This window comes from Lysinibacillus sp. NPDC093190, assembly GCF_050280425.1.
In the GTDB taxonomy this organism is placed as follows: Bacteria; Bacillota; Bacilli; order Bacillales_A; family Planococcaceae; genus Lysinibacillus.
Genome location: NZ_JBNNVG010000031.1, coordinates 1 through 57,671, shown reverse-complemented (window position 1 = coordinate 57,671; position 57,671 = coordinate 1). Strand labels below are relative to the sequence as shown.

At 34.8% G+C, this 57,671-nt stretch carries 56 protein-coding genes and 1 riboswitch (1 of these 57 running past the window's edge); of the genes, 40 read left to right on the top strand and 16 right to left on the bottom strand.

All coding sequences use genetic code 11. From position 1 onward, the window contains the following. Positions 1-189, top strand: partial view of an alpha/beta hydrolase gene (locus ACQKOF_RS20505; protein ID WP_427561080.1) — the final stretch only. It extends 684 nt beyond the left edge of the window; the window shows 189 of its 873 coding nt (coding positions 685-873); its start codon lies off the left edge, out of view; the stop codon is at positions 187-189. Continuing rightward, complete coding sequence (gene lpdA, locus ACQKOF_RS20500; RefSeq protein WP_427561077.1) at positions 176-1,570, top strand: dihydrolipoyl dehydrogenase; 1,395 nt, start codon at positions 176-178, stop codon at positions 1,568-1,570. The genes ACQKOF_RS20505 and lpdA overlap by 14 nt, the downstream gene beginning before the upstream one ends. Before the next feature lie 328 nt (positions 1,571-1,898). Here lpdA and ACQKOF_RS20495 read toward each other — a convergent pair whose 3' ends face one another. Continuing rightward, positions 1,899-2,309 (bottom strand): GNAT family N-acetyltransferase, encoded by a 411-nt coding sequence (locus tag ACQKOF_RS20495; RefSeq protein ID WP_427561074.1) that lies wholly within the window; start codon positions 2,307-2,309, stop codon positions 1,899-1,901. 494 nt (positions 2,310-2,803) lie between these two features. Between ACQKOF_RS20495 and ACQKOF_RS20490 the strand changes: the two genes are divergently transcribed. Beyond that, positions 2,804-3,457, top strand: a complete 654-nt coding sequence (locus ACQKOF_RS20490) for a DUF2306 domain-containing protein (RefSeq protein WP_427561071.1) — start codon at positions 2,804-2,806, stop codon at positions 3,455-3,457. 1,136 nt (positions 3,458-4,593) lie between these two features. Here ACQKOF_RS20490 and ACQKOF_RS20485 read toward each other — a convergent pair. Then, positions 4,594-4,743, bottom strand: coding sequence for a YjcZ family sporulation protein (locus ACQKOF_RS20485; RefSeq protein ID WP_427561068.1), 150 nt, complete (start codon positions 4,741-4,743; stop codon positions 4,594-4,596). Positions 4,744-5,486: 743 nt separating this feature from the next. Between ACQKOF_RS20485 and ACQKOF_RS20480 the strand changes: the two genes are divergently transcribed. Together ACQKOF_RS20480 and gdh are read left to right on the top strand one after the other, a co-directional pair. Next, complete coding sequence (locus ACQKOF_RS20480) at positions 5,487-6,344, top strand: GRP family sugar transporter (protein WP_370043271.1); 858 nt, start codon at positions 5,487-5,489, stop codon at positions 6,342-6,344. Between the two features lie 15 nt (positions 6,345-6,359). Continuing rightward, complete coding sequence (gdh, locus tag ACQKOF_RS20475; protein ID WP_427561064.1) at positions 6,360-7,145, top strand: glucose 1-dehydrogenase; 786 nt, start codon at positions 6,360-6,362, stop codon at positions 7,143-7,145. 171 nt (positions 7,146-7,316) lie between these two features. On the opposite strand, the gene ACQKOF_RS20470 is transcribed toward gdh, so the two are convergent. The 3 genes from ACQKOF_RS20470 to ACQKOF_RS20460 are packed head-to-tail and all read right to left on the bottom strand — an operon-like array spanning position 7,317 to position 8,377. Further along, entirely contained in the window at positions 7,317-7,598 is a 282-nt protein-coding gene (locus ACQKOF_RS20470) for a hypothetical protein (RefSeq protein ID WP_427561061.1), read from the bottom strand. Between the two features lie 10 nt (positions 7,599-7,608). Next, positions 7,609-7,998, bottom strand: coding sequence for an SHOCT-like domain-containing protein (locus ACQKOF_RS20465; protein WP_370043274.1), 390 nt, complete (start codon positions 7,996-7,998; stop codon positions 7,609-7,611). 13 nt (positions 7,999-8,011) lie between these two features. Then, entirely contained in the window at positions 8,012-8,377 is a 366-nt protein-coding gene (locus ACQKOF_RS20460) for a DUF2089 domain-containing protein (protein WP_018393054.1), read from the bottom strand. Positions 8,378-8,917: 540 nt separating this feature from the next. Here ACQKOF_RS20460 and ACQKOF_RS20455 point away from each other — a divergent pair. Then, complete coding sequence (locus ACQKOF_RS20455) at positions 8,918-9,430, top strand: N-acetyltransferase family protein (RefSeq protein WP_427561059.1); 513 nt, start codon at positions 8,918-8,920, stop codon at positions 9,428-9,430. Between the two features lie 163 nt (positions 9,431-9,593). On the opposite strand, the gene yjcZ is transcribed toward ACQKOF_RS20455, so the two are convergent. Then, positions 9,594-9,719 (bottom strand): sporulation protein YjcZ, encoded by a 126-nt coding sequence (yjcZ, locus tag ACQKOF_RS20450; protein WP_370043276.1) that lies wholly within the window; start codon positions 9,717-9,719, stop codon positions 9,594-9,596. 600 nt (positions 9,720-10,319) lie between these two features. Here yjcZ and ACQKOF_RS20445 point away from each other — a divergent pair. From ACQKOF_RS20445 to ACQKOF_RS20425, 5 genes are all read left to right on the top strand, one after another. Then, positions 10,320-10,856 carry a GNAT family N-acetyltransferase gene (locus ACQKOF_RS20445; protein WP_427561057.1) on the top strand — a complete coding sequence of 179 codons (537 nt, stop codon included), beginning with the start codon at positions 10,320-10,322 and terminating at the stop codon, positions 10,854-10,856. A gap of 146 nt (positions 10,857-11,002) precedes the next feature. Then, positions 11,003-11,584, top strand: coding sequence for a DJ-1/PfpI family protein (locus ACQKOF_RS20440; protein WP_427561054.1), 582 nt, complete (start codon positions 11,003-11,005; stop codon positions 11,582-11,584). Positions 11,585-11,911: 327 nt separating this feature from the next. Continuing rightward, entirely contained in the window at positions 11,912-12,205 is a 294-nt protein-coding gene (locus ACQKOF_RS20435) for a hypothetical protein (RefSeq protein ID WP_427561052.1), read from the top strand. A gap of 197 nt (positions 12,206-12,402) precedes the next feature. Further along, positions 12,403-12,813, top strand: a complete 411-nt coding sequence (locus ACQKOF_RS20430; RefSeq protein WP_427561049.1) for an NUDIX domain-containing protein — start codon at positions 12,403-12,405, stop codon at positions 12,811-12,813. Between the two features lie 14 nt (positions 12,814-12,827). Next, positions 12,828-13,466 carry an HAD family hydrolase gene (locus ACQKOF_RS20425; RefSeq protein WP_427561047.1) on the top strand — a complete coding sequence of 213 codons (639 nt, stop codon included), beginning with the start codon at positions 12,828-12,830 and terminating at the stop codon, positions 13,464-13,466. 53 nt (positions 13,467-13,519) lie between these two features. On the opposite strand, the gene ACQKOF_RS20420 is transcribed toward ACQKOF_RS20425, so the two are convergent. Together ACQKOF_RS20420 and ACQKOF_RS20415 are read right to left on the bottom strand one after the other, a co-directional pair. After that, complete coding sequence (locus ACQKOF_RS20420) at positions 13,520-13,861, bottom strand: EamA family transporter (RefSeq protein WP_427561044.1); 342 nt, start codon at positions 13,859-13,861, stop codon at positions 13,520-13,522. A gap of 92 nt (positions 13,862-13,953) precedes the next feature. Further along, positions 13,954-14,292: an EamA family transporter gene (locus ACQKOF_RS20415; RefSeq protein ID WP_427561041.1), complete on the bottom strand. Its 339-nt coding sequence runs from the start codon at positions 14,290-14,292 to the stop codon at positions 13,954-13,956. Positions 14,293-14,439: 147 nt separating this feature from the next. Here ACQKOF_RS20415 and ACQKOF_RS20410 point away from each other — a divergent pair, with 147 nt between their 5' ends. Beyond that, the gene (locus ACQKOF_RS20410; protein WP_427561039.1) at positions 14,440-15,204 is read left to right on the top strand and encodes an SDR family oxidoreductase; all 765 of its coding nucleotides are present in this window, start codon (positions 14,440-14,442) and stop codon (positions 15,202-15,204) included. A gap of 172 nt (positions 15,205-15,376) precedes the next feature. Here ACQKOF_RS20410 and ACQKOF_RS20405 read toward each other — a convergent pair whose 3' ends face one another. Further along, positions 15,377-15,958 (bottom strand): AraC family ligand binding domain-containing protein, encoded by a 582-nt coding sequence (locus ACQKOF_RS20405; protein ID WP_427561090.1) that lies wholly within the window; start codon positions 15,956-15,958, stop codon positions 15,377-15,379. 390 nt (positions 15,959-16,348) lie between these two features. Here ACQKOF_RS20405 and ACQKOF_RS20400 point away from each other — a divergent pair, with 390 nt between their 5' ends. Continuing rightward, on the top strand, positions 16,349-19,471 hold the full coding sequence (locus ACQKOF_RS20400) for a hybrid sensor histidine kinase/response regulator (RefSeq protein WP_427561036.1): 3,123 nt from the start codon (positions 16,349-16,351) through the stop codon (positions 19,469-19,471). Between the two features lie 514 nt (positions 19,472-19,985). Here ACQKOF_RS20400 and ACQKOF_RS20395 read toward each other — a convergent pair. Further along, a complete protein-coding gene (locus ACQKOF_RS20395) occupies positions 19,986-20,165 on the bottom strand; it encodes a hypothetical protein (protein WP_415733190.1) in 180 nt (59 codons plus the stop codon). A 141-nt stretch (positions 20,166-20,306) separates the two neighbouring features. Here ACQKOF_RS20395 and ACQKOF_RS20390 point away from each other — a divergent pair, with 141 nt between their 5' ends. Next, positions 20,307-20,798 (top strand): hypothetical protein, encoded by a 492-nt coding sequence (locus tag ACQKOF_RS20390; RefSeq protein WP_427561033.1) that lies wholly within the window; start codon positions 20,307-20,309, stop codon positions 20,796-20,798. A 50-nt stretch (positions 20,799-20,848) separates the two neighbouring features. Here ACQKOF_RS20390 and ACQKOF_RS20385 read toward each other — a convergent pair whose 3' ends face one another. Next, complete coding sequence (locus ACQKOF_RS20385) at positions 20,849-21,259, bottom strand: Lrp/AsnC family transcriptional regulator (protein ID WP_427561030.1); 411 nt, start codon at positions 21,257-21,259, stop codon at positions 20,849-20,851. Between the two features lie 116 nt (positions 21,260-21,375). Between ACQKOF_RS20385 and ACQKOF_RS20380 the strand changes: the two genes are divergently transcribed. Together ACQKOF_RS20380 and ACQKOF_RS20375 are read left to right on the top strand one after the other, a co-directional pair. Further along, on the top strand, positions 21,376-22,134 hold the full coding sequence (locus ACQKOF_RS20380) for an MBL fold metallo-hydrolase (RefSeq protein ID WP_427561027.1): 759 nt from the start codon (positions 21,376-21,378) through the stop codon (positions 22,132-22,134). 263 nt (positions 22,135-22,397) lie between these two features. Then, positions 22,398-22,760, top strand: coding sequence for a YkgJ family cysteine cluster protein (locus ACQKOF_RS20375; RefSeq protein ID WP_427561024.1), 363 nt, complete (start codon positions 22,398-22,400; stop codon positions 22,758-22,760). 87 nt (positions 22,761-22,847) lie between these two features. On the opposite strand, the gene ACQKOF_RS20370 is transcribed toward ACQKOF_RS20375, so the two are convergent. Beyond that, a complete protein-coding gene (locus tag ACQKOF_RS20370) occupies positions 22,848-23,309 on the bottom strand; it encodes an N-acetyltransferase family protein (protein ID WP_427561021.1) in 462 nt (153 codons plus the stop codon). Between the two features lie 173 nt (positions 23,310-23,482). Here ACQKOF_RS20370 and ACQKOF_RS20365 point away from each other — a divergent pair, with 173 nt between their 5' ends. Beyond that, positions 23,483-23,656, top strand: coding sequence for a hypothetical protein (locus ACQKOF_RS20365; RefSeq protein ID WP_400727943.1), 174 nt, complete (start codon positions 23,483-23,485; stop codon positions 23,654-23,656). Between the two features lie 399 nt (positions 23,657-24,055). Here the strand turns inward: ACQKOF_RS20365 and ACQKOF_RS20360 are convergent, their stop codons facing one another. Next, positions 24,056-25,396 (bottom strand): NAD(P)/FAD-dependent oxidoreductase, encoded by a 1,341-nt coding sequence (locus ACQKOF_RS20360; RefSeq protein ID WP_427561018.1) that lies wholly within the window; start codon positions 25,394-25,396, stop codon positions 24,056-24,058. 258 nt (positions 25,397-25,654) lie between these two features. On the opposite strand from ACQKOF_RS20360, the gene ACQKOF_RS20355 reads away from it, so the two are divergent. Next, positions 25,655-26,197, top strand: a complete 543-nt coding sequence (locus tag ACQKOF_RS20355) for an N-acetyltransferase family protein (RefSeq protein ID WP_427561015.1) — start codon at positions 25,655-25,657, stop codon at positions 26,195-26,197. A gap of 45 nt (positions 26,198-26,242) precedes the next feature. Here the strand turns inward: ACQKOF_RS20355 and ACQKOF_RS20350 are convergent, their stop codons facing one another. Then, on the bottom strand, positions 26,243-26,863 hold the full coding sequence (locus ACQKOF_RS20350; protein ID WP_427561012.1) for a LysE family translocator: 621 nt from the start codon (positions 26,861-26,863) through the stop codon (positions 26,243-26,245). Between the two features lie 341 nt (positions 26,864-27,204). Between ACQKOF_RS20350 and fabZ the strand changes: the two genes are divergently transcribed. From fabZ to ACQKOF_RS20285, 13 genes are all read left to right on the top strand, one after another. Further along, positions 27,205-27,630, top strand: a complete 426-nt coding sequence (gene fabZ, locus ACQKOF_RS20345; protein WP_427498300.1) for a 3-hydroxyacyl-ACP dehydratase FabZ — start codon at positions 27,205-27,207, stop codon at positions 27,628-27,630. A 522-nt stretch (positions 27,631-28,152) separates the two neighbouring features. Continuing rightward, positions 28,153-28,914: a glycosyltransferase gene (locus ACQKOF_RS20340; RefSeq protein ID WP_427561009.1), complete on the top strand. Its 762-nt coding sequence runs from the start codon at positions 28,153-28,155 to the stop codon at positions 28,912-28,914. Between the two features lie 234 nt (positions 28,915-29,148). Continuing rightward, a complete protein-coding gene (gene vanR, locus ACQKOF_RS20335; protein ID WP_427561006.1) occupies positions 29,149-29,844 on the top strand; it encodes a VanR-ABDEGLN family response regulator transcription factor in 696 nt (231 codons plus the stop codon). A gap of 25 nt (positions 29,845-29,869) precedes the next feature. Next, a complete protein-coding gene (vanS, locus tag ACQKOF_RS20330; protein WP_427561087.1) occupies positions 29,870-30,961 on the top strand; it encodes a vancomycin resistance histidine kinase VanS in 1,092 nt (363 codons plus the stop codon). A gap of 88 nt (positions 30,962-31,049) precedes the next feature. Next, a complete protein-coding gene (locus ACQKOF_RS20325) occupies positions 31,050-31,973 on the top strand; it encodes a D-alanyl-D-alanine carboxypeptidase family protein (RefSeq protein WP_427561003.1) in 924 nt (307 codons plus the stop codon). 188 nt (positions 31,974-32,161) lie between these two features. After that, entirely contained in the window at positions 32,162-32,635 is a 474-nt protein-coding gene (locus ACQKOF_RS20320) for a hydroxymyristoyl-ACP dehydratase (protein WP_427561000.1), read from the top strand. A gap of 37 nt (positions 32,636-32,672) precedes the next feature. Continuing rightward, complete coding sequence (locus tag ACQKOF_RS20315) at positions 32,673-33,134, top strand: DinB family protein (protein ID WP_427560997.1); 462 nt, start codon at positions 32,673-32,675, stop codon at positions 33,132-33,134. 182 nt (positions 33,135-33,316) lie between these two features. Next, entirely contained in the window at positions 33,317-34,060 is a 744-nt protein-coding gene (locus tag ACQKOF_RS20310) for a polysaccharide deacetylase family protein (RefSeq protein ID WP_427560994.1), read from the top strand. Positions 34,061-34,637: 577 nt separating this feature from the next. Beyond that, complete coding sequence (locus tag ACQKOF_RS20305) at positions 34,638-35,336, top strand: GNAT family N-acetyltransferase (RefSeq protein WP_427560991.1); 699 nt, start codon at positions 34,638-34,640, stop codon at positions 35,334-35,336. A gap of 276 nt (positions 35,337-35,612) precedes the next feature. Continuing rightward, the gene (locus ACQKOF_RS20300) at positions 35,613-36,347 is read left to right on the top strand and encodes a peptidoglycan recognition protein family protein (protein ID WP_427560988.1); all 735 of its coding nucleotides are present in this window, start codon (positions 35,613-35,615) and stop codon (positions 36,345-36,347) included. A gap of 348 nt (positions 36,348-36,695) precedes the next feature. Further along, positions 36,696-38,201: a S41 family peptidase gene (locus tag ACQKOF_RS20295; protein WP_427560985.1), complete on the top strand. Its 1,506-nt coding sequence runs from the start codon at positions 36,696-36,698 to the stop codon at positions 38,199-38,201. An 81-nt stretch (positions 38,202-38,282) separates the two neighbouring features. Beyond that, entirely contained in the window at positions 38,283-39,185 is a 903-nt protein-coding gene (locus ACQKOF_RS20290; protein WP_427560982.1) for a CobW family GTP-binding protein, read from the top strand. Between the two features lie 392 nt (positions 39,186-39,577). Further along, positions 39,578-40,363 carry a CAP domain-containing protein gene (locus ACQKOF_RS20285; RefSeq protein ID WP_427560979.1) on the top strand — a complete coding sequence of 262 codons (786 nt, stop codon included), beginning with the start codon at positions 39,578-39,580 and terminating at the stop codon, positions 40,361-40,363. 1,018 nt (positions 40,364-41,381) lie between these two features. Here ACQKOF_RS20285 and ACQKOF_RS20280 read toward each other — a convergent pair. Next, a complete protein-coding gene (locus tag ACQKOF_RS20280) occupies positions 41,382-42,749 on the bottom strand; it encodes an MATE family efflux transporter (RefSeq protein ID WP_427560976.1) in 1,368 nt (455 codons plus the stop codon). A gap of 251 nt (positions 42,750-43,000) precedes the next feature. Between ACQKOF_RS20280 and ACQKOF_RS20275 the strand changes: the two genes are divergently transcribed. Then, on the top strand, positions 43,001-44,077 hold the full coding sequence (locus ACQKOF_RS20275) for an undecaprenyldiphospho-muramoylpentapeptide beta-N-acetylglucosaminyltransferase (protein ID WP_427560973.1): 1,077 nt from the start codon (positions 43,001-43,003) through the stop codon (positions 44,075-44,077). A gap of 125 nt (positions 44,078-44,202) precedes the next feature. Here ACQKOF_RS20275 and ACQKOF_RS20270 read toward each other — a convergent pair whose 3' ends face one another. After that, on the bottom strand, positions 44,203-44,751 hold the full coding sequence (locus ACQKOF_RS20270; RefSeq protein ID WP_427560970.1) for a GNAT family N-acetyltransferase: 549 nt from the start codon (positions 44,749-44,751) through the stop codon (positions 44,203-44,205). Between the two features lie 558 nt (positions 44,752-45,309). On the opposite strand from ACQKOF_RS20270, the gene ACQKOF_RS20265 reads away from it, so the two are divergent. From ACQKOF_RS20265 to ACQKOF_RS20230, 8 genes are all read left to right on the top strand, one after another. Next, entirely contained in the window at positions 45,310-47,334 is a 2,025-nt protein-coding gene (locus ACQKOF_RS20265; protein WP_427560967.1) for a diguanylate cyclase domain-containing protein, read from the top strand. Positions 47,335-47,778: 444 nt separating this feature from the next. After that, positions 47,779-48,453, top strand: coding sequence for a response regulator transcription factor (locus ACQKOF_RS20260; RefSeq protein ID WP_427560964.1), 675 nt, complete (start codon positions 47,779-47,781; stop codon positions 48,451-48,453). Next, a complete protein-coding gene (locus ACQKOF_RS20255; RefSeq protein ID WP_427560961.1) occupies positions 48,450-49,835 on the top strand; it encodes an ATP-binding protein in 1,386 nt (461 codons plus the stop codon). Before ACQKOF_RS20260 ends, ACQKOF_RS20255 begins: the two co-directional genes overlap by 4 nt. A gap of 232 nt (positions 49,836-50,067) precedes the next feature. Further along, positions 50,068-52,890 carry a 2-oxoglutarate dehydrogenase E1 component gene (locus ACQKOF_RS20250; RefSeq protein ID WP_427560959.1) on the top strand — a complete coding sequence of 941 codons (2,823 nt, stop codon included), beginning with the start codon at positions 50,068-50,070 and terminating at the stop codon, positions 52,888-52,890. Between the two features lie 90 nt (positions 52,891-52,980). Continuing rightward, on the top strand, positions 52,981-54,216 hold the full coding sequence (gene odhB / locus ACQKOF_RS20245; protein ID WP_427560956.1) for a 2-oxoglutarate dehydrogenase complex dihydrolipoyllysine-residue succinyltransferase: 1,236 nt from the start codon (positions 52,981-52,983) through the stop codon (positions 54,214-54,216). Positions 54,217-54,708: 492 nt separating this feature from the next. After that, positions 54,709-54,895, top strand: a riboswitch (Lysine riboswitch). A 117-nt stretch (positions 54,896-55,012) separates the two neighbouring features. After that, positions 55,013-55,879, top strand: a complete 867-nt coding sequence (locus ACQKOF_RS20240; RefSeq protein WP_427560953.1) for a transporter substrate-binding domain-containing protein — start codon at positions 55,013-55,015, stop codon at positions 55,877-55,879. A 177-nt stretch (positions 55,880-56,056) separates the two neighbouring features. Continuing rightward, entirely contained in the window at positions 56,057-56,782 is a 726-nt protein-coding gene (locus ACQKOF_RS20235) for an amino acid ABC transporter permease (RefSeq protein WP_370043407.1), read from the top strand. A 12-nt stretch (positions 56,783-56,794) separates the two neighbouring features. Beyond that, positions 56,795-57,526 (top strand): amino acid ABC transporter ATP-binding protein, encoded by a 732-nt coding sequence (locus ACQKOF_RS20230; RefSeq protein ID WP_427560949.1) that lies wholly within the window; start codon positions 56,795-56,797, stop codon positions 57,524-57,526. Positions 57,527-57,671: the final 145 nt, after the last annotated feature.

Here is a 57,671-nt window from a genome sequence, read left to right as displayed (position 1 = left end):
CATTCAATTGAGGATAAAAAAGTGCCGATTTCAAATGTGGATGTTCTAATAAATAATAGCAACTTTAAACAGGTAATTAAAGTTGTAACAAAAGGTCACCATAATTGTGTGAAAGATAATTTTTTTTGGGATAACGTTTTTCACTTTATAGCAAGCAATGAGGGGGAAGTAGTAGATGAAGTATATTGATACACTTGTGATTGGTGCAGGTCCAGGAGGATATGTGGCGGCTATTCGCGCTACTCAAATGAAGCAAAACGTAACAATTGTAGAGAGAGAGTATTTAGGAGGAGTTTGCTCAAATGTCGGTTGTATCCCATCTAAAGTGCTGATTTCAGTAGGTCACCGTTTTGAACAAGCAAAGCATTCAGATGATATGGGTGTTGTTGCACAAGAAGTAAAACTTGACTGGACAAAAGTGCAAGAATTCAAAAAAAGCGTAGTTTCTAAATTAGTAGGCGGTGTTGAAGGTCTATTAAAAGGCAACAAAATCGACATTGTGAAAGGTGAGGCATACTTCATAGACGCAAACACTGTACGTGTAATCAATGGCGACAACGCACAAACTTACACATTCAAAAATGCTATCCTTGCAACAGGTTCTCGACCGGTTGAAATTCCAACATTCAAATTCACTAAACGCGTAATCAACTCAACTGATGCACTTTCTTTATCAGAAGTACCGGAAAAATTAGTTGTCATTGGTGGGGGTTACATCGGTATTGAGCTAGGTTCTGCTTACGCTAACTTAGGCTCTCAAGTAACAATCATTGAAAGCAGCAAAGACATTTTAGCTGGATTTGAAAAGCAAATGACACAAGTTGTGAAAAAAGGCTTAAAGAAAAAAGGCGTAGAAGTTGTTGTTGACGCATCAGCTAAAGGTGTGGAAGAAAATGAAAACGGCGTAGTTGTAACGTATGAAGCTGGCGGAGAAGAAAAAACAATTGAAGCTAACTATGTATTAGTAACTGTAGGCCGTCTTCCAAATACAGATGAAATGGGACTTGAAGCAGTAGGCATCGAATTCGCAGAACGAGGTTTACTAAAAGTAGACAAACAATGCCGTACTTCAGTACCAAACATTTATGCAATTGGTGATATCGTACCTGGTCCACAGCTTGCTCATAAAGCATCTTATGAGGGTAAAGTAGCTGCAGAAGTAATCGCTGGTGAAAAATCAATCGTAGATTACTTAGCAATCCCAGCTGTATGCTTCACAGATCCAGAACTTGCAACTGTTGGTTACAATGAAGAGCAAGCAAAAGCAGAAGGGATCGAGGTGAAAGTAGCGAAATTCCCATTCGCAACAAACGGTCGTGCGCTTGCATTAAACCAAGCAGAAGGTTTCGTGAAGCTTGTTGCGCGTAAAGAAGATGGCATATTAATCGGTGCTCAAATTGTTGGTGCTGGTGCATCTGATATGATTGCTGAATTAAGTCTTGCGATCGAAGCGGGTATGACTGCAGAAGATATAGCATTAACAATCCATGCTCACCCAACTTTAGGTGAGATTACAATGGATGCTGCTGAGGTACTTATGGGGAGGCCAATTCATATTGTGAAAGCATAGTGGATATACTTCGAATACCGATATGATGAAACTATCTTATAGGTTTTTTATTTACTATAATTCATCGAATAAAGCACCTGCCTGAGCCTTTTGTTCGTGGGTAGGTGTTTACTTGATTACAGGTAAACGGTGTTGAAACACGATATCATTCTAGTGTTTGTACTTTTGATACAAAGCCATGTAAAAAGTGTATATGAGCGTCCCTATGAATATGTGATAGCATAACAAAAGGACTTGTGTGTATGAATACACACAAGTCCTAGAATATTGGATATATCAAACTTCATTTATTGTTTCGTCGGATTAAATGTGTAACATTCGCACACCATTAATTCATTTTTGCAAAAGCTACAAGTGTTCCTTTGTCACAAGATTGGAAACCGTTCTTTTCATAAAAATGACGGACATCAGGGGCTTCTTCTGTTAATAGAACCTTTTGGCGAACATCTTTAAATTTTTCTAAAATATGATTCATCATATCAGTCGCGATGCCTCGATTTTGATGGCTATTCAATACTAAAATATCCTGTATATAAAGGATTGTAAGACCATCACCCACAACTCTTGTTAAACCAATTAATTGATCATTTTCCCATGAAGATAATACATAGATAGAGTTTAACAATGCTTGCTGTAATTGGTCTAAATTTTTTGTATATGCATACCATTCTACATTCTCATACAGTGCCTTTAAATCGTTCTTATCAATATACTTTTCTTCTTTAAATACAATTGTCATTTTACTTCCTCCTCAAAATTTTATTTTGAAGAGTGTGAACGTAATTTATCCACTGCCTTATACCTCCTTTCAAACTACTTCAACGTTCTTGAATGAGTTATTTGAATTATACCAAAATTATAAATATACAGCAACTCTACAACTCTTTAATCCTACTTATGATAATTCTTTCAATGAACATTAGAACACTAAACCGACCCAATTTATGTGTCATATTGTGGGGGGGAGAAGGGCATGGCAATCTAAGAAATATCAAAAGATTCTATAGGGTTCAAATTTCATTTAAAACATAAAACCTCTTACGCACATTTTTTTACCACTTATTAGGTGGAAAGGGGATGTCATAAAATTAAATGTTACAGTATGGACAGGAAAGAAATCATACATAACAAAATAAGCACAAATTAAATAGCATATAGGTGTAGAAGTAGTGAGGGTATTCTTTTATGTAAGAAGAACGCAAAAGCCGACAATAAAAAATAGGAGGTAGAAAGATGCATAAAAAAACTTGGCTTATATTTAGTTGTTTAGCTATTTTAATATCTGGTTATGCCGTTGTTCAATATTTTTTCATGGATGCGCATCAAGCAGGGTTCGTTAAATTGAAGCTTTTGTTAAATTCAACATTGAGTTCGTTTTGGTACATAATGCTTTATTTGCATATTGTATTTAGTATAGTAGCTTTAGTTATTGGTCCCTTTACATTATTTTCGAGATTTAGAGAAAAAAATATTAAACGTCATCGTATGATCGGGAAAATTTATATGATAGGTATTTTATTAGGCGGTGTTTCGGGGCTTTATTTAGCCTTTTATGCTACTGGAGGTTTGATGTCTCAGTTGGGGTTTGGTTTCTTATCTATATTTTGGCTGATAACAGCATTTCAAGCTCTTATTAAAATTAAATATAAAAAAGTTCTTGATCATCAAAAGTGGATGATAAGAAATTATTCTTTAACCTTTGCAGCTGTCACATTAAGAATTTGGCTAGTCTTGTTTACTGTACTGTTTGGATTTGAACATTTTAATATTAGCTACTCTATAATCGCTTGGTTATGTTGGGTACCCAATTTAATCGTTGCAGAATGGTTTATACAACGAAAACTTAATATGATGAAGCATCAGGAAAATGCGAATTTACAATTTTAACTTCTTTCAGCAAATGTTTTTTGTAGCGAAAGCAAAGCGTGGAGGGAGTGGCTAGACGCTTGCCGGCAGTGGAAGTCAATAAAATTTGTCTGATGCTCCAATTTCAAGAACACAAAAAACATCCATTGTGTTTTATAACTAGCTAAAAAAATGAAATAAACCAGCTCAATTTATACGTATTAGATTGAACATAGGAAAAATAGTTGGAATGGTGATTGTTCTTTTGTTTGTAGGTATGAAGAGGAGGCAATTTGACTAGCATATAGGCATTTGCGTAGACTGTTAATGCTTTTATAGCATAACCTATATCGAAATCGAAAGGAGGAAAAATTATGCGATACGATTACAGACATGATGGTTATGGAGGACAACATGGTGGGAGACATCCATATTACCCGGTTACTTCTCCAACCCATTTTTATCCGACTCAACACTATCCAACCCACCATTATCCAACCCACCATTACTACCCAATGCATTACTACCCAACACATACATCATATCCAACCCACCATCGCCATCCGCACCACCACCATCACCAGAACCCACGCTATTATTAATATACCTATTAAAAAAGAAACGACAATATCTTTATAAAAGTCGGTCGTTCCAGTTCATATAAATTTCATATAAATAATTATTTTAGCTGGGAACAAATGGCTTGCTTTACCTAATAAAAGTGTAAAAAGATGATTAAATAAACTTACAATATCCAGAAGCGACTATTTTTCATGAAGGTTTATATATAGAAAGGGTCATCGGAGGAAAGTGATCCTTGACTTATAATTTTTGGAGGTAGGGATAACTTAGTTTTCCTATAAATGAGCATCAAAGCGTATTATTGGTATTATTTATTAATAACATGAAGCTAGTGCCGACAATACTTATGGGTAAAAACTATAAGATATTAAGAAAGAATTATTGTTGGTACTAGTTTATGATAAGATTTCATTTGATGTTTTGTTGGAAAATTTTAAAGAGGGCTGGGCAAGGTCATATTCTAAAGGGCGGCGTACTATCTCATTACTTAAAAAAGGTCACTCTATGGAAGTGACCTTGAATGAACTGGTGTAAGACAAAAAATTTCGCCCAGTTTATTAATTTCTAATAGCTACAAAGAGTTTTTCTTATAAAGATTAATATATGAAAGTAGCGCCGACAATAATTAATAGAATGAACAGAACAACAATTAGAACAAATGTTGAACCGTTATTGCCACCTCCATAGCTATAACCTCCGTAGTAACAATTGTTGTTGTAATTGCCCACATTTCCGAAGCATCCCATGAAATATTCCTCCTTTCTACACCTATAATATGTATCGTTATAGAAAGTGAGAAAGGTGTTTATCCAACAAAAAGTACTTTAGAATTAGAAATTTTGGAAAATAATTAATACCTTAACGTACTTTGAGAAATGAAAAAGGGCCACTGTATGGAAGTGACCCTTAGTAACAATTCAAGGCGGTGTAAGCTAAAAAATTAGCTTAATATATATTATGATAAGATCACTACTTTTGTAGAGTGGAATGTCTTAGTAAAGAATTTATAAATAATATAAAATACCTTCAATCAGTGATTTAACTTATTTTAGCAAATGTCCTTTGTACCGAAAGCGTAGCGACAGGTACAGAAGTCTCCCGCCTCTATATGTGGTGAGATGAATGCGATTTTAAGTCACTTTTCAGCGGGTGTCCAAACATCCGCTGAAAGAAGTTAAAGCCTCCGGCAGATGTCACGGAAATCGGAAAGAAGTTCTTTGTGCAAGCACAAAGTCGATTCCGGACGCAATTATGCCGAGGCATAATTGATATATTTAGGACCAAGATAGCTAAATTGCCGTCTTGGTTATTTTGTGTTACGAAAGTGAAAATTCTACATAATAAATTCAATCAACTTAAAAAGTGATTTTAAACTAAAAGTATAAAAAATTTCCCTTGGTGCATCATAAAAAAGTATTATGGATGTTTTGTATCGATTGACAGTAAGTAGAATGAAATAAAGGATTTAGAGAGGTGAAAGGTTTAAGAAATGGACATCATCCTAGCAATATTACCAGCTCTCTTTTGGGGAAGTATTGTATTATTTAACGTCAAACTCGGTGGTGGACCCTATAGTCAAGTACTTGGAACAACATTTGGTGCACTTATTTTCTCTATAGGTGTTTACTTCTTTGTAAAGCCTGAGTTATCACCTATTGTGATTGGAGTCGGAATTGTATCAGGCCTTTTTTGGGCATTGGGGCAAGTAAACCAATTGAAAAGTATTGATTTAATAGGTGTTTCCAAAACAATGCCCATTTCGACAGGGCTACAATTGGTAGCAACAACTTTATTTGGAGTAATCGTCTTTCATGAATGGTCGACAATGATGTCGGTTATATTAGGTGTTCTTGCACTTATTAGTATCATTGTGGGTATCGTTCTTACATCTCTTCCAAATCCTGAAGAGAAACAAAAAGAACACGGAAGCAATTTGAAAAAAGGAATTTTAATTTTACTTGTTTCAACTTTTGGATATTTAGTTTATGTGGTTGTTATACGTTTATTTAACGTAAGTGGATGGTCTGCTTTATTGCCACAAGCATTGGGGATGGTAATAGGTGGGGTTTTATTAACATTTAAGCATAAACCATTTAATAAATATGCATTTCGAAATATTATCCCAGGTTTGATCTGGGCTGCCGGAAACATGTTTTTATTTATATCTCAGCCACGTGTAGGAGTCGCAACCAGTTTTTCTCTTTCCCAAATGGGGATAGTCATCGCTACTTTAGGTGGAATTTTTATATTAGGTGAGAAAAAAACAAAAAAGCAACTCATAGCAATTATCATTGGGATTGTTTTTATAGTAGCTGCTGGAATAATGTTAGGGATTGCGAAAAGATAAAAAGGAGGGCCTTGTATGTATCCAGATTTAGAAGGAAAAGTTGTTGTGATTACAGGTGCTGCAACGGGACTAGGTAAAGCGATGGGCATTCGCTTTGGAGCAGAAAAAGCGAAAGTAGTGATTAATTATCGTTCAAATGAAGCGGATGTAAATGCTGTAGTGGAAGAGGTTAAAAAAGCTGGTGGGGAGGCCATAGCTGTACAAGGTGATGTTACAGTTGAAGCGGATGTCATCAATCTTGTTCAGACAGCTGTAAAACAGTTTGGGACCCTCGATGTCATGATTAATAATGCAGGGATAGAAAATCCAGTAGCTTCTCATGAAATGCCGTTAAGTGATTGGAATAGAGTGATCAATACAAATTTAACGGGTGCGTTTTTAGGAAGTCGAGAAGCCATTAAATATTACGTAGAAAATGATATTAAAGGTACAGTAATCAATATGTCCAGTGTTCACCAGGTAATCCCTTGGCCGTTGTTTGTGCATTATGCCGCTAGTAAAGGGGGCATTAAGTTAATGACAGAAACATTAGCGTTAGAATATGCTCCAAAGGGAATTCGTGTCAATAATATCGGACCCGGAGCGATCAATACGCCAATAAATGCTGAAAAATTTGCAGATCCAGCAAAACGGGCAGATGTGGAAAGTATGGTTCCAATGGGGTATATCGGAAAACCAGAAGAAATTGCCGCAGTCGCAGTATGGCTTGCTTCTTCACAGGCTAGTTATGTAACAGGAACTACTCTATTTGCGGATGGTGGAATGACTTTATATCCTGAATTCCAAGCTGGTCGTGGATAAGTAAAGGTGTTAGCTAATGACTAGGACTCATTTTTAATGTTTACAAACAAGCATAACCCGGTCCTAAAGAACGGGGTATGCTTGTTTGAGCTTCTTTTAATTTTTTGTAAGTTGGAAATTAGGCTTTTTCTACAAAATGCCAGTCCAGTGGTCGGTGTATTTTATCATATACTATAGTTTAACTTTAACCTCAGTTCCGTCCTTAGCTTTGACATCTACTAACACGATACCCTTATAATTTCTCAGTTCCTTGACAATAGGCTTTAGCGTTTTTTTGTCTATTAGTGGAAAAGTAAAGTCCAGTTTTTTTCTTTCGAACTGCTCTTTTGTCCATTTATTTATATTTCGCTGTAAAAATTTCGAAGACAAAATTGAAATCGCAATGTTTAAAAAAGTATATGGAATTGGGATTGTAAACCGAACGTCTTTTGCTTTCACTTTTACATGCATCATAAGCTAATCACTATTCAATGATGACCGAAACGGTATCCCCGTTTGCCGATTTAATATCAACAATTTGACCATCTAATTCGTTTTCGATTGCTTCAATAATAAGGTTTATGTCTATATCTTTAACGTATTTTTCCGATTGAGGAATACTCGCTGCGATGCTGTGTCCAGCCATTAATACTACCTTGACAAGTTTTAAAGGCAAATTGACTGTGACGTTATCATTTTCGGCTGATACAACACGAATTTTTAAAGTTTTATCTAAATATTTAGTTGGTTCTTCAGAAAGCATATTACCTGTTTCTTCTTTCTCTTTTAATACTTGAATCAGTTCGGATGCCTTATCTGCATCAATCTTTCCTTCTTGAACCATTGTTAACACTCTTGAAATTTCCTCTTTCATGATAAATTCCTCCCTATTCCTCTTTTAAGAGCTTAATCGCTTCTTCTGGTGTGATTTCGCCATTTTCCAACATAGTGACAACTTTTTTCTCGTCTACTTCATTTTTCTTCTTCTGCACATATCCGAGGGATGAAATGATGTCTGTTAGCTTGCCTCGAACTGTTGGATACGAAATCCCCAGTTCCTTTTCAACTTCTTTAATATTCCCTCGGCATGTTAAAAATACTTCCACAAAATGAAGCTGATCCTTTGATAAGGATGCCAGCTTAGATAATTCAAACTCATTTTCAATCGTAGTGTGACAATGAGAACACTGTAACTTTGTAATTTTCAATGTTTTACTGCAGACAGGGCAATTTGTGATTACTTTATAAGCCATAATGAAATCCCTTCCTTTTAGTTGATTCGATTATATAACGAGGAATTGAAAATGTAAATAATAAAAATTAAATTTATTGAATGTGAAAATCAATAATGTTAATTCTGTGTTTAATATTATTAATCATTAGTTTTCGTTATTCATTCAAGTATTCTATTTACAATAATGATTGGGGATTTGAAAATGAATCGTTTGACTATGTCGTTGTAAGTTTAATCCTTCCGCTAGTACCTGATGCAACTAAATGTTTTCAAGAGATGACAATATTCATAAGAAGAATAGGGTGGAATAAGTTAAATGCACTTAGAGGAAGCATATCCAGACGATAAAGTGGAAAACGACATATGATGATACAAAGTTCATATTAAATAGTACTTGGTATAGTGAAAGTAAGTCTCCATTCATCTTAGAGTCTACTAAAAAATAGGGAAATAAAAAACCCAACTCATTAGAGCATCGTGAAAAAAGAGCTATCACTTCCATAACTGGAATATCATACTATAATCCATTGTTTGTCTGTATAATAAGAGGAGAAATTTCTTGATTTTTGTAAAGTATGGATATGAGGGGGCTAAAATGATGACAATCGAGGTTTGTATCGCAACAGAGGAAGATTATTTTGCTGTGAATGAGATAGTAAAAGAAGGGCATGAAGAGCATGTGATGGAGGAACCAACGATATTTAAAAGTGTGGAGTCTGTAATGCCCGAATCCTATTATAAAGAATTATTGAACAACGAAGAGAGTGATATTCTAATAGCGAAGGAAGATGAAATTGTAGTGGGTTTTACAGTCATAAGTGTTGAAGCTTCTTCACCTTTCGAGTCGCTTGTTCAACGGAAATATGCTTACATACACGATTTTGGTGTAAAAGTAGATTTACAAAGAAAAGGAATTGGAAAAATGTTATTTAATGCTTGTATAACTTGGGCTAAAGAAAAGGAAGTTGACTCAGTCGAATTAAATGTTTGGGAATTTAATACGAAAGCAATTGATTTTTATAAACATTTTGATATGAAAAGCGTAAGTAGAAAAATGAAATTAAATATCTAACGAAGTATCTTGAAATGAAGAGGCGGGATAGTGAAATAAAGTATTAACGAAATATAAACATGAAAAAAGGACTTCCGTTAATATACGCAAGCCCTAGAATGGAGTCCAAACATATCATCTATGATCAGGTAGCCCTTTCTATATCTTGAGCATTTGGAAATTACTACACACCGCTCCATACTAAAGTTCTTAATAAATAAAACAAGCCAAGACCGGCAATAATCAAAAGAACGAATAAAACAATAGCAAAGGCAAAATTCGTACCTGTTCCATAAGCAGGATAACTCAAAACAGTTTTCCTCCTTTCTAAAATTTATAGCAGGATTAGATAGAAAGAAAAGGTAGTATGATTTTATAAAAAGCTGTAGCATTACGCCACAATCTTTAACTTCTTTCAGCGGATGTCACAGAATCGGAAAGGAGTGCTTTGTGCAAGCACAAAGCCGTTTTCCGACGCAATTATGCCGAGGCATAATTGATTGTATATTTACTTTTTATAATACTTTTATCTTTATACTATGTTGTACAAAGTAAAGAATTCAGGGCAATTACCTTAAGAATGGGGATTTAACCCTGAATTATTGATAAATTGATTCAGCACTGTAAGTTGGTAATGACAATTTGTTAAAAGTTGATTGGAAAAGACCATTACATTCCAAATATACCGTCTAAACAAAGGACTCGAACTCACTTTATGAATGAGTGCCAGGTCTTTTTCTATTTCTAAAAATAATAAAGATCTATAAAATTAATGATTTCTTATTATTTATAATGCCAAAAGAGAAATGAGGGAATGATAATGAAGCTTCAGCCACAAATTAGTAATGCAACTCTTCCTCTTTTAAGATAGAATCTAACATATACCTTATTTGGAAGTGGAGTGAAGAAGATGTTTCCTATTTTAGATACTGAACGATTAGTGTTAAGAGAACTTACTGAACATGACGCCCAAGATGTTTTAAATTGCTTTTCTAATGCAGATGTATTACGCCATTATGGGCAGAATCCATTAACAAGTTTAGAGCAGGTTAAACAAATAATTAAAAATTTTTCAAAGAATTATGATGAAAAACGTGGGATTAAATGGGGAATTTCATTAAAAGGCCAAGAAGGTATTATTGGTACGATTGGTTTTCAAGAGTGGTCCACTGAGCATAAAAGAGCTGACATCAGCTATGCACTTTTTCCTAAGAGCTGGGGAAAGGGGTATGCAGAGGAGGCCGTTAATAGAGTGATATCATTTGGTTTTCAAGAGATGGATTTAATGCGTATTGGAGCTATTGTCTTTACTGAAAATGAAGCTTCAAACAAACTATTAACAAAATTAGGATTTGAAAAAGAAGGGATATTAAAAAATTATATGCACCAAAATGGTGTTCCATATGATACTAATATTTTTTCTTTAATAAAAGTTAAAACATCATAAAATGCCAAGACCAAGATAGTTCAATTACTTTCTTGGTTTTTTAGTTAAAACGATGAAATAAAAGGAATTCTCTTTAAACTCCCTTATTATCCCTTAAATTGATATGATAGTAATGTTTTGACAATAAAATGATGGAGGATAAGGAAATGAAAATTGCAATTGTTTGTTTTGATGATTTCACAGATATAGATGTTTTTTTACCATGGGATTTATTAAATCGTGTACGTTTAGTGGGTAATATTTCAGATTGGGAAGTCCAACTATTGGGAACAGAAAAAACACATGTATCTATGTCAGGCTTACGAATTCCGATGACAGGAAACCTATCTGATATCCCTTCTGCTGACGCTGTAATATTTGCTAGTGGAAAGGGTGTACAAGATTTATATAAAAATCAAGAATATCTTAATAAAATTCATTTAGATCCAAAAAGACAATTAATAGGTTCTATGTGTTCAGGTGCGCTACTACTAGGAGCAAAAAATTTATTAACTGGTAAAAAAGCTACAACATATCCATCTGTAGTAGAGCAACTTAAAGAATTTGGTGTAGATGTAATTGAACAAAGTTTCGTCAACGAAGGAAATATTTCGACTGCTGCGGGATGTTATGCTGCGCAAAATTTAGTAGCTTGGATAATAAGAAATCTAGTTAATGGAAAAATGGTTGATATTGTACTAGAAACTGTTCAGCCAGTGGGTAAGGGTTTATATTTCCAAACAAATTGAATTGGAAAATTGGAAAAAGTAATCGAATATTTTAGTGTTATACCTGTTTCTACAACAAACAACGATCTAGTACCTATATACGCTAAAGAAACTAATTAGTTATTTCAAAATCAAATAAGATAATATCTGTATACACTTTAGATGATGATACATTATCTAAAGTGTATTGCTACAACTCGGCTTCCTATTCAATTAGAGCTTGTAAAGGAAATTTTCTGCAGATAGATGTTGACTCTACCTTATCGATTAATGAAACGGTGACTTTACAAACTAATAGTTGTATATTTAACCGATTAATTCATTTTTGAAGAACAGGGGGAAGAGAAAATGGATGAAATTATGAAGAGTATAAAAAAGTATGGATTTGCAATATTTACAATTGTCATAATCACAATTGGATTTTTAACAATAATAAATGGTGTTGAAAATGGTGTTGATTCTGCAAATGAGTACTTAACATCAATGGGTGGCAGCATGGATACAGATAGTTTCCTAGTAATAATGAAAGGGTACATTTTATCGAATTTCATATTTGGTGGGATTCTGCTATTAGTTGGACTTTCATTTTTTTGTATGTATTTATATAAATTTTTAAAGGAAATGGATTTAGGGAACGAATGATAAGGATTTGATTCCAAAAAAATAATATATGATGATTTAGTCATAAAACTAATTTATATTATGTGCTTATTTATTTTTATTGTTCGTTTTAGCTCTGATAAAAGTGACTCCGAATTGAGGAAGTATTCGTATAAAATAATTTTACTTATACTATTTCAACAAATATTAAAAGTATTATAGTAGAGGAAGGAATAAAAATGGAAAAAGAGAAATTACCAAAGGTTGGCGTGGGAGCAGTTATCCTAGATAAGTCCAACAAAATTTTACTCGTTTTACGTAAAAAAGCACCTGAAGCAGGCTGTTGGAGCTTACCTGGGGGCAAGGTTGACTACATGGAAACAATAGAAAACGCAATCATACGAGAAATTAAGGAAGAGCTTGGTGTGGATATCGAAATTACACAATTAGTATGTGTGACCAACCATATTATTCAAACAGAAGATATTCATTATGTTGCACCTACTTTCACTGCTCGTATTACAAATGGAGAAGTACAAAATAGAGAACCGCATGCTTTAGAGAAAGTGAAGTGGTTCTCAATTGATGAAATACCAGAAAACATTACAATGACAACAGATTATGCTTTGAAACAGTTGAAGCTATTATAATATTAGGAGGAAATATGGAGACGATTTTGTTTGATCTGGATGGTACACTGCATAACAGTGAAAGCTGTTACATTCAAGCTTGCTGTGCTAGTCTAGAAACATTTAAAAAGAATAAACTTACTGATGCAGAAAAAAGTTATTTAGTTGGGAAACCGATTACTAGAATTATTGATGAGTGGTTTAGTAATCAAAAGAAAGAAGTGCTAGAATCATTTTTTGAACACTATGAAATGTTTAATAATAAAGTGGAGAAATATAACGGTATTTACGATGTTTTAACTACATTAAAGGATAGAAAGGTGACTATCGGTATTGTATCGTCCAAATATAAAAAATATATTGTCCAAGAATTATTAAATACAGAACTCTATCCTTTTTTCGATGTTATTGTTGGGCTTGACGATTGTAAAAAGCATAAGCCCAACCCTGAACCTTTATTCAAAGCCGTAAATGAATTACAGATTGAACCGAAAAATTGTATTTATATTGGGGATCAGCCAACAGATATTTTAGCTGCTAATGCGGCTGGTATAATGAGCTTTGGTGCATTATGGGGAGAAGGCAATAAAGATAAATTAGTAGGTGCATTTCCTACAGGTTTATTACATAAGCCGGAGGATATATTAGCTGTTAGTAGACTTTATAGCATTTGATAAATATTAAAATCACCAGGTACTCCAATTTGAGTTCTGGTGATTTTTAATGATTAATTAAATTTAGTTAGACTCTTATTTTTTTCTGCTTTTTTTGAACTAAGTTTTTTCTCAGAAATAAAAAGACCAGATAATGTTAGAACTATACCGAACGCCGCCAAATAAGTTATTTGTTCATGTAAAACAATTATAGATGTAAGTACTGTAATGACTGGAACCGCGTAAATATAAATACTACTTTTAATGGTTCCTAGCATTTTAACAGCATAGTTCCATGTAATAAAACAAAGAGCAGAAGTGCCAAGACCTAAGAATAATATATTGAATAAAGAAACAGGATTTGTAAAACGATTCAGTTCCAATTCAAAATCAAACAGAAAAAGGGCAGCCATCATAAATAGAATCCCGTAAAAAAACACCCCCTTGTCAGTTGAATTGTATGATATCCGTAACTACTTATTTTTCTAGTCAATACAGAATAAGTAGCCTAAACGAGCGTAGCAGTTACAGCTAATAAATCTCCTAATGGGTTAAGTTGCAACTTTGTAGCACCGTTAAAGCTGATGAGGTAGATACCAGTAATCGCAACAACAAATCCAATGAAAAAATTGATCCGTAATGGTTCCTCCTTCAAAAATAGGTAGGTAAGAATTGCTGTGAAAAAGGGAACGATGGAACTGATAACGCCAACATTAGAAGCCATTGTAAAGGTTATGGCAATATTCTCTAAAAGGTAATACAACGTAACACCACATAAACTAGCACTAGGAAAAATAAATTCATTTTTTTTATTAGTCACTTTTAGTCGGTACGGGTAGATTATCATTAACGCAATGAAACCTATGACAAAACGAAAAAATGTATCTGAAGCAATCGCCCCCTTGAAACCGAATAGGAGAGCAACATTTCAAATAATGTTCCATGATATAACTATCTATGTAATATAACTATGTTTGAACAAGGAGATGGAAGCATGAGTAAGTTAGTAGGCAAAATAGCTTTAGTTACAGGATCAAGTCGAGGAATTGGCCGCAGTATTGCATTGCGTCTGGCACAAGAGGGAGCCTTTGTCGTCGTTCATTACGGGAAAAGACGTAATGAGGCAGAAGCAGTTGTTCACCAGATCGAGCAAAGCGGAGGAAATGCTTGCGCGATTGGTGCTGACCTTAGTACTCTAGATGGTATTCAAGATTTATTTACTACTTTGGATGATACTATTCGGGAATATATGGGTGGTGACGGATTCGATATTCTTGTCAACAATGCTGGAATTGGTCAAATTATCAGTTTAGAAGAGACGACGGAAGAAACATTTGACGAGGTAATGAAGATTAATGTCAAAGCACCACTTTTTGTTACTCAACAAGCTTTGCCACGTTTAAAAGATGGAGGACGCATTATTAATATTTCATCTTTTGTGACACGTGCAGCTTCTCCAAGTGTCTTCACGTACAGTATGTCCAAAGGTGCTATCGACACGTTTACGCGTCTTCTAGCCAAACAACTAGGGAGCCGTAATATTACGGTAAACGCCATCCAGCCTGGAATTATTAATACAGAGATGAATGCTGAGACTTTGGAAAACCTTGATGGACAAAAATATGCGGCTGGTCTTTCAATCTTCAATAGATGGGGAGAACCCGAGGATGTGGCAGATATTGCCGCCTTTCTCGCTTCCTCAGACAGCCGTTGGGTAACTGGTCAATTGCTCGATGCAAGTGGCGGATCTCATCTATAGAACCTGTAAGATAACGAATTTATAAGGATCTTCAAATGAAGTGACCCCAAAAAGTTAGACACATATTTTAAGCAGTTACTGAGGAATGAACTCTGTATTGGACAGGGCTCATTCCTTTTTATTTTCCTTTAATTCATTTGTTATTGTAACTAGGGGTCCTGCCGCATTGCTATCAAGTTAAAAAATCTGTTGTTCCCCAAAACGATAAAAAAAATGCTCGTACTAAAGAGTATTTATTCATATTTGCCATTCTTGCTAAATCATCTAAAGTAATTCGATCTTTATAATGTGCTTCTATATACTGACAGATATTTTGAATCATATCTTTTTTTGGACCATTATCTTCTTCCTGGGGAGGCTCTAAATATTCGTCAATTAATTGCTTGATAAAAAAAAATGTTTCTTGCTTTTCATTATTTGGTGATTTGTTCATGATCATCTGAGGAAGATTATGTAATATGCTTGTTTGTTCACATAGATAAACAACCGGAGTTTTAAACTGGGGAAGATAATCTTTTCCAGTAATCTCTTTGGTCACTTTTCGTATGATTTCAGTCTTAATATTTAAACAACGATAATCTAATGTTTTGTTGTCAATTTGTTCACAAGCATGATTATCTAGTGGATTAAAACATATTAAATCACCGGTATTGATGATATATTCTTTGTTCTTACAAGTTAAACGTCTTTGTGCACTCTCTATAAACCTAATCACATAATAATCATGGAAGTGATTTGGGGATTTTTGTGTGATTCCATAGAAACGCTAGGCTTCAATCTGTAAATCATAATCGAAGTGAACGGTTCTTTCTTCTAACATCACATGAACACCTTTTCTTTAGTAATATGAAAGTAAGTGTAGCACATATTTTTTAGCAATTATTGTATGATATTGACTACTTAAAATCGGATTTACTATGAAAATCTTAAATGTCTTTTTTTCTGTTATATAAAAGGTTGTTTAATATTATTTTTTGAAAATTGAAATATTAATACATTGTAAAATTTAGGTTTTTAGTTTAAGAAATAGATTTAAAAGTAATGGTAACTCTGTTAGGATAATATATCGTAGGAGGTGTGATTTTGCCTAAGGAGCTTGTGTTATAACAGAAAAACACAAACTACCTTTTGACAATTATTTTTAATGAAAAAGAGAAAAATTGCACTCATCATTAGCTTGTTTATTATATTTCTGACAGGGTCACGAATTTTATGGCTGAAGGTATTTAATAATACAGATCAACCACATGCCGAAAAAGGTCAACTGGATTTAAGAAACTGGAATTTTAATGATGGTCATGCTATTACATTAGATGGAGAGTGGGAATTTTATCCTTACAATTGGTTGATTAGTGAAGAAAAGCATTTAGAATCCACGAAGAATGCTAAATACATACAGGTTCCTAAAGGGTGGAGTTCATCTTTACAAGAGGGAGAGATGAGCCCTTATGGTTACGGTTCTTATCGCTTAAAATTACTCGTCAATCCTGAAGACAATATAACTTACAGTATTCGAGTACCGAGTGTTCGGAGTTCCTCAGAAATATATGTAAATGGTAGACTGTTGAAAAAATCAGGTGAAATAGGGGAAAGTGCAGAAAAAACAGTCGCCAATAATGTTCCGTATACTGCTTCTTTTGAAGCTAACGGTCACAAAGAAATCGAAATTATTGTTCAGGCTTCTAACTTTAAGGACCCTCGCGATGGTGGAATTGTTCGCTCCATTAAATTAGGGAAAGAAGATATATTAGCACGGGAAACTCAGTTGTCGATAAATATGCAACAACTAGTAGCAGTGGTTTTTTTAATACATGCTATTTATTCCATCATTTTATTTTTTGTAGGAAACATGGAAGAAAGAAGATTACTCTACTTTTCTCTGTTATCGATTAGCAGTATGGTTTATTTCCTATTAGGAAGCGATGACAAATTATTATCTTATTGGTTTCCGATAAATTACGACTGGGCCTTTAAATTAGTTCATCTTTCTATGGTCGGCATAGGCTTTTCACTGCTTCAATGCATAAAACATTGGTTACCTCAACATATGAGAAAATATACATGTTGGTTTAGTATTTTCTGTGGTATAACATCATTGTTGACATTCGTACTACCTACTCGCTATATAGTAACCAATCAAGGCATTTACATTATGATTTTAGGAATCCCGATTGTTATAACGATTCTAACAGTTATGCGAAAATCTATTAAAGAGATTAAAAGTAATATTTTTTTACTTCTTGCCATTTTAGCATTTGGTAATAATCTTATTTGGGATGGCCTGCTTCTCATATTTGGAATCAAAGTGATCATGTATCCATTTGATCTTATTATAACAGTGGCTAGTTTGGCTATTTTATGGTTTAAAGGATATGCTAAAGTACATTCGGATACGAAAGAACTTGCTATTAAGCTTCAAAAGACAGATAAGTTAAAGGATGAATTTCTTGCCAATACGTCTCATGAATTAAGAAATCCACTTCATGGGATCCTTAACATTTCAAAAGTTGTTTTGGAAAGAGAAGGACGTGTACTTAGTGACAAAAGTGTCAAGGATTTAGAAACAGTACTCTCTGTAGGACGTCGTATGTCACTAATGTTAAATGATTTACTGGATGTTATGAGCTTAAAAGACAATAACCCCAAACTGAAGCTTAAAACTTTTTCGATTCACTCAATTGTATCGGGTGTATTAGATATGCTCTATGTTATGAAAGAAGGAAAGCAGATTCAGTTAATTAATCAAATCCCTGAAAATTTTCCAAAAGTAGTTGCTGATGAAAATAGAGTTATTCAAATTGTTTTCAATTTACTTCATAATGCAGTGAAATTCACGAATGAAGGTGAAGTGACAATATCAGGTCATGTGAAAAATGGTATGGCAAAAATTGTCATTTCGGATACTGGTATTGGTATTGATGAGGACACCATTCAACGTATATTTGAACCTTATAAGCAGGGTACCCTTAGTAAGGCAATAATTGAAGGTGGATTTGGCCTAGGACTTAGTATTAGTAAACGATTAGTTGAACTACATGGGGGAACATTACAGGCAAATTCAGTTGTAGGGAAAGGGTCTGAATTTACTTTTACCTTACCAATATCAAACTTACCTGATGAGGAAAATGCTACAGAAAATGAGGCTCTGCTATCAAGTGCGAAGGAAGAATCAACAGTAGCGACTTCTACAGAGCTATTCCATGATAAAACTGAAAACCATCCAATCATTGATGCAAATCGACCTAGAGTTTTGGTCGTCGATGATGATCCAGTTAACTTAAGAGTAATCGAAACAATACTTTCAATAGAAAAATACGACTTAGTAACGGTTACAAGTGGAAGTAAGGCTCTCGAAATACTAATGTCTCAAGAGTGGGATTTAGTCATTTCAGACGTGATGATGCCAATTATGTCTGGGTACGAATTAGTACGTACAATTCGTCAGCAATTTTCAATAACAGAACTTCCCGTGTTACTTCTTACGGCAAGAAGTCAGTCTCAAGACATTGAAAATGGATTTTTATCTGGTGCCAATGATTACGTCACAAAGCCAGTTGATGCTCTAGAGTTAAGGTCAAGAGTAAAAGCACTTACTGACGTTAAACAATCTGCACAAGAAAGGCTTCGAATGGAGGCAGCTTGGCTTCAGGCACAAATACAGCCCCATTTTCTATTCAATACATTAAATGCCATTATCACGTTAAGTGACATTGATATCGAGCGTACAAGTAAGCTACTTGAAGCACTGAGTGATTTCTTAAGGGAATCATTTAAGTTCCAAAATATTGATGAGCTTGTTCCAATTGAGGATGAGTTAAATCTTGTTCGATCCTATTTATATATTCATAAAGAGCGTTTTGGGGAGCGGATCAATGTAACTTGGGATGTGGAAGTTTCTACAGACGTCATGATACCATCACTGACCATCCAACCATTAATTGAAAATGCTTTGAAACATGGTATTTTGCCTCGTGAAAATGGCGGGAATATTCATCTTCGCATTGTAAATTACGACAAGTACATTGAGATCACTGTGTCGGATGATGGTATTGGCATGGATGAAGCGACGATGGAACGATTACTTGTAAGAAAATCGGAGACATCAACGGGAATTGGATTGCTTAATACAGATCTTCGCTTAAAACAACATTACGGTGAGGGACTTCAAATTAAAAGTAAACCAAACCAAGGGACAGCAATATCGTTTGTTGTTCTTAAAAAGAAAGAAAAATCAAAGCAATTTAAGCGTGAATTGATGGTAAAATAAGAACATTCATATTGAGCTGCACCTCCATTTAATAATGGGGGTGTAGTTTTTAAATTAAGGGGTTTGTTGGAGTCTTATAATAAAGATTGATCATTTAAAATAAAGTTTGATTATAATCCTGTTTATGCAGGATTTTTTTCTTTAACTATCGAAGCCATTTAGTTTAATAAGGAATGATAAAATAAATTAAGCGAATAAGAAGCAGAGGAGCATTAATTATGGGTATTATCACATTCGGTGAGAATATTCCACGAACATCAAAGCTGGGCAGTTAATGAAGCATTATTACAGTTATAAAGTTAACAACAGCCATGAAACATGAGCACAAGATACGCATATGATTGATCAAATTCCACATGATAAGACTGATTTTATTGGTTCTTGAATCATTAGAAGTCTCCAAAACGTTTAACCATGACGTATCGTTTTTAAACGAAGAGATTTCAGTGATGGAATGTATTTGGAAAGACACAATAAAGAACAGATAACCTAAATTAGTTATCTGTCTTTTCAATCACTTTGTAAATGGATCTTCCGATTCATATAGAAAACTTTTCTCAAGATTTTCTTTTGTTTCAGCATTGACTGTTTTTTCTTTTGCTTCTGCTTGTTCACTAGCTGGAGCTTCGTCATGAGAAGAACAAGCAGTTAGTAAGAATGCTGCCATTGCTCCGATATATAAGAATTTTTTCATTGCTATAACCTCCGTTATTGTTAGTTACAGTTTAGATTGCGCAATTACACTTAGAATATAACGGAAATGACAATGATAAATTTTGCTTTTGTAACAAAAAATGAAAAATAGTCGTTACACAATAAAAAGGGGGAAATAAGCGTGAAAAGAATTTTAGGTTTCATCATAATTTGTGGATTGGTATTAGTAGGTTGCTCACATAAAGAATCTAACGGCACAATACAACATGATAATAGTTCGAGATTTGTTGAAGAGGTACTAGCGAAGGAAAATGAGTGGAAAGAAAGCGAGTACTTTACATCTGAAAACTTAAGCTTCATTGGTGAACCACAATTATTAGGATTTACGCATAGTAAAGAAGGGAAAATAGTTGTGAGCAAAACAGGAAAATACGGCTGGCACTTTTGGGGAGAGAGCGTCAAAACAGGAAAGTTCCTAAGCGTAAAGGGTACTAACCAAATAACGCATAAAGAAATTGAATTGGTTACAGATGCTAAGTTACTTGGAGCGAACAGTGGCGCAGATAACCATGCCCCAACTAATATGACTTTCCCAAAAGGCGGCATGTGGAAGTTGGATGCCTATATTGATGGGAAGTTATTCGGTAGCGTTTATGTAAAAGTGGAAAATTGAAAGAAATTGAAAAATACTAGGCTCTCCATGGAGAGTGCCTAGTATCCTTACTATTTACTAATGACAATAGACAGTTTATAGTTTGCATGCTTATTTAAATCGACTAAAAATTGATCTAATACTTCGTTTGATGGGAATCTGCATTCAAGAAGATAGCAACTATCTCCACTGATTTTAAAGTTATTAACAATAAAATGCTGCTGCGTTTTTATAAATGACAGATAAGGTTCATGGTACGGACTTTTTGTATAAATATTAATAAATGCATGAACATTGCTGCCTAATTTTATATGATTCACATTAATAGTATAGCTTTCAATAACCCCATTTTCTTCAAGTCTTGCCACCCTCGATGACGCTGCTTGCCCTGTCAAATGAACCTTCTCACCCAATTCCTTCATCGTAATACGGCTATTTTTAGAAAGCTCATCAATAATACTCAGGTCTGTATTATCTAACATGTAGTAACTCCTTTCATTATTCAAGTCAAATCGCTAAAAGACTTGATTTCATCTATGTAATTACTATTTGGACATAGTATAAACTAAATGTAATTTAAAGAAAAGGAGTTATAAAAATGAAAATCCAACAAATTCGTAATGCCACTTTAGTACTCGAATACGCAGGGAAAAGATTTTTAATCGACCCACTTTTGGCAAATAAAGGTACTTACCCTCCTTATCCAAACTCTTTGAGACAAGATCAAAATAACCCATTAGTTCAATTACCGACATCCATTGACAATCTCCTCGATGTCGATGCTGTGATCGTAACTCATTTACATTTAGATCACTTTGATCCAATCGCAAAAGAAGTACTACCGAAAGATCTTAAAATGTTTGTTCAAAATGAAGAGGATGCTAAAGAAGTTAAAAACGCTGGTTTTTTCAATGTGGAAATTTTACAAGAAGATACAGTTTTTGAAGGTATTCAATTAAGCAAAACAAAAGGCCAACACGGCAGGGGAGAAATTTTAAAATTGACTGGTCAAGTGTGTGGTGTTGTCTTTAACCATTTAAATGAGAAAAAATTATATATCGCTGGAGATACTGTATGGTATGACGGGGTTCAAGAAGTGCTTGAAAAAAATCAACCAGAAATTATTGTCGTTAATGGGGGAGACAATCAATTTTTGGAGGGAGGCTCTCTCATAATGGGGAAAGATGATATTTATGAAGTTCACAAAGCTGCTCCAAACGCAAAAATGATCGTTAGTCATATGGAAGCGGTCAATCATTGGACATTATCAAGAGTTGATTTAAGAAGCTTTATTAATGAAAAAGGAATTGCTGCACATGTATTCGTGCCGGAAGATGGTGAAGAATACACATTTTAAATAACGGAAGTAATTAATACAAATATTTATATATTAGTAATAATACTAGATGTCATTTTATACAACAGTAATTGGTGTAAGTGTATTTAGTTTGACAAAGTATTTTATTTATGCTATAATTTACAATTATTAATTTAAAGTGTAAAATAGGATTCTCCTGGCCAGGAGAGTCCTATTTTTTTTGCATCAATTGAGCTACTGAACTAGAGAATCCAAATTATGAAGGAATTTTAACACTTGCTTTTTCTGGGAGATGATTGTTTATGGAAGATTTGCCTTGTAAAGGTTGCAGAGGAATGTGTTGTGGGCCTGTTCCAATTACAGAACAAGAGTTAAAGAAAATAAAAAAGAAAATCACAGCGATGCCTAAAAAAATGCGCCTCGATTTAAAAAATCAACAACGTTTTTATGGAACCTGTATTTTTTATGACGAAATAAATGACCAGTGTGGTATTCATTCGGTACGTCCGTCTATTTGCCGAGCTTTCGGTTATTATAATAATCTTGTGTGTTTCCGCAAACCAACAGTGGCCGTTGGAAAAAAATATATAGCTAACGAGCTTCCAATTGGTATTTTAAGTATTGATTTTACGTGGAAAGATTTTATTGGAGTTGGGAGGTTGTAAGTTAACATAAACAGGAGAAATGTTAACATTCGACCTAATATAAAAGAGCCTGCTTTATTTACTGCAGGCTCTAATTCATACATACTTTTAAAGTTCTAAGCGCATAGTACGGCTCGTTTCATTAAATCCATGTTTGTCATACAAGTTAATAGCGCCAATATTTTCTGCTAAGACACTTAGCTCCAAGTAATCTAAATTACGTTCTTCTGCCCATTTTTTTGCCTCTCGTAACAAAAGTGAACCAATGCCTTTACTCTGGTATTGACCTCCAACAATTACATCCGTAATATATGCATAATTATGCTGGACGATACAAGAATATAGAGGAGTAGCTAATTCTTGAATTAATAAAAATCCGGCAATGTTGTTATCTAATTCAGCAACAAAAATGTCTGATTTTTCTTCCGAAATTATGTTTTTAAGAAACTCTACATCCTGCTTTGCGGGTGCTATGTATTTAGGTTGTAGTTTTGACATTTCTAAAAACAGTTCTTCATATAATATTTCTATTTGTGGAATTTCTTCTAATGAAGCAATTTTAATATTCATGTACTACCTCCATTCGAATTTTATACTATTTTATTTTACTATATTCAGTTATTTTTACAAATATTCTGTAAAATGGACAAAAACCCTTTTAGCTAACGCAGTATAAACCGCATAGGATTTCTAATACTAAAGCTGTTTTAAAAAATCCGGTATGAGAAAGGAGGCTTTCATCAGTGAGATTTTTAGCATGGGGGATTATAGGCGGCGCGGCTATTTTTGGTGTATTGAAACGCTTTGGGCTAATGAACAATGCACAACAAATGACACAGTCCGCTCAGCAAGGCACGACACCAGTACAATTAGTAGCAAACAGTAATCCACTAACCGCAAATACACCTAAACAATAAATAAAATAGGCAACATCAAGCTTATAGACTTTTTGGTCTATAAGCATGTACATAAAACCCGTATAAATACGGCAATGAGCAAATAATTTAAATCTTATTTTATCATTTTCCAACAGAAGACTCCCACTTCAAGGAATGAGAAGGACTTAGCTAATAAGTAAGTATGAGATAATGTCGGTAGGCGATAGTTTAATTACTTTGCTTTGAGTAACAAAATAAAGTAATGAGGCGTAATTATGACAAATTATCAATTAGTATTTGCTTACAAGGACAATATAGAGAAAGTTTCAATGAATTAGCAAAGTTAATTTTTGATTCAGCTGGTTTAGTTAAATAAGTGAAATCGTTTTAAAATTTTACGATTTTGCAATAAAGTATTAAGTAATTAATTTCTTAAAACTAACAATTACTAGCTAAATATTTACCTACGAAAATACCACTAGCTGCTGCTTGTGATAATGAATGTGTAACTCCTGAACAATCTCCAATTACATATAATCCTTGAATATTTGTTTGGAAATTTCGGTCAGTTTCTATTATTGGCGAATAAAACTTTCCATCCATACCATAAAGCAATGTATCCTCATCAATGGCTTCACCAATAAATTTTTCCAAATGGTTTAAAAATCCCTGCAAGATTTGAATATATAGTAAAGGGATTTCTTTAGTTAAGTCCCCAAATTCAGCTTTTAATGAAGGCTGAATTCGATTATTATACATATTTTCTTTTGTTGTAGACTGTCCCTCCCTTAAATCTCCAAAACGTTGTACTACAATACGATCTGTCCCTTTATTTATTTCACCGATAACCTTATGTGCATACGTATTTGCTTCTTTAAGAGTAGAAAAATACGTTGGAGTGAACAAAGTAAAATTTAAGTTAGTAGTTCCATTCTTTTGCTCTCGAAAGTTTTGACCATCTGGCATGACTAAACCTTCTTGATATTTACGAATGATTCTTCCTTTAGGATTCATGCAATAAGTACTTGAAATGATATCTTCATGCGCATAAGCAAGTTTTGTTTCAAAGGTATCTTCCAAAATTAAACGTAGCTGTTGTTCTGCCATTTCAACTCTAATACCCAAATCTAAACGAGTTTTGCCTTGCTTAACTCCAAGACTAGAACATTGTTTTTTTAACCAATCTGTTCCGGATCGACCTGTTGCAAACACTACTTGCTGAGATTGGATATCACCTTTATTTGTAATTAAAGTGAAAGAATTATTATCTTTTTTTATATCTTGCACATCTACCTCAAATTGAATATCTATCTTGCTTGATAAAACTTTATAAATTTGTTGGAAAATCTTTGTTGAAAGAGACGTACCTAGGTGCCTCACCTCAGTAGTTAACATCTGTAAGTTACATAATTGGGCTCTTTTTGAGAGTTCTGTATTAGCTGTGGAATATTTGATAACCGAGTCTCCACCGAAACGGCATAAAATTTCGTCAACTTCATCCATTAATTGTAGAAGATTCTCTCTACCTACTTTTTGCTCTAATTCGCCACCAAAATCACTTGTATAATTAAACTTTCCTTCTGATTTACCCAAACCGGCAAAACCAAAATATTTCTCACAAATATTACAATTGCATGTTTCGCCTCGATCTAAAGGGCAATTTCTCTCCTCTAGAGATTTTCCTTTTTCAAGAATTAATATCTTTTGATTACTTTGAGATAAGGTATATGCTAAAAAAACACTACTTACACCTGAACCGATAACTGTAATATCATACATCCATTTACACCTTCTTTAATTAATAAGTAATAAGAGTATTTTATAATACGTGGATTGTCTACACAAAACTAAATAGCTTTTTTAAGGTGTACAAGTTTACACTGAATAGAACTCATGTATTCAAGTGTTACAAGAATCCGAATGTGGTTGTGAATATAATCAGCTAATTCAAGTTGTAAATCTTCTAATTTGTTTACAGTTATATCCATGTGCAATAATATTATCTAAAGAACTATTTTAAAGAAAGGGAGATTAAAGTTGTTACAAATAAAAAGGGTATATAAAGAACACTTTCCTAACGGTAAAAAAATTATCTATCAATACAGCTCCGACAACTATTATGATGTTTCCTATAAACAACGGGAAAATGGCTGGACAATTGATTTTACGTTAAAACATCTCGACACACCGTTTCACAAATATTTAGAAGTAGAAATTTTCGAAGATCATATTGAGGATATTGAATGTTATATTGCAGAGTTAAATGGAGAAGAAGCAGGAATTGTTAGCTTTAGCCATGAGAAGTGGCATAATGTTTTAAGAATTAATGATATTCATATTGATCAATCTCATCAACATAAAGGCATTGGTAGTAAACTCATGGCTTTGGTCAAAAATCGAGCAGCAGAAATAGGAGTAAGGGCGATCGTTTTAGAAACACAAACTTCTAATTATCCTGCTATACAATTTTATAGAAAGCATGGATTTCAACTTATTGGCTGTGACCTATTAAGTTACTCAAATAAAGATATTGAAAAAAAAGAAGTAAGAGTTGAAATGGGACTTGTTCTTGAAATATAAAAAGGAGAGCACGATTTTTATCGTGTTCTCCTAAGAAACTATATATTATCTACTTTGAGTTTGAAGTGCTAATTTAACACCTAGACCTATATAAACGAAACCAACAGCCTTTTCAATCCAACGCGAACCATTGTTTGATGTCTTCGTAAAGATTTTTTCACCAATAAAGCTTGTAATAATAGCTAACAATATAGTATACAAAGCGCTCATCACAACAAAAGTAATTCCTAAAATCAATAATTGTACAGTGATAGATTGGCCATTATGTTGAACAAACTGTGGTAAGAACGCTAAGAAAAATAGTGCAGTTTTTGGGTTTAAAATTTCCGCTAAAAAACCTTGTCGGAACGAAGTACTTGGCGGACTTTGTTCAACAGTTGGTTTTTCTATTTTTTGTGGTTTTGTTAGGAGCATTTGAATACCTAAATAAACAAGATATGCAACACCTATATATTTCACCACTTCAAAGGCAGTGGCAGAGTTCATTAAAATTGCTGATAACCCTAATACAGCTGCTAACGTATGAACTAAATCACCTAGGCCAATGCCTAATGCAGTGAAAATACCGTTCTTTTTTCCACCTTTCAGCGTTTGCGTAATGGTAATGATAACTGCAGGACCAGGAATTAAAAATAATAGAAGAACTATTGCAATAAAAGATAACATGTTTACCCATCCTATTCTAATAAACTAAACATTCAGTAATGAGAATAATAAAATTGACTTAATGAATGCAAGAAATATTATATTCTATCTTCTATATACCTGTCGATAATGAAATGCTGAAAAGAAGTGAAAATAACTATTTATAAAAATCAGAAAAATGGTTTGGTTATATTTATATAATGTTGTATGTTATTGAATTATAGTGAAGGAATTGAGGTGGCCTGTTAAAAGTCACATCTAAGCTAATGTGGCTTTTATTTTGTAATTCAAATTTAAAAATAGTACCAACTACTAATATTTAATGATAGAATTAGGTAATAATATTTTTGGAGGTTTTTTTGATGCTAGATATTCAACAAATACAAGAAGTTATTAGACATCGTTATCCTTTTTTGTTAGTAGATAGAGTATTGGAATTAGAAGAAGGGAAGAGAGCAGTAGCCATTAAAAATGTAACGATCAATGAAGAATTTTTTAATGGACATTTTCCTAATTATCCAGTGATGCCAGGTGTGTTAATTGTTGAAGCGTTAGCTCAAGTAAGTGCAATTATTATGCTCACAAAAGAAGGAAATCAAGGGAGACTTGGATTACTGGCAGGTATTGATAATTGTCGCTTTAAAAAACAAGTTAAACCTGGTGATCAACTGCGTCTTGAAGTGGAAATTACACGCTTAAAGGGTGCCATTGGAAAGGGACGTGGAATAGCAACGGTTGATGGAGAAATAGCTTGTGAGACAGAGCTTATTTTTGCATTTGGAAACTAAGCCAATTCGATTTAAGAGTACTGTAAAAAATCATTGCAGTACTCTTGTTCTGTATTTAAGGATTTTTAAAATATTTCTTGAATAATATAATAAATGGAATACTTTGAAATGGAGGTGGTTACATGAACTATTCCTTAGCTCTATATTTAGCAACTTGTGTCATGCAGTTTATCATCCTTATAAATATTACAATATTCAACAGTCAATGGAATGGAATAACAATGTGGCTATGTACAGGTATATTCATCTTCTCAACGGCGGTTTTCATCTTAAGTAGATCAAATAAAAGAAGTTCTAATGAATAAAAATCCTAAATAAAATAAGGCATAAGAGTTGATCATCACAAAATCAACTCTATTTTTTAGCGTAAATATATAAGGTGTTATGTAATCCTATATTGAGATTTAATTTATGTTGTTACAGAATATACATAATAACCCAAAAATAAAAAATTTAAGTGGAATATTTGAATGTATACTTAAATTACAATAACGAGAGCTAATTATTAAGGGGGAATTTTATATGTCGGAAAGCACACCATTTATAAAAGATGTTCCTGAAGGAGATGTGAAATTTTCTATTATAATACCTGCTCATAACGAAGAAAATTATATTGGTGGGTGTCTAGAGTCTATTACAAAGTCTGCACAACCTTATAAAGATCAAGTAGAAGTTATCGTGGTGTTAAATCGTTGTACCGATAAAACGAAAGAAATTGCACAGTCCTACAATTGCGTGACATTGGAAAATAACGATAAAAATTTATCCAAAATTAGAAATGCTGGAGCTGCGGTAGCAAAAGGCGATATTTTGATTACAATTGATGCTGATACTCGAATGACAGAACACATGCTTTGTGAGGTTGAAAAGCATTTAGCTTCCAATCAATTCATTGGAGGAGGCGTGAACGGAAATTTTGAAAGAATGTCCTTGGGTATAGTAATATCAACCATGCTATTAATTGTCCCTATATTGATTAAGTATGGTTTTATTTCTGTAGGAATCTTTTGGTGCTATAAAAAGGACTTTCGGGCGATAAAAGGTTTTAACGAGAATATGCTAATGGCAGAAGATGCTGAATTTGCTAAGCGTTTAAAACAATGGGGCAAGAAGAACGGTAAAAAATACGGAACGATTAAAAATGGAATGATTACTTCGTGCAGACGATTTGACCATTATGGAGACTGGCTTTTACTAAAACGACCAGATATGATTTTAGCTTATTTAAAGGGCACTAATGAAAAGGCGGCTAATGAAGCCTATTATGATGATCAAGCAAGATAATGATACCACCTTAATGGCTTATATTTCAGCATAATATTTCTTTAGTCCACTTCGTTGTCAAACGAGTGGTTTTTTTATGTGTAATTCTTTAGATTTTCTTAAATAATAAGACTTTGCATGACAGTAAGTTTAACGGAATGATATGATGTTGGGTGATTAGTAGAACCTCTGGGAATATTGTTAAATCAAGGTTTTGAACAGATGAAGCTATTTGAATAAAAGGTGGTTATGAGCATGGATATAAATATTCTTGTAGTTGATGACGAAAAGGAAATTGCGGATTTAATTGAGCTTTATTTAAAAAATGAAAATTTTAATGTTTATAAATTTTATGATGCTCAGGAAGCATTAGAGTGTATACACTCTATCAAATTGGATCTTGCTATTCTTGATGTAATGATGCCTGAAATCGATGGCTTTGAAATTTGCCGGAAAATTCGGGAACAATATCATTTTCCGGTGATTATGTTAACAGCGAAAGAAGAGGAAATAGATAAAATAACGGGGCTTACATTAGGGGCTGATGACTACATAACAAAGCCATTTCGTCCATTGGAGGTTATTGCAAGGGTTAAGGCTCAAATTCGCAGATCTACAAAGTACAATCATCAGGGGACATTACAAAATGATCCGATTATTGATTTTTCAGGCTTAATTTTAGAGCAAAAAACTCGGAAATGTATGTTAAATGAAAAACAACTGTCTCTGACTCCTACAGAGTTCTCCATATTGTGGTTTTTATGTGTAAATCGAGGGCGTGTCGTTTCATCAGAAGAATTATTTCAAGAAGTATGGGGCGAGAAATATTATAGCAGTAACAATACGGTAATGGTTCACATTAGGCATTTACGAGAAAAGATGAATGATTCCGCAGAGAACCCTAAATTCATTAAAACTGTCTGGGGAGTGGGGTATACCATTGAAAAATGACTTTGGAAAATTAAAAAGAACTATAATGCTTCAAATTTTGCTGATTTTAGTAATAGCATTGTTGGTTGGCTATTTCATAAGCTATGTGTTTATCGATGGTGTCTTACAAGCCCCTTTCGCTGATTGGTTTATTCGATTTTGTGAAAACGTGCTACAACTTGACTATTATTCGGCACAGAGAGCCTATGGAATATTATTTCAACAAAATAAGTCCCTTTGGTTAGCGATAGGCTTAATTATTTTGCTTTTAGTAATTTTTTATTTTGCGCTTTCTCGGTTTACGAAGTATTTTAACCACATTGCCATAGGTGTTAATATGCTTTCAGAGGAATCAGATCAGGAAATACGTCTTCCTTCTGAGCTAGATTTTATGGAGAAAAAACTAAATGATGTTAAAAATAAATTAGAAAAACGTGCAAGGGATGCACAGGATGCTGAACAGCGCAAAAATGATCTTGTTGTTTACTTAGCACATGATATTAAAACACCGCTGACATCTATGATTGGTTACTTAAGTTTGTTGGATGAGGCAAAGGACATGCCTGTTGACCAAAAAGAAAAGTATGTGAGGATTTCATTAGAAAAATCATATAGGCTAGAACAGTTGATTAATGAATTTTTTGAAATCACTAGATTTAACTTACAGTCCATTATTTTAGATAAAGAATCCATTAATTTGAATTATATGTTAATGCAATTGGCAGATGAATTTTATCCCTTATTGACCCCTAAAGGACAGCAAGCGATTGTGAGTATCGAGGGGGAAATGAAGGTTTTTGGGGATGCCAATAAATTAGCAAGGGTGTTTAATAATATTTTAAAAAATGCCATTGCATATAGCGATGATAACAGTATAATTCAAATTAGCGCACACCATCAAAATGACCAGACATTTATTTCATTTACAAATCAGGGAAAAACAATTCCACCGCAAAAATTAAAGATGATTTTTGAAAAATTCTATCGTTTAGATTCTGCCAGATCGACTCAATCAGGTGGAGCGGGGCTTGGTCTTGCAATTGCCAATGAAATAGTCCATGCTCATGGAGGAACGATATCAGCTTCAAGTAATGATGAAAAAACAGTTTTCACTGTTATACTTCCAACACTTTCTTAAGAAACCTTAAGAATTCTATAATAGATTATTAAAAAAGAGCTCCTTCTTTTATGTTTCAATAGAGGCATAGAGAGAAGGAGTTGTTTTTATGTTGAAAAGAAAAGGATTTTATAGCCTAATATTACTGATTATTATTTTTCTGGTGTACATGTTTATAAAAGAATATCCATTTTTACATTCAAAGCTAGAAATTGATAATCCTCAGTTGGAAATGCCAAAGAAAAGTGAAATAAATCTTGATGTAAATTTACATAGCTCAAATGCTATTTTAGTGAACTTAGACACAAATAAGATTTTATTGGACAAAGGGAGCGATGAAATTATTTATCCTGCTTCTTTGACAAAGATTATGACGGTTCTAGTTGCAATTGAAAATATCCCGAATTTACAGGAAAAGATTTTGCTTCCTAAAAGTATATTTAAGGATTTGTATGAAGAAAATGCTTCTATGGCAGGCTTTCTTCCTAATGAGGAGGTAACGGCAGAGGATTTACTTTATGGTTCAATGCTACCTTCTGGTGCAGATGCTTCTATTGGTTTAGCCGATTACATTGCTGGGTCGGAGAGTAAATATGTAAAGTTAATGAACGAAAAAGCTAAACAGCTAGGGATGAAAAACACACATTTTAAGAATACAACAGGACTCCATCATCCTGATCATTATACGAGTGTGAAAGATATTTCGATACTTTTACAATATGCTTTAACCAATAACACCTTTAGGGATATCTATACGGCGGAAAGATACTTAATAAAGTCAACGAATCTTCATCCAGAGGGAATGACGGTGACGAGTCGAATGTTTAAAAATTTGAATGCTAATGAAAAAACGAGAGGTGAAATAATTGGCGGCAAAACTGGCTACACAGAGCAAGCAGGCTTATGTTTAGCAAGTCTAGCGACAATTAATGGCGAGGAGTATATTCTAGTAACTGTAGGTGCGGAGGGTGACTCACGAACAGAGCAGTTCAATATTACAGATGCAATAGCTGTCTATCGACAACTAAACTAATTAAGTCTTTATAAATGTAAATCAGATTACAATAAAATTTTGTCGATAATAACATACAACCTTTCTGTTCCTTCATATACTTATATTGTCTGAAAGATTTAAAGGTGACTATGTTTTGACTATAAATAAGCTTTCTATTCATAATACGGTCATTAAATCAGGTAAACCAGTATGAGAGGATGAGGGGTTTGAAGCATCCCGGCACAAATGTTTTTGAAAATAAAGAGGAACTATTCATACCTGAAAAAGCATTAGATAAAGATTTTTGTGATCGATTAGTGAAAAAAATTCATAAAAATATACTGAATGAAAATATAACAAACGATGTTTATATGTCCTATTTCGTGATTTTCGATCAACAATATCAATTGAAAGAAATTCGATATTTACTAGATGTGTTAAAATTACAAGCAAATGAAATTATTAGATCTAAGCCAGTTTTTATTACATTGTGTGGTGTAATCTTATCATTGATTACAATAATTGCCTCTGCCATCAATACTAAACTGATGATTGGGATCTCACTTGTCCAAATCGTTGCTCTAGCAGTTTTGAGTTTTAATGTAGCTGTATTGTTTATTTCTTATAAAATAGAAAAAGAATATAAAAAAATATACGAAGTCATTAAATTAATTGACTATTATTTAAGTTTTTATAAATAGCTAATTTCACATATCAATTCCTAGGGGTGTGAAAAATGTGCAAAGTATTATAGATCAATTATACTTTTGGATAAATAAGGTACCGGAAGAGTTTCGTCAAATGTCTGAAATAGAGATTTCACAACGACCAACACCTCAAAAGTGGTCAAAAAAAGAGGTTTTAGGCCATTTATGTGACTCCGCTATTAATAATCTGGAAAGGTTCATAAAAATACAATACGATCAGCAACCCTTTGTATTAACTCCATATGACCAAGTTCATTGGGTGGAAATCCAAGGGTATCAAGAGTTACCTTTTGATGAAGTAATGAATCTATGGGTGAGCTTAAATAAAAAAATTATACATGTTATTAAAAATATCCCCAATGAAAAGCTTGCTCTTCAATGTGACATTGGAAATAATCAACTAATGACTCTACAGTGGCTTATCCAAGACTACCTTGAACATATGGAACATCATTTGAACAAACAGATTTTGGGCAGTTTGAATAGTAAGTAACATGAATTGCAAATCAATTGTTGAAAGGAAGTAGCCTACGTTTTAATCCCAAAATCACTAAAAGGAAAACCTCTAAATTTTTTTACTTCAAAGAACACTGCAACAAAAAATCAAAAAAGAGCATTTTTTTTAACATTCCTCAAATAATAAGGTACTAAATATTTTTTTGAGGAAGTGAAGAGTTGAAAAAAATTTTGTTTTTATTACCAATTTTCCTATTAACTGTCTTCTTTTTTTATGTAAAAGTCAGCGCTGAAACATATGAACATAAAGGAAGAAAGTATTATGAAGAAGCAGGACAAATTGTTTGGGAAATTAATACAGATGAAAAAATTATAGCCCTTACCTTTGATGATGGTCCACATCGAAAGTACACATCTCAGATTTTAGATGTGTTAGCCAAATACAAAGCGAAAGCAACTTTTTTTATTGTTGGTCAAAATGCGAAAAAAAATCCCGAGGTAATAGCAAGAATGTATGAGGAAGGCCATGAACTAGCTAATCATACATTTACGCATCCTCTAAGGACGAATGTCCCGAATTTAATAAAAGAAATAAATCAAACGAATGACGTCATTCAGAACATTACAGGATTTAAACCTACTTTATTCCGACCTGTTGAAGGACAATATTCAGATGCAATGATTGAAGCGATTGTTAAAGAAGGATATAAAGTGGTTATGTGGTCATGGCATTTAGATACATTAGATTGGAAAAGTCCAGGTACGAATAGAATTGTTGACACTGTGTTAAACGGTGTCAAAGAAGGAAATATCGTTCTTTTTCATGATGGAGGCGGAAATCGCCATCAAACTGTGCAAGCAATGGAAAAAATTATACCTGAACTTGAAAAGCAAGGATATCGATTTGTCACAGTTTCTGAATTACTCGAAGTACAGAGTAAAAAAGACAAAAACAATCCGTAATGTATGAACTACAATAAATGTGTCATTCATTTAAAATTCTATTTGTTGTGTTACCATAACGTGGGGTTGATTTCCGTTCCGGCCGGGCGCTTTCCTGAGGGCGTCCGATGAACCACTTTGGCCGGCAAATGTTTTTTGTGCGAAAGCGAAGCGACAGCAACAGCGCGATGTTGGTCACGGAGACATTATCACAGGACGTGACGCTCCTAGCCTCCGTTCCTCTGCCGGCTCGCTCCAAGGTCTCATTTGTGACGCTTAATCCCCAAGAAGTCGCTCAGCCTCCACTCCAATCAACTTATGCACGGCATAGCAAATGTCATCTTCAGCTTTTGATAATAAGGAAAAAAATACTTTTTTCAGTTTTACTAATTTAGCTCTACTTTTGGTGCACAAAATTTAATGAATTATTTTTCATTTATGAAAATCAGACTAAAATGTAATTAGTCTGATTTTTTTATTTCTATAAATGAAGTTTCCATTTTCACTTTATTTAATTTTACAGATCTTACTTCTTAAACGACTTAAAATCTAGAACAAAAAAAAGTATAATTACCTTAATAAATAGGGGGGGTTGGCAATGTGTAACGTTGAAATAGTTGAATTTAATAATGAGCTTTTAGAGGGAATTGGGAGCTATTGTTTTAGAAGTAAGAAGAAATCAAGTGGATATTTAAATGAGAACAAATGGCTGAACAATAGATTTGAAGAAGGCTTGAAATATGTGCAAGTAATCGACAATAAAAAACAAGTAGGGTTTATTGAATATACAGAAGCAGAATATTCCTCGAGAGCGGTTCATGCTGATGGTTATTTAGTGATTCATTGTTTATGGGTGAGTGAAGTTGGGAAAGGTTACGGTACTAGATTAATCAATATATGTATAGAAGATGCCAAAAAGCAAGCCAAAAAAGGTGTCGTTGTTATTTCTAATTCAAAAACGTCTTGGGCGCCAAGTAAAGAGATTTTTTTGAAAAACGATTTTCAACTTATTGACACTGCACCATATGATTTTGAATTACTTGTCTACCAATTGTGCAACGAAGCAGAACATCCATATTTTCCGAATGATTGGGAGGACAGATTGAAAAAATTTAACAACCTAACGATTTTACGTTCGTTCCAATGCCCATATGTTGATATTGCAACAGAAAATATTATAGCTGGTGCAAATAAATTGAATATACCAGTTAAGCTTATTGATTTTAAAGATAGAGAAGAGTTGATGGAATTATCACCAACCCCGTACGGTATTTTTTCTGTCATTTATAAGGGGTAGCTTCTTACTTTTCATAGACTAACAGTACATTCTGTTATAAAAAAATTAGAGAATGTACTTAAAAACAGCTCAGCACAGACCTAAATAAACCTTAGTAAATTTATAAGGGTAAATATGTGGTAATTAATGCTTATAAAAACATAGATTGAAGTTACAAAAGGTACATAATATAGAGTGAACTCAATATCTATCTTTGAATTACGAATGTTAAGATAGTATGATTGTGTTCAAAAATCCAACCTTTTATATTAGGACAAAAAGAAGGGGGGGAAACCTTTGGTAACAATTCGCCAAAAACTAGTATCAGTTTCGCAAGCAATCAAAATGACAAATGGTAAAAATAATGCAAAAAAGTATATTGTCGTTCATGAAACCGATAATACGAACATTGGAGCTGATGCTGACGCACATGCTCGTCTACAGATAAATGGCAATAGTAGGGAAGCTAGCTGGCATTGGCAAGTAGATGATACGGAAGCTGTACAATCATTTGAACATTTTTGGGAATGCTGGGGAACAGGAACCTACGTTGGTAATAGTCAAGGAATTCAAGTGGAAATTTGCGTAAATAGTGATGGGAATTATTTAAAAGCTGTGGAAAATGCGGCTAGTCTTATCGCAAAAATTATAAAAGATGAAAATATAGCCATTCAGAATATTGTTCAACACAATTATTTTAGTGGGAAAAATTGCCCTCGTAATATCCGAGCTGGAAAAGTACCTTGGTCACAATTTATTGACATGGTAAAAAACACTGGAGATATTCAAAACCCTCCAGTAGAAACACAAAAATATCGAATTTTCACGGGAACGTATAGTACCCTTAAAGCAGCAGAAAGCGCAGCACAGGTAATGAAAACAACGTTCGGCTGGCTTGTTTACATTGAGCAAGACGGTCCAAATTATCGAATTAAAACAGGAACTTTTACAGGGATTATTACAGCGAAAAACGCAGAAATTAAAATAAAAAATGCTAAATTGGCGCAAGTTACGTATATTAAAGATGCATAAGCAAAAAAGAATTTCTACTATTCTATGAGGATTTTAGTTGACTGCTTCGAGGAAACGGGTAAAATAGAAAAGCAGTACCATTATATACCTACAACTTAGCAGATAACAGAGGTGCCTTAGAAAGTGCTTCTCGGGCACCTTTACTTTGACAAAATCTAAAGCAATAACACCTACATAGAATAAAGTAACAATATAGCGATTAAGAAATACTGGATTTTATGAAGATTGTTGTAGGACAAGATTTGTCGTGAAATTTTGACAGTCTTTTCTTTTCGTCTTCTCTATAAACTGTTAAGATGGTAATAGTGTGACAACAAGTTAGTGTATATGAGAGTGGTGACAATCAAGATGGATGAACAGAAAAAAGATAGTATAGAACAGCAGCCAGAACAAACACCCCCTGCTGAAGTAAAACCAGCAGGACAATTCATACAAATGAAACCGTTTAAATTTATCATGCTGATGTTCTTTACAATCCTTATTACTGCAGGCTTAACGATATTTGCCTTAACATTCGGAGAAAAGAAAGTAGTTGAAGTGAAAGTACCGACTGGACGTGCGGAATTTTCAAAATTATACGAAGCCTATGATTTGCTTAAAAACAACTATTACAAAGATATCGACGATTCAAAAGTTGTCGATGGCGCTATTAACGGCATGTTCGACGCTTTAGGTGATCCATATTCTGATTTTATGGTGAAAGAAGAAGCAGATCAATTTAAGTCTGGATTGTCTTCTAGTTTCCAAGGAATTGGTGCGGAAATTCAAGAGCGTAACGGTTCTATTACAGTTGTGTCACCTATTAAAAATTCACCTGCTGAAAAGGCAGGGCTATTACCGAAAGATATTATCTTAACTGTTGATGGAAAAAGCATTCATGGGTTAAGTGCATCTGAAGCGGTAGCTCTTATTCGCGGTGAAAAAGGAACACCTGTAAAATTAACTGTGAAACGAGAAGGAAACGCTGAGCCTCTTAATATGACGATTGTCCGTGATGAAATTCCGGTTGAAACGGTTTACGGTGAAATGCTTGCAGGGGATATTGCCCATATTCAAATAACGTCATTTAGTGAAAATACAGCAAAAGAATTTGAGAAGATTCTTGCAGATTACGAAGGTAAAAACTTGAAAGGTATCGTAGTAGATGTCCGTCAAAATCCAGGTGGCTACCTAGATGCTGCAATAGAAATTTCGAATTTATTTGTTCCAGAAGGTAAACCGATTGTCCAAGTGCAACAAAAAAATGAAGAGCCGAAAATTACCAATGCTATTGCTGGTAAAAAATATAATGTTCCAGTGACAGTGCTAGTCGATAGTGGCAGTGCTTCTGCTTCTGAAATATTAGCTGGTGCATTAAAAGAATCTATCGGTGCTAAAATTGTTGGAGAAACATCGTTTGGTAAAGGTACAGTGCAAAATGTCACACCATTAAAAGATGGCTCTAACCTTAAATTCACAACAGGTAAATGGTTAACACCAAATGGTAACTGGATTCATGAAAAAGGGATTGTTCCAGATGTTAAAGTGTCATACCCACCTTATGCATCATTACCATACTTAGATCCATCTATGGAGATGAAAAAGGGCGTGCAGTCTAACTCAGTAAAAGCGGCACAAGAGATGCTAGAAGTTCTAGGATATGAGCCTGGTAAAGCAAACGGTATTTTTGATCAATATACAGAACGTGCAGTGGAAAAACTGCAAGCTGCAAATGGTCTTGAAGAAACTGGTGTTTTAACTGGCGATACAACGTATGCTTTAATGGAAGCATTACGTGCTAAAATAAAAGCAGAAGATCCTCAATTGTTAAAAGCAAAAGAACTGCTTACGGGTACACCAGCAAAAACTGAGTAAACTACAAACTAACAAAGTAGCTGTCGCAGCAGGCGTCTTTAATGGCCTTTTGCGACAGCTTTTTTTATGGAGGGAATAATTATGAAGGACGTATACTTATTTAGTGGATTTTTAGGTAGCGGAAAAACATCTATGCTAACAGATGTTATTCGACAACTAAAGGAAAAAAATTTAAAGCCTGCTGTCATTATGAATGAGCTTGGAAAGCTACCATTTGACTCACAGGCTGTGGAAAAGGATATCCCGCTAAAGGAAATGCTAGAGGGTTGTATTTGCTGTTCTGGCGCCGAAAAAACAGAGGCGCAAATTCAATCTCTTCTATTAGATAGTGACTTTGACGTCCTAATTATTGAAACAACTGGTGCTGCACATCCTGTTGAAGCATTAGATGCTGTTTATTCACCGTTATTTGCGGAACAGTTAGACGTCAAAGGGATTGTCACGGTTGCTGACTCAAAGCTGTGGCTAAATCGAGAAACATTAACTCCGCAAGTGCGCTCCTTATTTATGGAACAAATCCGTCACGCTCATTTATTACTGGCTAACAAAACGGATTTAATAACAGAGGCAGAGCAAGCACAGGTTGTTTATGAGCTACAAGGCTTTAATCCTCATGCCTTTATTTTGCAAACTACAAATGGGCGAGTGCCGTTACGTTTGTTAGAAGATTTAAAGGCAACAGCTCAGGTGGATAAACAAGATGTTGTGAAAGCCCCTATTGCATCCATGCATCTTGGCTCACGATTAGTTGAATTTAAGGACGTTGACTTTACACAGGAGCAATTTGAGGATTGGGTACGTACATTACCTGAAACTGTGTATCGAATGAAAGGCTATGTGCCAATTGAAGGTGTAAAAAATCCTATGCTGTTTCAATATGCATATGGCATGGTCCAATGGCTTCCAGAGTACGTAAAAATGCCCCCAAAACTCGTTATCATTGGTGAAGATGTAAGTAGCTTAAACGTTATAGGTCTTGATTAAATTGCTTGGCTTCTCTATATAGACGATCTTAAATCTGCTGATTCCTACTAGTAAGACACGAAAGTTCTGTTTCTGTTATTTTACTTTAAGTAGAAATCGTGCAGATTTTTTTGTGTATTTGTAAAATGAAGGAATCTTGTTTCGGTATTTAAGACTTTATTTCGTGTGTCGCTCTATTTAAATATTGAAAATATTTAATAGTTTTTTAGGGATGTCAACCCTATTTAAAACGTAAGTATTTCATAGGCTGGCGAAACTTGCTAAAAATAATTGATAAAAACCCTCTATTTGATGCGAATCCATTTCTATCATGGTGTTGTTAGCAGATGTTGGTAAGAAATTTATTAAAATCGTACTTTACCATTGGTTGCAGAGAAGGAGGAATTGCAAAAATGAAAAAAACACTAACTGCAATTTGTGCAACATTTCTATTAGCAGCTCCAATTCAAATGGCTTCCGCTGCAGCAAATACTACAGAGGGGAATACAACATCAGACTGTAATAAAGTTTCTTATCATAAATGGTCAAATAATCAATGGTCAAACCAATGGTCAAATCATAAGTGGCATGTGAGTGTGCCACAAACACAAGCACCATCAAAAAAAGTACAAGTACCAGAAAATAATCAAACACCAAACAACAATACACAAGCAACAAATAACAATACACAAGCAACAAATAACAATACACAAGCAACAAACAACAATACACAAACAACAAACAACAATACACAAACAACTCAAAAAGATAATACAGCAACTGCACCATCACAGTCTACACCATCAACAACTACTTCAGATGTGAATGCTTTTGAACAAGAGGTAGTAAAATTAACGAATGCTGAACGTACAAAAGCTGGTTTAGCACCATTTAAAACGGATGATCAACTGATGGCAGCTGCTCGTGAAAAATCTCAAGATATGCAATCTAAAAACTATTTTTCACATACAAGCCCAACATTCGGTTCACCATTTGATCGTATGAAAGCTTTAGGTATTACGTATAAGAGTGCAGGTGAAAATATTGCACAAGGTCAACGTACACCTCAAGAAGTAGTACAAGCTTGGATGGATTCACCAGGTCACCGCGCGAATATTTTAAATGAGAAATTTACGCATATTGGTGTTGGCTATGTGAAATCAGGTAACTACTGGACACAACAATTTATCCAAAAATAATAGTATAAATTGAATAGCTACATTGAATAAAAGGATGTTCACTAAGTCGTAATGCTTAGTGAACATCCTTTTTTAATTTTCTAATGATAATTTGAAAGGATATATAATGTCGTATAAAGTGACAAATCTTTTGACTTAAAAACAAATGAGTGCATTTCAAGGGATATCTGAATACATTAGAAATGTAGACAAAAATGGCTTCACAATGCGATTTAGCACTTAGTCGAATGAGCATAAGTTTGTGAAACTTTACTGTAGCGGTGAAACAAAATTCATATTTTAGAGGCCATTTGGGATCGTTAATTAACCGAAAAAGGAGAACGATGTATTATATTAATAAAATATGGAAAATAAGGAAAATCAATACAAAATAGAGCGATAAGTATTTATAACAATCAAGCCGATAAGTTTTACTGTAATGAAAGCTGCGAAAGAAAGGATATAGAAGACATGAACAGTTGAGTTACTACTATAAAAAATAAAAATAATGGTCAATTGTAATGGGATTTTAAATAGAGAATCAGAGCTTATAGCTTTTATCAATTCATGTAGAACTTGACGACTCATTAGATGATGTTGTTGAAAAAATTAATCTAACGGGTGGTATATCTATAGGCGATTTAAATTTTAGCACAGAAGAATAACTACACAATGGGGCTGCGGTTGCAAGAATACTCCTAGTGGCTTTAGCCTTAGTCGTTGAATCATTTTTCCAAACTGCAATAGCAAAATCTCTACAGTAAAAATATTTTGTCATAAAGAAATTGATAAAAAAGTAAGGATTTTTTCATATTATACATACCCTAAATGTCATTAAAGGATCGATCTAGTTTAATAAAGGAGGTTTTGAAGATGTTAATGTTCATTGGATTAATAATTACATTTTTGTTGAAAAGAAAAAGATGAATTTAAATAAAGGATGGGGGAGCCTTGTTAATGTAAAAGAGGGTTTATTAGATGCTGATGGATTCTTGGTATTTTTAACTTCCATAATGAAAAAAGCAAACTAGAACAAAGTCTAGTTTGCTATTGCTGTTTTGGCGTTCTTGCATATCTTTTGAACAAGTAATAAACGTATTAATAAAGTAATTGCACCTGTTGTCAGGCCTGCAACTAGCCCAATCCAGTAACCAAATGGCCCGAAGTCTGTACGAGTGGCCAGTACATATCCGACAGGCAAGCCGATAATCCAATATGAAATGATGGCCATGATAAAGGTCATGGTAACATCCTTGTAACCTCTCAAAGCTCCTTGTACTGGCGCTTGGATAGCATCAGATAGCTGGAAAATAGCTGCGTATATTAAAAAATGACCGGCGTATTCTAGCACTTTTCCATCAGTCGTATACAGATTGGCAACAGGTTCACGAAGGACAAAAAGAATACAAGCCGAAACAAAACTAAATAAAATCGCGGTCCCAACACATAAATAGCTATATAGTTTAGCATCGTGCAAACGGCCAGCACCTATTTCAAAACCTACTAATATCGTAACACCCATCGAAATGCTAAGAGGTACCATATAAAGCAAAGAGGTGAAATTTAAAGCTATTTGATGGGCTGCGATAATTTCTGTACTAAAACTACTCATCATCATCGTGACAGCAGAAAAAATACTCGTTTCTGCAAATAAGGATATTCCAATCGGTACACCAATGATTAAAATTTCTTTCCATCGAAGCCATTCTAATTTTGGCCAGTCATGGAATAGGCGGAAGCGTTCAAAAGGCACGCGTTTTGCAATAATCCATACTGTGATTAAGAAAACAAGCCAGTATGCAATCGCTGTTGCAACGCCTGCACCGATTCCGCCAAGTTCAGGTGCTCCAAACTTGCCAAAAATAAAAATATAATTCAATACAATATTAATAGGCGTTGTAAGTAATGTGATAATCATAGTGACGCGAGTTTGTCCAAGCGCATCGATAAAACAGCGCATGACAAAAAATAAAAAGAGTGGTATAAGACCAGCGCACATCGCATGAATATAAGATTTTGCAATAGTATGTACAGAGGCTTCTAAATTCATATTGCCAAGAATCCAATCAATACCGACGAATAATCCAATGAAAATAAGTACCGATAATACGATGGCCACATAGATTCCTTGCTGAACAGTCTTCTTTGCGGCCAACTCTTTTTTAGCTCCAACAAGCTGTGAGACAATAGGTGTGATTGCAAGGAGAATCCCAGATAACCCAGTGTAAATAGGCATCCAAATAGAGGAGCCGATTGACACGCCAGCTAGGTCAGCAGTACCGTACCGACTCGACATTAAAATATCGAAGAAAGAGATAAGATAAATAGCTACTTGCGTGACTAAAATGGGTACGATAATTTTTAATATTAATGCATATTTATCTTTTAACGTAGTTGTCTGATTCAAAGTGTATATCATCCTCCATTAACATATTTAATTAATGAGTATAGCATAAAAAAATAGAGGTAAGCTGAAAATTTGATTTCTTTCAGCAGGTGTTTGGACATCTGTAGCTGACGCTTCGCTTTCGGTACAAAAGACATCTACTGAAAGAAATTAAAAGCTTCATCTATATCTTTTTGTTCGCATATAGTAAAATAAAAGACTGTAAACAAAAAGTAGTGATGGCTATGCTTTTAAGGAATAGGAGAATTTATGTGAAACAACAAACAATCATTTTAACCGGTGGAGGGACAGCTGGTCATGTATCGCTCAATCAAGCGATACTCCCGTCTTTACAAGAACTAGGTTATGATGTCCACTATATTGGCTCAGAACAGGGCATTGAAAAAGAATTAATAGGCGAGGCGTTTCCTAATGTTCCGTTTTACGGTATTTCAAGTGGAAAATTGCGTCGTTATTTCTCGATGAAAAATTTTACAGATCCATTTAAAGTGCTTGCTGGAATTATGCAGGCTTTTCGTATTATCAAAAAAGTAAAGCCCCAAGTAATTTTTTCAAAGGGTGGCTTTGTTTCTGTACCTGTTGTCATGGCTGCAAAACTTGCTGGTGTTCCAGTAGTCATTCATGAATCAGATGTTACACCTGGCTTGGCCAATAAAATTGCGCTGCCATTTGCATCACACATCTTTACGATTTTTGAAGAAACATTACAGCACTTACCGAAAGAAAAGGCAACATGCACAGGCTCCATTATTCGCCAAGAGTTATTTATGGGAGATCGAGCAAAAGGGTTATTGTTATGTGGCTTTACAACATTAAAACCTGTTCTTCTTGTTATGGGAGGGAGTTTAGGATCAGTAGTATTGAATGATGCGCTTCGTCAAAATTTACCAGAGCTTGTCAAACAGTTTCAGATCATTCATTTGTGCGGTAAAGGAAATTACGACAAATCATTTGAATCTACGCCTGGTTACGAGCAATTTGAATATGTGACAACAGAGTTACCGGATTTATTACATGCGGCAGACTTTATCGTCTCACGTGCTGGCTCTAACTCGATTTTTGAATTTTTAGCACTTCACAAACCTATGTTATTAGTGCCATTATCTGCACAAAAAAGTCGTGGTGACCAAATATTAAATGCCAACCTGTTTAAAAGACAGGGTTACGCGGAAGTATTAGAAGAGGAAGAGTTAACAAAGGAATCCTTTAAAAAATCGGTTCATGTGTTAACAGAGCGTAAAGCAGAAATGGTTGCGACTATGGAGAAAACTCAAAGACCGAAAACGCCAGATGAAATGGCGAAAATGATTTTACAATATAAAAAGTAGGCTCTGTACTCGTAGTCGATGCCTTCTGAATAGCTTGTACTAAATCACAATTACTGCAATTATATGTAGCCAAGCCAGAAAAAAGCTATGTGCCTGTCATGACAGAACACATAGCTTTTTTTAGATTACATCGCTTGTTCTTCGCCTTCTGCCATTTGATTGGCTGTTGTAAGATAGAACAAGTCTTTAGGGATTTTATATAAATTAAATTGCGCCTCGCCGCTGTTAACCTGTGTTAATAAGGTTGGGTGACTTTCATTCGCACTCATAACATAGGGTAGCTTTAAGGCTGCACGCTGTGATTTAATATTTTCAACACGAATACGGAGAAATACCGTATGGAAGTTATAGTCAAAAAAAAGTTCATTCAAAAAAAGCATTTTCGCCTTTTGGTTATAACCTTGCCCTTGATAAGGGAGTCCAAGCCACGTTCCTAAAAAGCCTGCACCATCCTCCACATCATGAATGCTAATGGTGCCGATTGGTTGACCCCAATCATCAGTAATTGTTCTAGAAATAGCGAGTCCCTCCGCTTCTTCTTCAATCAGTTGTTTTGTCATAAACCAATATTCATCAGCTGATGTGGCTTTTTGACGGACAAATGGGAAAACAGAAGGGTGTGATAATAGCTCATAAAGCTCTGTACATTCATGTAGGTCTCGATGTTTAAGCATACGAAACGCCTCCTTTACTAGGGTAGTTAAAACAATTCCTTTAAAACATAAAGAAGAAAACTAAAATTCGTACTGGAATTAAAACCCAAAGAACTAGACGTTAAAACTATGATATCCATAATCTCCCGCTGTCTTACTGATTTTTCGACCATACCGAAAAAAGGCTAGTTTTTTTAATATAATATAACAATCATACTGCTTTATGCAATCGTTTTACTCGCTAAAACAAAAATTAAATTTATCAGTCAGTAAATTCTGAAAAATAAATAATTGCATAGATAGTTAAATTTTGTTTATATATTTTTTTAGGAGCATTAAGTCTAAAATATCAGTTTTTTAAGCAAAAATATTTGGATAGTGTTTCTTTAGAATTACGTTATTTCTTCAAAAGAGGCAAATTAACAAATTATATCCTAAAAAGGATATAATTTTTCTAAATCAAGAAGAGTGATTTATTTAAATTATGTTATAATAGTAGTATTGATTTTTTTGTATAAACAGAAACTATATAAAAATTCTATTTAAATAGTAACAATAACGACTTATGGGGGTGACAGCATGGAATATCTTTTAAGCGAAGACTTATTTAATGACTTGTTTATAGGAAAAGATTTTGTCTTTTTAATGAAAAAAGTGGGAGACGATTTTCAATATATTCGCTTAAATCAAGCAGCTCGAGCTTTGTTATCACATGAGGCGATTGGGAAAATGCTTTCTACCCTTACCTCAAGTCGCAATTTTTTTTTAATTCAAAAAAATTACAATCAAGCAATTACGAAGCATAGTCAGGTTGACTATGTGGATTATGCCTATTATAAAGCAGAAGTTCGTAAATATGAGACTTCTGTTCGGCCGTTTAGACATAATAAAGAAGACTATATTTTAGCCATAACAAAAGAGATTCTCTATGATCGTAGCATCGAAGATAAGTTTTTATTTCTGCGCTCAATGTTTGATCATGCTTTTTTCTCAACGGTCATCTTATCGGCTGAAGGGTCTATTTATGAGGTGAATTCCAGCTTCACGGAAGACTTTGAATTAGATACAGAAACGGTTAAACAGCAATCATTCGTCGATTTACCAATTGTTCCTGAAGATGAAGTAGAAAACATACAAAACTATTTACAAAAAGCAGCTATGGGCGAAAATATTGGTGAAAAATTCATCAAGCTTCATACACTGGATAAAAAAGAGCGCACGTATTTAGTATCATTATCTCCTGTTATGCAGGGGGATAACTCTTTTGCTATTTTTCTTCTCATGCAGGATTGCACACAATTCACTGAACAAAAAGCAGAGTTACGCTCAAAATCACATGGTTTTGAGGTTTTTAAGGCTGCTCTAAATTCTACAGCGTACATTGCTGTATTGGATAGTGATTCTAAAATTCTAGAAATTAATGATTTGTTTTTAACTGCAACTGGTTTTACGGCTGAAGAGCTAATAGATCAACCTTATAAATTAATAGAGCCTCGTAACAATACTGCGGACTTAATACAATTAATTTATAAAACGCTTAAAGCGGGAAATATTTGGCGAGGGGAGTTATGCTACCGTACAAAATTCCATGCTGATTTTTGGGTAGAAGCATCTATAGTTCCATTAAAAAATGAATTTGGCGAGACAGAACAATATTTATCCATTAACTATGATATTACGGACAAGAAAAGAATGTTAACAGAATTGAAAAATATTGAACGTACATTCCGTCTCATTACAGAAAATACAAATGATTTGATTGTCATAACTAACGAAGATGGCATCATTATTTATACTTCGCCTTCCTATGAGATTTTCTTAGGCTACGAAAATGTAGAATTACAAGGTCAGTTTTACAGCAACATTGTGGATGAACAAAGTAAGAAGGCTTGGCAAACGTTTCTAAATAATTTTTCGGGTCAAACGGAAACACAGTTTGAGCTACTGCTAAGGGCAAAGGACGGTACGCCTGTTTGGACTGAGGGAAACGTAACGGTTGTTCATGATCCAGAGCGCGAAAAAGTTTCACAAATTATGATGGTATCTCGTGAAATAACTCATCGTAAGGAACGAGAGAATGACCTATTATATTTAGCTTATCACGATACGTTAACACAACTACCAAATCGTCGTTTTTTACACAAGGAGTTTCCGAAACTATTGGCAGAAGCAAAAGAACGTAATGAGTGTTTAGCTATGCTCTATATAGATGGGGATGACTTTAAGAATGTTAATGATCAGCACGGCCATGACACGGGGGATGATTTTATCCGAAAGTTTGGCCAAGTTTTAATTACTGCAGTACGTAACCACGATTTAGTGATTCGTATGGGTGGCGATGAATTTATTGTCGTCCTAACAGGTTTAACTCAATATGATAAGAAGAGACATACGCAAATCATGGATATTATTAATCGCATCCGTAATGAACTAAAAAAGGGTTGGACGATCGAAAGTCATCACTTTGCTCCAACTGCTTCCATTGGTATCGCTTATTATCCGGATCACGGTCAAACATTAAATGAATTGCTAGAATTAGCAGATCAAGCTTTATATAAAGCGAAGGAAATTGGAAAAAATAATCTTTATATTACTGACACCTAATCAATTATGCCTCGGCATAATTGTTGCTGTCGCTTCGCTTTCGCACAGATAAACAATGCGTACGGAATCGGCTTTGTGCTTAGGCCTGCATGAGGGCCGACACGATGTCGGTCATTTCGGTAATGCCACAGGACGTGGCGTTCTTAGACTGAGTTCCTCTATTTCAGCGGTTGTTTGGACATCCACTGAAAATGACTTAAAAACAGTATTCATCTTACCACCTATAGATGTGAGAAAGTTCTGAACATGTCGCTTTACTTTCGGTACAAAGAACATTTGTAGCTGACGTTTCGCTTTCGCTACAAAAAACATTTGCTAAAAGAAGTTAAAAAAGTCTGTACAAACAAGTAGCTACTTGTGGTACAGACTTTTTGTTTGATGTTATGCTATAACAGTATTAAAGAGGAAACCCCTCATAGTTATTTTAGAATAGAAGGTGAAGAAATGCCTAAAAAAATACTTTTGGTGGAAGATGAGAAGCATATCGCTCGCTTTGTGGAGCTAGAATTAAAGCATGAAGGCTACGATGTATTAGTCGCTTTTGATGGACGTGAAGGACTTGCGCTAGCTTCATCTGAAAATTTTGATGTGCTGTTATTAGATGTTATGCTTCCGGGGATAAATGGAATTGAAATTTGTCGTCGAATACGTACGCAGTCAAAGGTACCTATTATATTGTTAACGGCACGAGATGCTGTGATGGATCGTGTAGCTGGCTTAGATGCTGGTGCAGATGATTACATAGTAAAACCATTCGCTATCGAAGAACTACTAGCTAGAATTCGTACTATTATACGTCGGGTGGCACCTGATGAAAAAATTGGGGGTTCATTATATTTTCGTGATATCGAAATGGATGTAGCTGCCTATGAAGTATTTGTTCAAGGGAAAAAGCTTGATTTAACGAAAACAGAATATGATTTACTTAAATTATTAATAGAGCATAAAAATAAAGTTTGTACACGAGAGCTAATTTTAACCTCTGTTTGGGGGTATGATACGGATATAGAGACAAATGTCGTAGATGTATATATCCGGCATTTGCGAACAAAACTGCCGGGTGATATGAATGCCTATATCGAAACCGTTCGTGGGGTTGGGTACGTGATGCGTGAATGAAAAAATTGAGAGATTATTTAATCAATCAGTCATTACAAAGAAAATGGATGCTAACATCAAGTGCTGTTATATTTTTTAGCTATACGATTATTTGTATTGTCGTTTATATTTCGCTACATACATGGCTACTAAATGACGAGGCAAGTAAAATCAAACGGACAAGCGATGATTTGGTGTATTTTTTAGAGTCACAGGGACCCAATCTTACAATTCAGGAAATTCAGCAAAATAAAGGTCTTATAGATTCTATTGCGGATCGTGATCAAACGATTAGAATGTTTAATTCAGATGGCGTTCAGATTCTTCGTATTAATAATACTGCACAGGCTGCACCACTTACCTCGATAGGTGAAATTATTGAAATGACGATTGATAAAAAGGATGTTTATGTCATAAATCAACGGATTCAGCTCGGTTTCTTTCAAGGGTATATTCAAGTGATTCATCCATTATCAAAGTTCCAGTCTTTGATGCATTATTTATTGACTACCATGCTAATAGCTGGCTTAGGAGCATTATTGTTGTCGGCATCTATTGGCTATTATCTTGCCAATTATTTGATGAAACCATTACGTGCGCTACGTTCATCCATGAAAACCGTTATGGATAAAGGATTTAATGAACCAATTCAATTAACTTACACGTCTCACGATGAGATTGGTGATCTATTGAAAATGTACAATGCGATGATGAATGAATTGCAAATTTCATTTGCACAGCAGCAACAATTTGTTGCGGATGCTTCTCATGAGTTACGAACACCTATTCAGGCAATTGAAGGACATCTCTCTCTTTTAAAAAGATGGGGAAAGGATGATCCAGAAATTTTAGAGGAATCTATTGATACTTCTCTATCGGAAATTGCACGGATGCGTAAAATGATTGAAGAATTATTAGAACTTGCGCGCCGTGAAGAAAAGGACATCAAAAGTGAGGCTGATGCAGTAGCTGTTATAGAAGCTGTTATAGAGGAAACAAGACGCCTTCATCCAGAAGCTCGAATAACGCTGTCGAAAGATGAAGAAATAGGGCGATTATTTATAACAGAAAATGCACTTAGCCAAATTATTCGTAATATAATAGAAAATGCAATTCGTTATTGTGAAAAAATTCCTGAGGTTCAAATTTCACTTTCTGTCTCTGGGAATGAGGTACTTTTAAAAATAGAAGATAATGGGATTGGTATAGCGGAAGAAAACATTCCGTTCATTTTCGATCGTTTTTATCGGGTTGATGAGGCTAGAAATCGTCAAATAGGCGGTACAGGCTTAGGACTTAGTATTACAAAAATGTTACTTGAAAAATATAATAGCTCTGTGGAAGTCAAGAGTGTCAAAAATGTTGGAACCGTTTTCTTGATGAAATTCCCGCTGAAATATTGAGGAAAATACATGCTTTATTTAATTATTCTATCCTTTGGGAGAAAAATTGCTTAATTTGATAAAAAGAGTTGTATTTTTTGTGAAGAGTAGTAAGATTGAGATGGAAAAAACGTTCTTTAAATTTGGGGTATGTTGTGTTAAACATCCTTTTAAAGAGCGGAGAAATATTATATAATTAATTGTAATTTAATTAATGGAACTGCCGAAAGGCAAAATTTGGAGGTCATTTTTCATGTCGAACAACGTTACAACTGTAAGTTCTCCATGGTCAGCTTTCTCTGGTCCTAACTTAGGATATGTGATGGAGCAATACGACTTATTCTTACAGTCTCCTGAAGAAGTAGAACCGGAGTTAGTATTATTATTCCAACAATTTGGTGCACCAGTAGTAGTAGAAGGTGAAGTAGCTGTAGCTAGTAATGCAGCAGCTCCTGCTGGCGATTATAAGAAAGTGTTAGCAGCTGTGAAACTAGCAGATACAATTCGTACACACGGTCATTTAGCGGCAAATATTTACCCTTTGAATAACCGTGAACTACAAACAGCTCAAATTGAAGAAAGCGCGTTCAACTTAAGCGCTGCAGATTTAGCTGAAATTCCTGCAGCTATCTTCTTCAAAGATGTGCCAGCAAACGTGAAAAATGGTAAAGATGCAATCGATTACTTAAAATCTGTTTATACAGAAAAAGTAGCATTTGAATATAATCACGTGGTAACAACAGAAGAACGTGATTGGATTCAAGCACAAATTGAAACAGGTTCATTTAAACAAGCATTAGCTTCTAATGAGAAAAAAGCTTTATTAGATCGCTTAACTCGTGTTGAAAATTTCGAGAAGTTTATTCATAAAACTTTTGTAGGTCAAAAGCGTTTCTCTGGTGAAGGTTTAGATACTCAAATCGTCCTATTCGATGAAATTTTAAAAACAGCTGAAGCAAATAACGTTGAAAATGTACGTATTGGTATGGCTCACCGTGGTCGTTTAAATGTGTTAACACACATTTTAAATAAACCATATGACATGATGTTCTCTGACTTTGCACATGTATCTAATGATTTATTTATGCCAGAAAATGGTCGCCTTGAAATTACTAAAGGTTGGACTGGTGATGTGAAGTACCACATGGGTGCTTCTTACAACCGTGAAACTGGTATGAATGTTAAACTTGCATACAACCCATCTCACTTAGAAGTAGGAAATCCTGTTGTTTTAGGTACTGCACGTGCAGCACAAGACGACACTTCTAAACCAGGGCAAGCTATTCATAACCGTACAAAAGGCTTAGGTATTCTTGTGCATGGTGATGCTGCGTTCCCAGGTCAAGGGATCGTAACAGAAGTATTAAACTTTGCAAAAACTGAAGGGTTCACTACTGGTGGTACAATCCACATCATTGCTAACAATATGATTGGATTTACAACTGAACTACAAGACTCTCGTTCATCTGTTTACTCTTCTGACCCTGCAAAAGGTTACGAAGTACCAGTTGTACATGTAAACGCAGATAGCCCTGAGTCTGTAGCTTTAGTAGGTCGTTTCGCAGCTAGCTACCGTCAAAAATTCGGTAAGGATATCGTTGTTGACTTAATTGGTTACCGCCGTCATGGTCACAATGAAACTGATGATCCAACTGTTACAAACCCTGAAACATATAAGTTAGTTTCTAAACATGAACCTGTTCGTGCTTTATACGGTGCTCAATTAGCAGCTGAGGGTGTAGTTTCAACTGATGAAGTAGCAGCATTAGATACAGCTATTTATGCAGAAATGCAAGCTGCTTATGATCATGTAAAAGAAATGGCAGATAAAGATGAGCACAAGCATTTAGAAATGCCAGAAGAATTAAAAGTAGAATTCCCACAAATTGATACAGCAGTTGGTGCGGAACGTCTAGAAAAAATTAACGAAGAACTTTTAGTGTTTGAAGATAACTTTGAACCACAGAAAAAACTTGGCAAAATTTTAGAAAAACGCCGTGATGCATTTGCTTCTGCAAAAATCGACTGGGGTCATGCAGAAACATTAGCTTATGCAACAATTATTCAAGATGGCACACCAGTTCGTTTTACAGGTCAAGATGCACAACGTGGTACGTTCTCACAACGCCATTTAGTGTTACATGACAAAAACAATGGCAAGTTATTCACGCCACTTCACCATATTTCAGGTGCAAATGCATCATTTACAGTACACAACTCTCCACTTACAGAAGCTGGGGTAGTGGGCTTTGAATATGGTTACAATTTAGAAAATGGCCATGTACTATCAGTTTGGGAAGCTCAATTTGGTGACTTTGCTAACATGGCACAAGTTATGTTCGATAACTTTATTTCAGGTGCACGTGCTAAATGGGGTCAAAAATCTGGTTTAGTTATTCTTTTACCACATGGTTATGAAGGTCAAGGTCCAGAACACTCTTCAAGCCGTATGGAACGTTACTTACAAATGTCTGCAGAAAATAACTGGTTCGTAGCAAACTGCTCAAACGCAGGTAACTATTACCACTTATTACGTCGTCAAGCAGCATTGTTAGGAACAGAAGGCGTACGACCACTTGTAGTTGTATCACCTAAGTACTTACTTCGTCACCCATTAGCTGCAGCAAATGCTGATCAATTAGCAAATGGTTCATTCCAAGAAGTAATTGAACAACCAGGCCTGGGTTCAAAAACTGAAGCTGTAGAACGCATTGTATTAGGTTCAGGTAAAGTAATGATCGATATTGCAGACCGTATTAAAGATGGTGAAGGCTTCGATCACTTACACATTGTTCGTGTAGAACAACTTTACCCATTCCCAAAAGAGCAAGTTGCTGGTATTATTGCTAAGTATCCAAATGTAAAAGAAGTTGTTTGGGTACAAGAAGAACCTAAAAACCAAGGTTCTTGGAATTATGCATTAGAAACATTACACGACCTTTCAGAAGGTAAAAAGCTACGTTATGTAGGCCGTCCTGCAATGAGCTCGACTTCTGAAGGTGATGCAGATTCTCATAAAGCAGCTCAAGCCGCAGTTGTAGAAGAAGCAGTTGCTGAGCTTGTAAAGGTTAAATAATCACATAATAATTTTTGAGAGCTGGGCTACTTGCTTAGGCAGTAGCCCTTTTATGTGCACAATGCACGTTAATTAAAGGAGGAAATGAAAGTGGCTGAAATTAAAGTCCCTGAATTAGCAGAATCGATTACAGAAGGTAGTATCGCACAGTGGGTAAAAAAAGTGGGCGATCGCGTTGAAAAAGGTGAATTCATCGTTGAACTTGAGACAGACAAAGTAAACGCTGAAATCATTTCTGAAGAAGCGGGAGTTTTAACTCAAATTTTAGCTGAAGAAGGCGATACTGTACTTGTAGGTCAAGTAATCGCAGTAGTAGAAGCTGGCGAAGGTGCAGCACCTGCTCCAGCGGCACCAGTTGCAGCAGCTCCAGCTCCAGCAGCGCTACAAGCGGCACCTGCTCCAGTTGCAGCAGCTCCAGTTGTAGAAGAAACTTCTGGTGAGCGTGTAATCGCATCTCCAGCAGCTCGTAAACTTGCTCGTGAAAAAGGTATTGACCTTGCTGCTGTATCTCCAGTAGATCCACAAGGCCGTGTACGTGTACAAGACGTAGCAGCTCATGGAACAGCTCCAGTGGCAGCACCACAAGCAGCTCCAGCAGCACCTAAAGCAGTTGCAGCTGTAGATGAATCACGTGTAACAGTTGAAAAAATGAGCCGTCGTCGCCAAACAATTGCAAAACGCTTACTTGAAGTAAAACAATCTACTGCAATGTTAACAACATTCAACGAAGTAGATATGACAAACGTTATGGCTTTACGTTCTCGTAAAAAAGACCAATTCTTCGAGTCAACTGGCTCAAAACTTGGTTTCATGTCATTCTTCACAAAAGCTGTAGTTGCAGCACTTAAAAAATATCCATATGTGAACGCACAAATCGCTGGTGATGAAATTCACTTAAACAACTTCTTTGATATCGGTGTAGCTGTATCAACAGAAGAAGGTTTAGTAGTACCAGTTGTACGTGACGCTGACCGCAAAAACTTTGCAGAAATTGAAGATTCAATTGCAGACCTAGCGAAAAAAGCACGCGACAAAAAATTAGGTTTAGCAGATCTTCAAGGTGGCTCATTCACAATTACAAATGGTGGGGTATTCGGTTCATTAATGTCTACACCTATCATGAATGGTACACAAGCTGGTATTCTTGGTATGCATACTATCAAAAAACGTCCAGTTGAAGTGAATGGTGAAGTAGAAATCCGCCCAATGATGTACTTAGCTCTTTCTTATGACCACCGTATTATCGATGGTAAAGATTCTGTAGGTTTCCTTAAAACTGTTAAAGAACTACTTGAAAACCCAGAAGATTTATTATTAAATTCTTAATTCCTGAATTTGTTAAAACCCTGCGAACATTGTTTTGCAGGGTTTTTTGCTTGTCATAAAACATTCCTCATTTTCAGAAAATTTTTTAAGAAAGCTTCACGTAGTAATAAAGTTATAGAATAAAAGAATTTAATTTTGTGGAATAACAGATTCTTTTGAATTACTAGTGTAGAGCTTTTATGATAAAAATTTGCGAATTTTCTAAAATGTTCAAAGTCATATTAACACGTAAACACGTAACACGTATATATGTTGATTGGAGTGAGGCTGGATGTTCCCAGGAAAGCGCAAAGCCGGAACGGAAATCAACCCCTACGTTATCAAATCTAAACACCATTTTCTACTTTGCAAAATTGTATATAAGGATTATAAAAGAATAAAACCCTAATATTGTAATTAGTCAGAAAAGTAATAAAATTATCTTGACGGATAACTTAGTTTTATAGTAATATCTTAATATCAATTAAATATACAAACCTCACATTTATCCTATTGTGAGGTAGAGGCGCGGTATTTATTAGTTCATTGTTGAGTTCAAGCAAGCGAAGACGCAATGGAGAAGGAACTATCGCCGAAGTATAAAAGGAGCTCGTACTTTTATGCTGGGTCTGCAGTGAATAAGTGCAGGACTGTCCTAGTAAATTACTTTCCAGGTTTACTAGGTTGTGCTATCTCGGAATGTTGGAAATTATTGTGAGGATTTGGGCAACTGTTAAAAAAGATAAGACCTAAGTTCAGAACTTAGGTCTTTTTTTGTACAGTTGTCTTATTTTTTTACAGAAAAGGGGAGTTTTACATGAAAAGAAAATGGTTGGTATTAATGTTGACCGTCATGACTGCAATTTTGTTAGCAGCTTGTGGTACTGGTGGTAAAAAGGATGGGACGTCGTCTAGTGATGGGGGAGCAAATACTGATAAGGGTGAAAGCGGAGGCCAATTCCGTATCGGGATGGAAGCAGGTTATGCTCCGTTTAACTGGACACAGCAAAATGATACAAATGGCGCAGTAAAAATTGCCGATAATGCAGAATATGCAGGCGGATATGATGTGCAAATGGCGAAAAAAATTGCTGAAGGCTTAGGAAAAGAATTAGTTATCGTAAAATTGGAATGGGATGGTTTAGTTCCAGCACTACAATCAAACAAAATCGATGCAATCATTGCAGGAATGTCACCTACTAAAGAGCGTAAGCAAACAATTGATTTCACCGAAAACTACTATACGTCTGATTTTGTAATGGTCATCAAAAAAGGCAGTAAATATGAAAAAGCAAAATCCATCCAAGATTTTTCTGGTGCAAAAATTACATCACAATTAAATACGTCTAACTACAATGTTATTGATCAAATCAAAGATGTAAAAAAACAAACAGCAATGGATAACTTCCCAGCAATGCGTGTAGCATTAGAAGCTGGAAAAATTGACGGCTATGTAGCAGAGCGACCAGAAGGTATTTCCGCTGCTGCTGCAAATGATAAGTTTACGTATGTAAAGTTTGAAAAAGGTTTCGATACCGATATTTCAAATACATCTATTGCAGTTGGTTTACGTAAAGGTGATGCCGATCTTGAAAAAATCAATGAAATCTTAAAAGGTATTTCTGAAGATAATCGTCAAAAAATTATGGAAGAAGCAATCCACCAGCAACCAGCAGCACAATAACATGAATGCACGGGCTATCTGCTAGCTCGTGCAATCCCAATACAAGTTATACAATAAGAATCTCTCTAAAAAAATAATGTCTTAGCTAAAAGTTTCATAAGATAAAAGAAACAAAAGGCCCAGCTAAGACACGATACTGTAACGAACAAGCAACACAACGTTGTTAGGAGGAACATCATGAGTTTTGAATGGATTATTTCTATTGTTGAGAACAACTGGCAAATGTTTTTACGAGGTGCGTATTATACATTACTTATTTCGATTATTAGTACAATTATTGGTGCACTTATCGGATTTTTTATCGGAATTATGCATACCATCAAGGTTCGTAAAAAGGGTTTAAAATTCTATAGCTTAAAACTCATTAATTTTATACTAACATGCTATGTCGAATTCTTCCGTGGTACACCAATGATTGTACAAGCAATGGTTGTATTTTACGGATTAGATATTGCATTTGGTATTGATATGAACTTTATTACGGCAGGTATTTTAGTTGTTGCACTAAACACAGGTGCTTATATGACTGAAATTGTGCGTGGCGGTATTGTTTCCGTTGATAAGGGGCAGTACGAGGCCGCATCGGCCATTGGTATGAATCATTTTCAAATCATGCTACATGTTGTATTACCACAAGTTGCGCGAAATATATTACCTGCAACAGGTAATCAATTAATTATGAATATTAAAGATACAGCAGTTTTAAACGTTATCGGGGTTACGGAATTATACTTCCAAACAAAGTCGATTGCAGGTAATAACTTCCGCTATTTTGAATCCTTCTTTGTAGCTTGTGTCCTTTATTTCATCATGACATTCACAGCATCAAGAATTTTACTGTATGTAGAAAAACGCCTGGATGGACCAGATGCCTACCAAAAAGAACAGAAAGAAGCAGTATAGGGGGACGAACAGATGACAGTTATTAAAATAGAGCATTTAAGTAAATCATTTGGGCGTAACCAAGTGTTAAAGGATGTAAATTTCCAAGTAGAAAAGGGCGAGGTTGTCTGCTTAATCGGTTCTTCCGGATCAGGTAAATCAACACTACTACGCTGCATTAATTTACTAGAAACACCAAGTGGCGGTCAAATTATTTACAAAGGTGACAACATTTTAGACGAAAAGCATAATATCCAAGAATACCGTACACATTTAGGTATGGTATTCCAGCAATTTAACTTATTTAACAATCATAATGTGTTAAAAAATTGTACAGTTGGTCAAATGAAAGTATTAAAGCGTTCGAAGGAAGAAGCCGACGAAGTTGCTCTAAAATATTTGCAAATTGTTGGTATGGATCAATACGTCAATGCGAAGCCAAGGCAGCTATCTGGCGGTCAAAAACAGCGAGTAGCGATTGCGCGAGCATTGTCAATGAGCCCAGAAGTAATGCTGTTTGATGAACCGACGTCAGCCCTTGACCCAGAAATGGTCGGTGAAGTATTGAAGGTAATGCGTCAGCTAGCGAATGCCGGGAATACGATGTTAATTGTTACACATGAAATGGAATTTGCTAAAGAAGTAGCAGACCGCGTTGTATTTATGGATAAAGGTGTTATTGTAGAGGAAGGACCACCATCACAGGTTTTAGTAAAACCTCAGCATGAACGGACAAAAGAGTTTTTAAAACGAACATTAAAATAATAAGTTTACGCATTCGGTTACAACAACTAAAAAAAGTGAGTCCATATTAAGAGGGCACTGAAAAAGTCTATACCTTCTCACATCGCGAGGTATTTAACGAGTAAATCGTTGAATACCTCGCTTTTTTCATTTGGCACTGTGACTC

Coding starts and splice junctions, on each gene's coding strand:
- ACQKOF_RS20400 (WP_427561036.1), top strand. CDS start 16,349: ATGAAAAAGAGAAAAATTGCACTCATCATTAGCTTGTTTATTATATTT.
- ACQKOF_RS20375 (WP_427561024.1), top strand. CDS start 22,398: ATGGAAGATTTGCCTTGTAAAGGTTGCAGAGGAATGTGTTGTGGGCCT.
- ACQKOF_RS20325 (WP_427561003.1), top strand. CDS start 31,050: ATGTTGAAAAGAAAAGGATTTTATAGCCTAATATTACTGATTATTATT.
- ACQKOF_RS20395 (WP_415733190.1), bottom strand. CDS start 20,165: ATGAAAAAATTCTTATATATCGGAGCAATGGCAGCATTCTTACTAACT.
- ACQKOF_RS20260 (WP_427560964.1), top strand. CDS start 47,779: ATGCCTAAAAAAATACTTTTGGTGGAAGATGAGAAGCATATCGCTCGC.
- ACQKOF_RS20415 (WP_427561041.1), bottom strand. CDS start 14,292: ATGATAATCTACCCGTACCGACTAAAAGTGACTAATAAAAAAAATGAA.
- ACQKOF_RS20370 (WP_427561021.1), bottom strand. CDS start 23,309: ATGAATATTAAAATTGCTTCATTAGAAGAAATTCCACAAATAGAAATA.
- ACQKOF_RS20425 (WP_427561047.1), top strand. CDS start 12,828: ATGGAGACGATTTTGTTTGATCTGGATGGTACACTGCATAACAGTGAA.
- lpdA (WP_427561077.1), top strand. CDS start 176: ATGAAGTATATTGATACACTTGTGATTGGTGCAGGTCCAGGAGGATAT.
- ACQKOF_RS20305 (WP_427560991.1), top strand. CDS start 34,638: ATGTGTAACGTTGAAATAGTTGAATTTAATAATGAGCTTTTAGAGGGA.
- ACQKOF_RS20255 (WP_427560961.1), top strand. CDS start 48,450: ATGAAAAAATTGAGAGATTATTTAATCAATCAGTCATTACAAAGAAAA.
- ACQKOF_RS20380 (WP_427561027.1), top strand. CDS start 21,376: ATGAAAATCCAACAAATTCGTAATGCCACTTTAGTACTCGAATACGCA.
- ACQKOF_RS20240 (WP_427560953.1), top strand. CDS start 55,013: ATGAAAAGAAAATGGTTGGTATTAATGTTGACCGTCATGACTGCAATT.
- ACQKOF_RS20230 (WP_427560949.1), top strand. CDS start 56,795: ATGACAGTTATTAAAATAGAGCATTTAAGTAAATCATTTGGGCGTAAC.
- ACQKOF_RS20485 (WP_427561068.1), bottom strand. CDS start 4,743: ATGGGATGCTTCGGAAATGTGGGCAATTACAACAACAATTGTTACTAC.
- ACQKOF_RS20250 (WP_427560959.1), top strand. CDS start 50,068: ATGTCGAACAACGTTACAACTGTAAGTTCTCCATGGTCAGCTTTCTCT.
- ACQKOF_RS20420 (WP_427561044.1), bottom strand. CDS start 13,861: ATGATGGCTGCCCTTTTTCTGTTTGATTTTGAATTGGAACTGAATCGT.
- ACQKOF_RS20445 (WP_427561057.1), top strand. CDS start 10,320: ATGTTTCCTATTTTAGATACTGAACGATTAGTGTTAAGAGAACTTACT.
- vanS (WP_427561087.1), top strand. CDS start 29,870: ATGCTTCAAATTTTGCTGATTTTAGTAATAGCATTGTTGGTTGGCTAT.
- fabZ (WP_427498300.1), top strand. CDS start 27,205: ATGCTAGATATTCAACAAATACAAGAAGTTATTAGACATCGTTATCCT.
- ACQKOF_RS20470 (WP_427561061.1), bottom strand. CDS start 7,598: ATGATGCATGTAAAAGTGAAAGCAAAAGACGTTCGGTTTACAATCCCA.
- ACQKOF_RS20435 (WP_427561052.1), top strand. CDS start 11,912: ATGGATGAAATTATGAAGAGTATAAAAAAGTATGGATTTGCAATATTT.
- ACQKOF_RS20285 (WP_427560979.1), top strand. CDS start 39,578: ATGAAAAAAACACTAACTGCAATTTGTGCAACATTTCTATTAGCAGCT.
- vanR (WP_427561006.1), top strand. CDS start 29,149: ATGGATATAAATATTCTTGTAGTTGATGACGAAAAGGAAATTGCGGAT.
- ACQKOF_RS20480 (WP_370043271.1), top strand. CDS start 5,487: ATGGACATCATCCTAGCAATATTACCAGCTCTCTTTTGGGGAAGTATT.
- ACQKOF_RS20495 (WP_427561074.1), bottom strand. CDS start 2,309: ATGACAATTGTATTTAAAGAAGAAAAGTATATTGATAAGAACGATTTA.
- ACQKOF_RS20350 (WP_427561012.1), bottom strand. CDS start 26,863: ATGTTATCTTTTATTGCAATAGTTCTTCTATTATTTTTAATTCCTGGT.
- ACQKOF_RS20385 (WP_427561030.1), bottom strand. CDS start 21,259: ATGTTAGATAATACAGACCTGAGTATTATTGATGAGCTTTCTAAAAAT.
- ACQKOF_RS20360 (WP_427561018.1), bottom strand. CDS start 25,396: ATGTATGATATTACAGTTATCGGTTCAGGTGTAAGTAGTGTTTTTTTA.
- ACQKOF_RS20235 (WP_370043407.1), top strand. CDS start 56,057: ATGAGTTTTGAATGGATTATTTCTATTGTTGAGAACAACTGGCAAATG.
- ACQKOF_RS20270 (WP_427560970.1), bottom strand. CDS start 44,751: ATGCTTAAACATCGAGACCTACATGAATGTACAGAGCTTTATGAGCTA.
- ACQKOF_RS20460 (WP_018393054.1), bottom strand. CDS start 8,377: ATGGCTTATAAAGTAATCACAAATTGCCCTGTCTGCAGTAAAACATTG.
- ACQKOF_RS20265 (WP_427560967.1), top strand. CDS start 45,310: ATGGAATATCTTTTAAGCGAAGACTTATTTAATGACTTGTTTATAGGA.
- ACQKOF_RS20490 (WP_427561071.1), top strand. CDS start 2,804: ATGCATAAAAAAACTTGGCTTATATTTAGTTGTTTAGCTATTTTAATA.
- ACQKOF_RS20465 (WP_370043274.1), bottom strand. CDS start 7,998: ATGAAAGAGGAAATTTCAAGAGTGTTAACAATGGTTCAAGAAGGAAAG.
- ACQKOF_RS20295 (WP_427560985.1), top strand. CDS start 36,696: ATGGATGAACAGAAAAAAGATAGTATAGAACAGCAGCCAGAACAAACA.
- ACQKOF_RS20340 (WP_427561009.1), top strand. CDS start 28,153: ATGTCGGAAAGCACACCATTTATAAAAGATGTTCCTGAAGGAGATGTG.
- ACQKOF_RS20290 (WP_427560982.1), top strand. CDS start 38,283: ATGAAGGACGTATACTTATTTAGTGGATTTTTAGGTAGCGGAAAAACA.
- ACQKOF_RS20410 (WP_427561039.1), top strand. CDS start 14,440: ATGAGTAAGTTAGTAGGCAAAATAGCTTTAGTTACAGGATCAAGTCGA.
- ACQKOF_RS20430 (WP_427561049.1), top strand. CDS start 12,403: ATGGAAAAAGAGAAATTACCAAAGGTTGGCGTGGGAGCAGTTATCCTA.
- gdh (WP_427561064.1), top strand. CDS start 6,360: ATGTATCCAGATTTAGAAGGAAAAGTTGTTGTGATTACAGGTGCTGCA.
- ACQKOF_RS20440 (WP_427561054.1), top strand. CDS start 11,003: ATGAAAATTGCAATTGTTTGTTTTGATGATTTCACAGATATAGATGTT.